Raw genomic sequence first — 57,671 nt, forward strand, 5'->3', positions numbered from 1 at the left:
CCATAGACCTCCTGCACGYCGAAGCGCTCCATCAGGCCCTCATCGCACATCACCTTGGCCCCGCCGCCGCCTTCTTCTGCCGGCTGGAAGATCACGACCGCGGTGCCGTCGAAATCGCGGGTCTCGGCGAGATATTTCGCGGCGCCGAGCAGCATGGTGGTGTGGCCGTCATGACCGCAGGCATGCATCTTGCCGGGCACGGTCGAGCGGTGCTCGAGATTGGTTTCCTCGTGGATCGGCAAAGCATCCATGTCGGCACGCAGGCCGATTACCTTGCCGGAACCCTGGCGCTTGCCCTTGATCACGCCGACGACGCCGGTCTGGCCAATGCCTGTCACCACCTCGTCGACGCCCCAGGCCCTGAGCTTTTCGGCAACGATGCCCGCCGTGCGATGCACGTCGAAGAGCAGTTCGGGATGGCGGTGAAAATCGCGACGGATCGCGGTGAGCTCGGGCGTCAGCGCCGCGATGAGTTCGGACTTCGGCATCATGTCCTCGGGCAGAGAGGGAAGGTTGGCAGAAATCGGGTTGCCAAGTCATGCAAGCTAGCGCGGTCCGACCGGGTCTGTCCAAGCCGATTGCGGCATGAGGGGGCAGAAGCGGAGGAATGGCGTCGCGACCGCGTATGGTTGCAATCCTCGCATCATTCTGGATCGATGGCTGGTGTCGGCGGCAGATCGTTCTCGCGGTCGAGATGACTGCATGTGTCCGTGTCGCGGGCTTCCAGGAGAGCAGGATCTGTCATGGTGGAGTGGCTTTCAGCCTTCACGTTCTGCTCGCTGCTCAGCGCAGCCGCGGTGTTCGGCCTCCTGCTGCGGAGCCGGTTGCCCGAGGAGCACCTGACCGAAAGGAACATGGAAGCGCTGCGGCTGATCACGAGCCTCCTCGTTACCTTTGCGGCGCTTGTCCTCAGCCTGCAGCTGTCGAGCGTGAAGAGCGCGTTCGACATGGCGTACCGGGACAGGAACGCGGATGCCGGGCAACTGGCCCAGCTCGATCAGTGCCTGCGCAATTTCGGCCCGGGGGCTGAGAAGGCCCGCGAGAATCTCCGGAGCTATACCGCCGCGGTGATCGCGAGCACCTGGCCCGACGAGGAAAGGCCGACCGGCATTGCCTATCCTGATCCCAGCACCATGGGACGCCACGGGGAAAGYCCGACGCTCAGCGTGCTGGTCAATCAGATCGGCCTCGAGATCAATGGCCTCGCCCCTGTCGACGGGTTGCATGCGAACCTGGCTACGGAATGCCGTGCGAATTTCATGAGCCTGCAACAACGTCGTTGGGCGGTGATTGAAGATGCGAGGGACCCGGCGTCGCGGCTGTTCACGAACGTCCTGACGTTCTGGCTGATGCTGGTCTTCGTCAGCTTCGGCCTGCAGGTCCCCCGCAAGCTGCTGGCCGCCATCGTCCTGGCGATCGGTGTGGTTTCGATATCGAGCGTGATGTTCGTGATCGTTGACCTGAACTCGCCCTATGGCGGCCTGTTCGGCATCCCAAGCACATCGATGCGCAATGTGTTCGAGGCCATGAGCCGGTAGGCAGCTCACCTTCATTTCGTGCGAGTGTTGTCGTCGATGCCTTCGCTTGGGGGCGAGGCGACGAATGACGTAGGGCCAGATTGCTGTCCTTTTGCCGGGGATGCCGGCGCCTCTTGCTGCCGGCTGCATCAGTGGCCGCGCTGCAAGGAGGTATCTTCGATGACCCATGCTCGCGGCCGATGTTACGGGTTTTACTCATCGTTCCCTGACACTACCCGCGCCGCTCGGCGCCGAAATCGTGACAACCCTCTGATTCTATTGCGGTCATGCGGTGCGGGCACGACTGGCGTGTTTCTTGATCAGCATCGAGCGCTGCGCGGACTTGCTTCCCGCAGCAGGGAAGAAACGCTTATCGGGAGACAACAAGATGAAAAGACTCGCGGGCCTGACTCTCGGACTTACGCTTCTTGCGATTGGCTATGCCGGCGCGGAGGTCCAGAGCAGCAAATACTATGTGTCGCCGGAGCAACTCGACACGACCCGGTTCATGGCGCCGCCGCCATCAGCGGATACGACCCGGCGGGAGCTCGAGATCATGCTAAGCCTGCAGGAGAAGCGAACAGCCGAACAAGCCGAGCGGTCGGTCGCGGACCTTGAGCAGAGCGTCTTTCGCTTCGCCGACGTGATGGGACCCGAATTCACGGCCGAAAAACTGCCGAAAGCGGCGGCATTCTTCACGAAGGTCTACAAGACGGAGAGCGCCTTCAACAAGCAGGGCAAGGAAAAATGGGATCGCCAGCGGCCGCCGGTGGTGGACGCTCGTCTCAAGCCGGTCGCCAAATATGCGAACAGCGGCTCTTATCCGAGCGGTCACGCTGCATTCTCGTACCTCACCGCGATCGTGTTGGCCGATATCGTGCCGGAGAAGGGCGAGGCGATCTTCGGGCGTGCCGTCGAATTCGGCGAGAACCGGGTGATCGGCGGAGTGCACTACCCAAGCGACATCCAGGCGGGCCGGGAGATGGCCGCGATGATCGCGGTTCTCGCCTACCGGAACCCCGATTTCCAAAGGGATCTCGAAGGAGCGAAGTCCGAAATCCGCGGCGCCTTGCGACTGGCGCACTGATCCAGCTGTCATGGCAGGTCGGTCCCGTCGCGGGATCGACGCGGTGACGAATTCCCAAGGGGTGGCCGCCTGGACAGGGGGCTGCCCCTTGCGTTGCCATCGGCCTTTTGAGGTGCCGCGTTCAGAACGCCTGCCCGTCGATCTCATCCGGCTTGCCTCCCGTTTGCCATTCCGAAACGACCGCCGCTGCACCTTGGTGTAGCGGTMAGCGCCACGGACTTGCTGGAACGGTCCGGCATCGGAATGCACCGGAGATCTCGCGTGGAAACTTCCCTCTATCTGCCGGTCAAACACTTCCTCGAAGGCCTGGGCTATTCCGTGAAGGGTGAGGTCGGGCGCTGCGACCTTGTTGGTCTCAAAGGCGATGATCCGGCTGTCGTCGTGGTGGGAGAATTGAAGCTGACCTTCAATCTCGAACTCATCCTGCAGGGCGTGGACCGGATGAAGCTCGGTGACGAGATCTGGCTTGCAGCCCGGTTGTCGGCGCGGGGGAAGGGACGCGAGAGCGATTCCCGCTACCGCAATCTGTGCCGGCATCTCGGTTTCGGCCTTCTCGGGGTCGCTTTGTCCGGTCGCGTCGATATCCTCGTTTCCCCGGCCGCGCCGACGCCGCGCAAGGATGCCAAGCGGCGTTCGAAGCTCGTGGAGGAGCACAAGCGGCGTCGGGGAGACCCTGTCGCAGGCGGCGGTTCGCGCGCACCGATCATGACGGCCTACCGGCAGCAGGCGCTCGCTTGCGCTGCAGCCATGACGGCAGGCCCGCAGCGGCCGCGCGATCTCAAACAGTCATGCCCGGACGCACAGAAGATCCTGCACCGCAACGTCTATGGCTGGTTCGAGCGAGCCGATCGCGGCGTCTACGCCCTGACCGACGCCGGCCGCACGGCTCTGGCGAGATGGGTGGCAACGTCGGTTCCGGACCCCCTCGTACCTGGGCAGCACGGAGTCGTGCCTCCGGTGGCGGACACCAACGAGGGCCTCTCCGCCGCGGCCTGCTGATTGGCGCATCGCGCTTCCGCCCGCAGCCGGGGGATGGATCGGTCTAGCAGGCGCTCGCAGCGAGATAGATCTCGGCGATCCGTTCGATTCCGGCCTGGTCGGCGGTGTCGAAGCGGGAGGGGTGGGGGCTGTCGAGATCGATCACGCCGATCACCTCACCGTCGCGGAGCAGCGGCACGACCAGTTCCGAGCGCGAGGCTGCATCGCAGGCGATATGGCCGGGAAACGCATGGACGTCTTCCACCAGCATGGATTGCCGGCGAGCGACCGCCGCTCCGCAGACGCCGCGCCCGACGGGAATGCGGACACAGGCCGGYTTGCCCTGAAACGGCCCGAGCACGAGCTCGCCGTCCCGCATGATGTAGAATCCGGCCCAATTCAGATCCGGCATCATCTGGAACAGCAGTGCCGAGGTATTGGCCGCGTTGGCGATCGGGTCGCTTTCTCCCGCCAGCAGGCCCTCAAGCTGCGAGGTCAGCTCGCGATAGAACCCTGCCTTGTCGCTGCTCGCGATTGCTTGTGCCTGAAACATGGCTGCTCACCTCCGGCGCTCGCCCTTCGTTATGGCGCTCCCTAGCATCGCGCAGGGGCGACAGCGAGAGCGCAATGGTGCGTATCGATCCACTTGGCTACAAGGAACGCAGCGCCGGGGTTTCTCTCCCTGCATGATTCCTCGCCTTGATGAAGTGATGTCCACCATGTCCGAGATTCAACCCATTCGCGAAGCGGTCATCCCGGAGCTGCCGAACTATTATCGGGGCAAGGTCCGCGAGAATTACGATCTGCCGGACGGGCGCCGCATTCTGATCGCCACGGACCGCCTCAGCGCCTTCGATCGCGCTATCGCCTGCATTCCGTTCAAGGGGCAGGTGCTGACCCAGACAGCCCGGTTCTGGTTCGAGAAGACCGCGGATATCTGCCCGAACCATGTGCTGGAATATCCGGACCCCAACGTCGTCGTCGGCCAGAAGCTCGATATCCTTCCCGTCGAGATCGTGGTGCGCGGCTATCTCGCGGGCACGACCAGCACATCGGTGCTGACCATGTACAAGYAGGGCAGGCGGGATCTCTACGGCATCCGTTTCCCGGATGGCCTGCGCGACAACGAAGCGCTTCCTCATGCCGTCATCACGCCGACCAGCAAGGCCTTCGACGGCGGCCATGACGAGCCGCTTTCCCCGGACGAGATCGTCGGCAGCAAGCTCCTGACCCAGGAACAGTGGGATACGGTGTCCGGCTATGCGCTGGCCCTGTTCGCCCGGGGGCAGGACATCGCGCGCGGACGTGGGCTCATCCTTGCCGATACCAAATACGAGTTCGGTACCGATCGGCAGGGCCGGATCATGCTGGCCGATGAGATCCATACCCCCGATAGCAGCCGCTACTGGTTCGCCGAGAGCTACCCGGCGCGCTTTGCGGCGGGAGAGCGGCCGGAGAGCTTTGACAAGGATTTCGTGCGCAACTGGGTCGCCGCACGCTGCGATCCCTACAACGAGCCGATCCCCGAGATCCCGGACGAGCTCATCGCGCAGACCTCGCAGGTCTATATCCGCGCCTTCGAGACCATTACGGGCCAGGCGTTTGAGGCCCCTGCCGGCCAGGAGCCGCCGGTGGATAGGATCCGCCGGAACCTGGCGCGCTATTTCTGAGGTCAGTTTGGGGCGCGCATGTCTCCAAGCATCGTCGGGATGAGCTCCGATACGGTCGGATGGATCGGAACAGCGCGCAGCAGCCTGTCATAGGGCGCGCCCGCATTCATTATGTCGAGGATCCCATGGATCGCCTCGTCGCCGCTCGTCCCGAGGATCGCAGCGCCGAGGATGCGGCGCGTCTCGGCATCGGCAATGACGCTCATGAAACCAAGCGTCTCGCCCTTCTCGATGGCGCGGCCGACGCGCGTCATCGGCCGGCGGCCAACCAGCAACGGCCGGCCGCTGGCGTGCGCCTGGGCAAGCGTCATGCCGACCCGCCCGAGCGGCGGATCGATGAAGAGCCCATAGGCCGGGATGCGGTCACTGACCTTGCGCGTCTCTCCATCGAGTAGATTGGCGGCGACGATCTCGAAATCATTATAGGCCGTGTGCGTGAAGGCGCCGCGGCCATTGCAGTCGCCGATTGCCCAGATGCCGGGGACATTGGTCGCCAGGCTGTCGTCGACCTCGATATAGCCTCGTGCATCCGTTGCGACCCCGGCCTTGTCGAGACCGAGATCGTCGGTGTTCGGGCGGCGCCCGACGGCAAGCAGGACATGTGACCCGATGATCTCGGGTGCGCCGGAAGTGCAATCCACGCCGACCGCGATGCCCTCCGGGTGGGGAGCGAATCGAATGCACTCCGCGCCGGTCCGGATCTCGATCCCTTCGGCGACAAGGATATCGCGGATCGCCTCCGAAACCTCTTCGTCCTCGCGGGACACGAGATGTGGACCCTTCTCGACAACAGTGACGGCTGCACCGAAGCGGCGGTGCATCTGAGCGAATTCGAGGCCGATATAGCTGCCGCCGATGACGACGAGATGCTTCGGCACCGTGTCGAGACCAAGGATCGAGGTGTTGGTCAGGTAGGAGATGTCGCCGATCCCGGGCATGTCCGGCACGACGGCGCGCCCGCCGACATTCAGGAAAATGCGGGGTGCGCTGATTACATCGTCGCCCACCCGCATCCGGTCGGCGCTCTCGAAGCGCGCATGCCCGGTGAGGACGGTGCAGCCCTTCATCCCGCGCAGCCAGGTCTCGATATTGCGGCGCGAATTGGCGGAGACGAGGGCGGCTCGCTCCTTGACCTTCGACATGTCGATGCGCGGCGGCGTATCCAGGATGACGCCGTACTCGGCGCCACGGCGCGCGAGATGCGCAGCATAGGCACTGGCGACCAGCGTCTTGGTCGGCATGCAGCCGGTGTTGACGCAGGTGCCGCCAAAGAGATGGCGTTCGRCGATCGCAACCGACAGGCCGGCACCGGTCATCCGGCCTGCCAGTGAAGGTCCGGCCTGGCCGGCCCCGATGATGATGGCGTCGAAAGTCCGGTTCATCGCGCGGCCACCACGATCAGCCAGGCGGCGAGTAGCGCCACCACGTCCTCGATCAGCGCGGCAGGCCTGTCGCGACCGAAAGCTCCTGCGAGGCCCGCCCGGGCTGCGGCCCCGCCAAGCGTACCGGCGACGGCGCCAACCGCGCCCGCGATCGCGCCAAGCGCGAGCGATCCGGCCGCGGCGCCGATGGCCGCGCCGGACAGGGCGCCTGTCACGATGCGGCCGCCGAACTGCGTCGGGACCTTGCGGCTCGCCGTCGACGGCAACTTGTCGGTGATCAGTTCGCCGATGGCCAGCGCGGTCAGGATCCAGGGCGTCCAGGCATAGCCCAGGAAGGCCAGGGGGCTGGCACCGAGGTTGATCCAGCCGAGATGGGCGGCCCAACTGACGGCGGCCGGTGCCATCATGGTGCGCAGCCCGGCCACGACCCCGATGAGCACTGCGAGCAAGACGGCCATGGTCTTCCCTCGAACGGCAGGGTATCGCCGCCCAAGACAACGCTAGCTCATCGCGCAGGTCAACTCATCGTTGACCGGTCGGCTCCCTGGCGTAAGGTCAAGCATCAAACCCGGCGGCAACGAGGTTGCCTTACACCCCGTACTCCTTGCGCCACGCCGCGAAATCGTCGAGCGAGACGTTGGAGCCGCAGAGGATCAGGCCGACGCGCTCCCCGGGCTTGAACATCTCCTTGCGCGCCACGGCTGCGGCAACCACGCAGCCTGCCGCCGGCTCGATCAGCACCCTCCCGTTCTGCAGCACCCAGGCCATTTCGCGCACGGCCTCGGCATCGGGCACGGTGACGATCTCCTCCAGATACTGGCGCGCTGCCGCCATGGTGCGTTCGGTCGCGAAGGGGGCGCCGAGCGCGCGGGCGATCGAGGTCGGCCGGATCGGTACCGGCTTGCCGGCCTCCAGCGCCTGGGTCATCGTCGTTGCCCCCTCCGTCTCGACGCCATGAATGCGCACCGCCGGGTCGAGTCCCTTGAGAGCCGTGCCGACTCCGGCCACGAAGCCGCCGCCGCCGATCGAGATAAAGACATGGTCGAGGCGCCCGCTGGCATCATTCGCCAGTTCGAGGCCGAGCGAGCCATGGCCGGCGATGATCGCCGGATCGTCATAGGAGTGGACATTGGTCATGCCCTTCGCCGCGTACTCGTCGGCCTTGGCAAAGGCCTCGATCGCGTCCTCGCAAAGTTCGACCTCGCCGCCGGCCTGCCGGGTGAGCTCGACATTGAAGGGCGCGACATTCTTCGCCATCAGCACGAGCGCGCGGGCGCCCATCGATTTGGCGACCATCGAAACCGCGATCGCGTGGTTGCCGCCGGAAACGGTGACGATGCCGCGCTTCAGCTCGTCCTCGCTGAGCGCCATCAGCTTGTTGAAGCAGCCGCGCACCTTGAACGAACCGCCGAGCTGCAGGCTCTCCACCTTCACCACGGTCTCGACGCCGAGCCGCGCCGAGAGGCCGGCGCTATGGAAGCTCGGAGTGCGCCGCACCTTGCCGGAGATGCGGGTGGCGGCAGCCTGGATATCGGCGAGCGTGACGTCGAAATTCATGGGACTGGACTTCTCTCATGGCCCGGCGGCGCCGGCGTCTCGGCGCGCACATCAACGCGTCCGGCGCAGGCCGGTCAAGCCACAGCTGACGATTGACCTGGCTGTCAGGCTGCCTAGCGTGTCGGCATGAAACCTGCCTTCCCGTCTGCCTTTGGAGATCCGACCCCGTGAAATACACCCCCAAGGAAATGCTGGCGAAGCTGGTTTCGTTCAATACGGAATCGCAGCGCAGCAATCTCGAGCTCATCCATTTCTGCCGTGATTACCTCGCCAGCCTCGGTGTCGAGAGCACGATCGTTCCGAGCCCCGACGGCCAGAAGGCCAATCTCTATGCGACGGTCGGACCGGCGGTTGCCGGCGGCGTCGTGCTCTCCGGGCACACCGACGTCGTTCCCGTCGCGGGGCAGGACTGGAGCTCCGATCCCTGGACGCTGACCGAGCGCGACGGCAAGCTCTACGGTCGTGGAGCCTGCGATATGAAGGGCTTCGACGCGACCGCGCTGGCGCTGGTGCCGGAGATGATCGAGGCCGGGTTGAAGCGCCCGGTCCATATCGCGCTCTCCTATGACGAGGAGGTCGGCTGTCTCGGCGCGCGGATCATGATTGAGGCCATGGTCACTGCTGGCCTCACGCCGTCGGCGGTGATCGTCGGCGAGCCCTCGATGATGCAGGTCGTCACCGGCCACAAGGGCGGTACGCGGATGAAGACGACGGTGCGCGGCCATGCGGTGCATTCGAGCCGCGTCGACATCGGCGTGCCGGCCGTCATGATCGCCGGCAAGCTGATCGCTTGGCACGACGAGGTCATGGCGGAAAACAAGACCCGGACCCCGAATGATAACGGTTTCGAACCGCCCTACACGACGCTGCATGTCGGCGTGGTCCAGGGCGGCACGGCCGTCAACATCACGGCCGAACATTGCAGTTTCACCCATGAGGTGCGCGTCATTCCTGGCGAGCGCGACCAGAATTACGTCGAGCGCTACCGCGCCCGCATCGCCGAACTCGAGGCCGGGATGAAGGCGATCGCGCCCGAGACGGGCATCGAGATGGAAGTCACCTCCTTCACGCCCGCGCTCGGACCGGAGCAGCGTGGCGAGGCGGAGGCCCTTTCACGCCGGCTGACCGGCGACAATGGCAGCCATGTCGTCGCCTATGGCACCGAGGGCGGGCTGTTCCAGGCGGCAGGCTGGTCGACGGTGGTCTGCGGCCCGGGCGATATCGCCCAGGCTCACCAGCCCGACGAGTTCATTACGGTAGCCCAGCTCGATGCCGGGGCGCGGTTCATCCGTGGCGTAATCGCCGAATTGGCACGCTGAGAGATATCCGACGCCATGAACGTCCGTTCCTGGCGTCGATTTTGATGGTTGCGTGTGAGCCTTGGGTTCGGTGCGCAAGAAAATGCAATCTGGAGCGTTTCTCATCAGCCGTACTGGACGCCGCTCACGAAGCGTCATTAATCTGCCATCTTCTTTCGCCGGGCGCTTGGGAGGCGCCCGGCGGGAGCCGCTCCCGGGAGGAGTGGGTAGCAAAAACGATTGGGAGCGATCGAATTATGTCAYTCAAGACGAACTGCCTCGCCGCGGTTGCGGCTCTGGCGCTGATGTGCGGCGCCGCGCAGGCACAGACACTGCGCTATGCCAACCAAGGCGAGCTCAAGTCGCTCGATCCCTATACCGTCAACGAGACCACCACCAATGCCCATCTCGGCCACCCCTATGAGGGCCTGACGGCGCGCGGCAAGGACCTCAAGATCGAGCCCGCCCTCGCCGAGAAGTGGGAAGTCTCCGATGACGGCCTGAAATGGCGCTTCTTTCTGCGCAAGGGCGTGAAGTTCCACAATGGCGAGGATTTCACCGCCGATGACGTGATCTTCTCGGCCGAGCGCGTCCGCGCCCCCGGCTCGAACTTCACCACGCGCATTCCGACCGACGCCAAGTTCACCAAGGTCGATGATTACACGATCGACGTGACGCTGAGCTCCCCGAACCCGATCCTGAATGCCCAGTGGGACACCTGGTACATCATGTCGAAGAAGTGGGCGGAGGCGAATAACGCCGTCGCTCCGACACCGGCAGCGGCGACGACGCCGAGCCACGCCTCGCTCAATGCCAATGGCACCGGCCCGTTCAAGATCGAGAGCCATCAGCCCGGCGTGAAGACCGTCTTCAAGGTCAACGAGAACTGGTGGAACAAGAAGGTCGAGCACAATCTCAAGGAGATCGTGTTTACGCCGATCGCTTCTGATGCGACCCGGGTCGCGGCCCTGCTCTCGGGCGAGGTCGACGTGATCGAGCCGGTTCCGATCCAGGACATCCAGCGTGTCAACAGCGCCGGCAATGTCCAGGTCATGACCGGGCCGGAACTGCGCACGATCTTCCTCGGCATGGACCAGACCCGCGACGAACTGCTCGAATCCAACGTCAAGGGCAAGAACCCCTTCAAGGACCCGAAGGTTCGTCAGGCTTTCTACCAGGCGATCGACATCGAAACGATCAAGAGCCGCGTCATGCGCGGCCTGTCGACTCCGTCGCCGCTGATGATCGCGCCGGAACTTTTCCCGCACGCCGGCTTCACGCGGGCCAAGTTCGACACCGAGGCCTCCAAGAAGCTCCTGGCCGAGGCCGGCTATCCCAACGGCTTCGAAGTCGGCATGGATTGCCCGAACGACCGCTATGTCAATGACGGCCAGATCTGCCAGGCCGTGGTCGGCATGCTGGCTCGCGCCGGCATCAAGGTGAACCTGAACGCTCAGCCGAAGGGCCAGTACTTCGCCAAGGTGCTGAAGTCGGGCGGCTACAAGACCTCGTTCTACCTGCTCGGCTGGACCCCCGGGACCTTCGACAGCCACAACGTGCTCAACGACATCCTGGGTTGCCGCGATGTCGCCGGCTCGTCGCGCGGAGAGTCGAATCTCGGCGGCTACTGCAACAAGAAGGTCGACGCGCTGACCGACAAGATCCTGGTCGAGCCCGATACCGCCAAGCGCGACGCCATGATCAAGGAAGCCTTCAAGATCACGGTGGACGAGTTCGCCTATATCCCTCTGCATCAGCAGGCTCTCGCCTGGGGTGTCTCGAAGAAGGTCAAGCTGACCCAGCGCGCCGACAACTCGGTCCTGCTCTATTACGCCACCAAGGAGTGACGTGAGAGGCGCGCGGAGCGATCCGMGTGCCTTCCTTCATCCTCATCGTCATCCCGGACAGACGGTGCAGCCGCGCTGAACCAGGATCCGTTGCAGCGCATGGCGCTCCTGCTGGATTCTGGATCTCCGCGTCCCCCCAGCCCGGRATGGCCGCGCGTTTTCCGACCTCGGCAAACCGGGGATTCAAGGCGGCCATGTTAGCTTTCATTCTGCGTCGGCTGTTTCAGTCGCTTCTCGTCATGCTGAGCGTGGCGCTGATCGCCTTCGCGATGTTCCGTTTCGTCGGCGATCCGGTGAACCAGCTCGTCAGCCTCGACACGCCGCAGGCGCAGGTCGAGCAGATCCGGCGCTCGCTCGGCCTCGACGACCCCGTCATCGTCCAGTTCTTCCGCTATATCTACAACGCCGCCCGGCTCGAATTCGGCGTGTCCTACCAGTTCCGGCTTCCGGTGATTTCGCTGCTGGGTGACCGCGCGCCGGCGACGCTCGAACTCGCCTTCATGTCGGCCCTGTTCTCGCTCCTCGTCGGCATCCCGATGGGTGTCTACACCGCGCTGAAGCGCGACAGCTGGCTCGCCAAGATCTTCCAGGCAGTGTCGCTGATCGGTATCAGTCTGCCGACCTTCCYGATCGGCATCCTCCTGATCTACCTGTTCTCGGTCACGCTTGGCCTGCTGCCATCCTTCGGGCGCGGCGAGGTCGTGAAGATCGGCAGCTGGTGGACGACAGGCCTGCTGACCSTGTCCGGCCTCAAGGCACTGATCCTGCCCTCGATCACGCTCGGCCTGTTCCAGATGACGCTGATCATGCGCCTCGTCCGCGCCGAGATGCTCGAAGTGCTGCGGGCAGATTACATCAAGTTCGCCCGGGCGCGTGGGTTGCGCACCCGGACGGTCAATTTCGGCCATGCGCTCAAGAACACGCTGGTTCCGGTCATCACCATCGCCGGACTGCAGCTCGGCTCGATCATCGCCTTCGCCATCATTACCGAGACGGTGTTCCAGTGGCCGGGTATGGGCCTGCTCTTCCTGCGGGCCGTCCAGAACGTCGATATCCCGATCATGGCTGCCTATCTGATGCTGATCTCCTTCCTGTTCGTCAGCATCAACCTGGTCGTCGACCTGCTTTATGCCGCCGTCGATCCGCGCCTGCGCGCGACGATCGGTGCGCACTGAGCTGGCGGAGAGTTGAAACCATGAGCATGACCACTCAGCCGCCCGCTTCGCCCGAGAAGATCCCGACCCGCTGGGAACGCTTCCTCGACAGCGACATTCTGGCCAGCTTCCTGCGCTCCAAGGTGACGATGGTCGCTGCCTTCGTCGTGCTGCTGCTGTTCATCGGCGCGGCCTTCTCCCCCTGGATCGCACCGACCAATCCCTTCGACCCTGCCTCCGTCTTCCTCGCCGACGCCAACATCCCGCCGGCCTGGCAGCAGGGCGGGGAGGCCCGCTTCATCTTCGGCACCGACGACCAGGGGCGGGATCTCTATTCGGCCATTCTCTACGGCCTGCGCGTCTCGCTGGTGGTGGGCGGCCTCGGAGTGATCCTCGCCGCCTCGATCGGCATCACGCTCGGCCTGCTCGCGGGCTATCTCGGCGGACGTGTCGATTCGCTGATCATGCGCATCGCCGATGTCCAGCTCACCTTCCCGGCGATCCTGATCGCGCTTCTGATCGATGGCGTCGTCCGCGGTATCTTCAAGAGTGCCGCGCGCGAGGACACCGCGATCTATGTTCTGGTCATCTCGATCGGCCTGTCCTTCTGGGTGCAATATGCCCGCACCGTGCGGGGCTCGACGCTGGTCGAGCGCAATAAGGATTATGTTCAGGCGGCACGCCTCGTCGGCCTGCCGGCGCCGCTGATCATGCTGCGCCATGTCCTGCCCAACGTGATCGGCCCGGTTCTCGTCATCCTGACGATCAATCTGGCGCTCGCCGTCATCACCGAGGCGACGCTTTCCTTCCTGGGTGTCGGCCTGCCGCCGACGCAGCCCTCGCTCGGCACTCTGATCAGCATAGGCAACCGCTACCTGTTCTCCGGCGACTGGTGGATCGTCGCCTTTCCCGGCGTGACCCTGGCGATCCTGGTGCTGGCGGTGAACCTGCTCGGCGACTGGCTGCGCGATGCGCTCAATCCGCGGCTGAGGTGACCCGATGACCGTCCCCGTTCTTTCCGTCCGTGACCTGACCGTCGAGTTCGTGACGCGGCGCGGTACCTTGCGCGCGCTCGACAAGATCTCCTTCGATATCGCACGCGGCGAAGTGCTCGGTGTCGTCGGCGAATCCGGCGCGGGCAAGTCCGTCACCGGTTCCGCGATCATCGGCCTGATCGATCCGCCGGGGCGCATCGCCGGCGGGGAGGTCGTGCTGTCGGGCGAGCGCGTCGACAATCTGCCGCCCGAGGCGATGCGCAGGATCCGCGGCAAGCGGATCGGCATGATCTTCCAGGATCCGCTGACCAGCCTGAACCCGCTCTACCGGGTCGGCGAGCAGTTGATCGAGACGATCCGGACTCATACCAGCCTGAGCGCAGCGGATGCCCGCGCGCGCGCCATCGCCCTGCTCGACGAGGTCGGCATCCCGGCGCCGGAGCGGCGGATCGACGGCTATCCGCACGAATTCTCCGGCGGCATGCGCCAGCGTGTCGTGATCGCGCTCGCGCTCTGCGCCGAGCCCGAGTTCATTATCGCCGACGAGCCGACGACTGCGCTCGACGTCTCGGTCCAGGCCCAGATCATCGCGCTGATCAAACGCCTCTGCAGTGAGCGCGGCACTTCGGTGATGCTGGTGACCCATGATATGGGCGTCATCGCCGAAACGGCCGACCGGGTCGCGGTGATGTATGCCGGCCGGATCGCCGAGATCGGCCCGGTCCGCGATGTCGTCAAGGACCCGCTCCACCCCTATGCGAAGGGGCTGATGGGCGCGATCCCGTCGATCGAGGGTGATGCCGACCGCCTCGTGCAGATTCCCGGCGCGATGCCCCGGCTTTCGGCCATTCCGCGGGGATGTGCCTTCAATCCGCGCTGCGCTCATGCCTTCGCCCGCTGCCATGTCGAGCGGCCCGAGCTGACCAGGGTCGGCGACCGGCAGGTCGCCTGCCATCTCTACGACCAGCCCAATGCGGAGATCGCAGCGTGAGCCAGCTCCCTCCGCCTAACGCCGCCTTCGTCCAGGTCCGCGACCTGAAGCGCGTCTTCGACGTGTCGAAGCCCTGGCTCAACCGCATGCTCGAACGCGCGCCGAAGCAGTATCTGAAGGCCGTCGACGGGGTTTCCTTCGATATCCGCAAGGGCGAGACCTTCGCGCTCGTCGGTGAATCCGGCTCGGGCAAGTCCACCGTCGCGCGCATGGTGGTCGGCCTGCTGCCACCCTCGGGCGGTACTGTCAGCATCGCCGGCATCTCGATGAACGACGTTGCGGTCGCGCAGGAGCGTCAGCGGATGCGTCGGCGCATCCAGATGATCTTCCAGGATCCCTATGCCAGCCTGAATCCGCGCTGGCGTGTCGGCCGGATCATCGCCGAGCCGATCCGCGCCTTCGACATCATCGAGGGCGAAGGCGACATCAATGCCCGCATCGGCGAATTGCTGACGCTGGTCGGCCTGCATCCCGATGACGCCAAGAAGTTCCCGCACGAGTTCTCCGGGGGGCAGCGCCAGCGCATCGCGATCGCACGCGCGCTCGCCTCGAATGCCGAGTTCATCGTCTGCGACGAGCCGACATCGGCGCTTGATGTCTCCGTGCAGGCGCAAATCCTCAACCTGATGCGCGATCTGCAGCAGAAATTCGGGCTGACCTATCTCTTCATCTCGCACAACCTCGCCGTGGTCCGGCATATGGCGACGCGCATCGGCGTGATGTATCTCGGCCGGCTTGTGGAAGTTTCGGAGGGCAAGCAGCTCTTCTCGGCCCCGCGCCATCCCTATACCCGCATGCTGCTCGATGCGGTTCCGGATCTCGCCATGGTCGGCAAGGCGCGCGAGGGCGTGAAGGGGGAAATCCCGAACCCGATCAACCCGCCCTCCGGCTGCACCTTCCATCCGCGCTGTCCGCTGGCGTTCGACCGCTGCAAGATCGAGAATCCGCCGGTGATCGACGGTGTCGCCTGCCATGCCGTGAACGGCGACCGGGCGGCGGCGGCCTGAGCCGCGCCGCTCAGGGGGCGATCAGGAGGAAGCAGGCCCGCCGGCCTTTGGCCTGCTGTTCGCTGCAGGCTGCGGCATCAATGGCGCGAGCGGTCGCTCGGTCCGGTATTGCCCGCGGGCAATCGCCGTGAACATCAGGGCGACGGAGGCGAGCGTCATCAGCCACCAGGTCTGGAAGGTGGCAAAGCCCAGAACGGCAAGCGCGAAGGCCGTGACATAGGCAGCAGTGACGCCGGCGGCGAGCGCTCCCGCCATCTGGCCCGCGGCCTTGATCGCAAAGTACAGGCAGATCGCGGCCGAAGCGGCTCCGACAAGGCCGAGCTCGAACCAGAACTCGAACAGAATGGTCGTCGGCGTGTCTTGAGGCAGGCCACCCGTCAGGCGGCCGCGCAGCACGGTGTCGAGGCCGTGCCCGGTGATCAGCTGAACCGGTTCGCGGCTGACGATGTCGGCCCAGATGCCGAGGGTGAGGGCGAGATCGTCGGGCAAGCGCGATGCGATCGGCATCAGCAGGAAGGGCAGGAGCGGCGCCAGCAACATCAGCCCGGCAACGATAATGGCGATGGCGCGAGCGGCGACGACCCGATTGGCGCTGATCGCTCCGAAGGCCACCGTGCCKCAGATCATCGCCACCGCCTCGCCATCCTCGAAGCGGGTCATGGCAAGCAGGCCGACGGCGAGAGCGAGGCCCAGTGCGCTCAAGCCGCGCGCACGCGAGAGGAGCCAGGCGAAGGCGGGCCACGACATGATCAGCACGACGCTGACGCCGCGTTCGACGCCCGGAGAGACGCCAGCGGCGCTCATGTTCCCGGCGACCAGCAGCGCGAGAGCAAACAGCGCGGCGATGCCGGTGCCGAGCGGCACGAGATTGAGGTTCGAGGCGCGCATGCGTTCCGGGAGCGCCGCGGCACCGCAAAAGCCGAGCGCGACGGCAAGAACCAGATTGGTGGCCTTCTCGGTCGCCGAAAGCGTGTAGGGGCTCCAGACCAGCGAGAGCAGGGCCCAGGCCACGAGCCCCATCAGGATCATGCCTGGCCGGCTCAGCAGGGAATCCCTCAGATTCCTGCCGAACTGGCCACGCTCCTCGATCAGCGAGGAAATGATGAGCAACGCAACCCCGATCGGCGCGAGCACGACGGCCGCGCGACGCGACACCAGCGACGCTATCGGTAGCGCCAGCGCAAGCGTGGCGAAGCCGATGCGACGCAGCAGCAAGGCTGCGTCCGCGGCGGGGTCAATCGGGGCATTGGCGTTGTGGCGGATCATGGACGGCAACCGAACAAACGGCTTTGACCGGAGAACACGCCGGACGTCAGCCCCGCAGCACCCTAGCTTGTGGCGGCCCGCGCGACTGTAGGTGCGCTGCAACAGTGAGCCGGCATCTGACGCAGGGCCATGACGCCATCATAGCACCTTGCGGTCACGGTTCTGGCTGCGGATGATATTTCGTGGGATGGAGGGACGATGAACACGCTTGCCGCAATCGTCTATTCCTCCGGTTTCCAGATCGATGCATTCATGGTTGGCCTTGCCAGCCAGATGAAGCGGCAGGGGTTGAAGCTCGGCGGTGTCGTCCAGCACAACGGCGATGATTGCGGGGATGGCTGTCACGCCATGGCGCTGGAGGACCTCGCGAATGGCCGGCGCTTTCCGATCAGCGAGGATCGTGGTGCGGGCGCGTCGGGTTGCCGGCTCGACGTCGCCGGCCTTGCGGCAGCGGGAGGAGCGGTCGCGGCCGCTCTGACGGGAAACATCGATCTCGTGATCGTCAACAAGTTCGGGCGGCAGGAGCAGCTTGGTCAGGGCCTGCGCCAGGAGATCGCGGCCGCGGCGCTATCGGGCCTGCCCGTGCTGATCGCCGTTCGCGAGGATTTCGTTTCGGCCTGGCGTGAGTTTGCCGGCGATGACTGGACCCCATTGCCGCCTGAGGGCCGAGCGGTGGAGACCTGGGCTGCGGATCGGCTCGGTGTGCCGGCGTGAGGCCCGGCGCCGCCGATCGCGAACGCGAGATGCGACGCTTGCGGGCCATGGCATGACCATCCCTCCAACGCTTGGTCTCCTCCTCGCCGGCGGGCTCGCGCGCCGCATGGGCGGTGGCGACAAGCCGCTTCGGCTGATCGCCGGGCGCAGCATTCTCGCCCATGTCGTCGATCGCCTGGGGCCGCAATGCGACGGACTTCTGATCAATGCCAATGGCGACCTGTCGCGCTTCGCTGAATTCGGCCTGCCGGTGGTCGCCGACAGCGTGCCCGGTTTCGCCGGGCCGCTGGCCGGCATCCTGGCCGGGCTCGACTGGATGKCCGCGAACCGCCCCGGACATGCCTGGATGGTCAGCGTTGCGGCAGACACCCCCTTCATCCCGCGTGATCTTGTGCAACGGCTCCATGTGGCGCGCGCAGCGGGCAATGTTCCGCTGGCCTGCGCTGCATCGGGCGGCTGGGACCATCCGGTGATCGGGCTGTGGCCGGTCGCGCTGCGTGACGACTTGCGGCATGCACTCACGGTCGAGGATGAGCGAAAGATCGGCCGCTGGACGGCGCGCCATGGTGTTGCGGCGGCGGAGTGGCCGGTCGATCCGGTCGACCCGTTCTTCAATGCCAATCGCCCTGATGACCTGGTCGAGGCCGAGCAGCTTCACGCGCGGCTGAGCGATGCGTGATGGTGGGTTGGGGCGCCCGCTGTACCAGCTTGCCGCAGAGCCCGGCTCTGAGGGCGCGTGCCGGCTTCGCTACGGAAGCGCGAAGGTGCATTGGAAACCATCGAACAGCGTCAAACAGGCGCGCCGAGGCATGGATCTCAGGTTTCTGCGCCCGATGGCGTCAGCACGGGCCAATCGCTCTCGTCAGCCTTCCAGCAGCGCTTTGAGACGCCTCAGATCGCTCGTGACCCAGTCGGCATCGCGGGCGAAATCGTCGTCGCTCATCTCGGCCCGCTTGTAGAGAGTGAAGATCACCTCGCTGCCATCGCCATTGGCGAGGGCGCGCATCGGGTTGTGCATCGGCTCCCCGTGATCGGGGATCACGGCATGGTCGAGCACACCGTAAGGATTGGGTTCGCTGAACAGGATGCGCATCAGGCCCAATGGGGTCTCGGCAGCCCAGGTCATGCCTTCGATATGCCTGAAACTATGGCCCAGCCCTTCGGCCCATTTCGGGAAGTTACGGGGCTCTGCCAGAAAGCCGTAGACCTGCTCGATCGGCCTGCCGATCGAGATGCTGATATGGCGCGCGGGCTGAACGGGCATGGAACGACCTCCTTTCGGTCAACCTAGAACAAAAGAAGAACATTGGCAAATGCCTGGAGCCGCCCCGGTATCCGGCCGGGGCGGCTGGGCGCCGGTGCGGAGGGCCGATTGATTACGCCAGCCGGGGTGGGCATGCGATCCGCGCCCGCACCTGGGGTGAGGCGAGGCAGGTGGCGACGGCCTCGTAGCCGGGAGTGCCGGGGTAGGGGGAGACACGGACCGGTGGGCTGTGATTGGCAGGGCAGAGGATGATCGCCTCGTCGGACCCAACGGCTGCCAGATCCAGAATCGCGCAGGAGCGCGTGAGCATGAAGAGCGGCCGTCCATGCGGCCCGCGGCCGCGCAGATGGGCGATCAAGGCTTGCTGTGTGGCCTGATCCAACCCGTCCTCGATCATGTCGACGACCAGGACCGCGGGACCCTCCGCTTCCAGTTCGGCGACCAGGGCGGCCAGCGCACCAGACATCCGGGCRCCGTCGTCGACGAGCCGGGCCAGGGTCCTGGCGACCCGAGACTTCAATGCCGGATCGGAATCCATGTCTGCCCGGCCGATTGCGCCGTCAGCCGCGATCCGATCGAGCCCGAGGAAGGCCGCATCGGGCAAGACCTCGGCCAGGCGCCGGGCCAGCCGCGTCTTGCCGCTGCCGAGCGGGCCGACAATGTAGGTCAGCGGCAGGATTTCGCGCAGCTCAAACCGTTCGCCGCCCCAGGGCCAGGGCAGATCGAAGGCGACGCCGCGTTCGATTGCGGGCTCCAGCAGGCGCACCAGTTCTCCGGCCGCGGGTGCCTGACCTCTGGCAAGGTCAGTCCGCAGGCTGCGGACCTTCTCCAGCGTTCCTGCGAGCTGACGGGCACGCTCCTCGAGCGAAGCCTGGTGAGCCGCCAGGGCCGGTTCCAGCTCCTGGGCATCGCCTCCAAGCACGCGCGCCACCTGGACGAGGCTCAGCCCAAGCGCGCGCAATGCGGCAATCTCGGCGGCACGAGCCATCTCGGCGGGGCCATAGGCGCGCCACCCGGCCATGGTGCGGACCGGGGCGACCAGTCCGCGCTGCTCGTAGATGCGCAACGCCTTGGCGGAAACACCAAGCCGCCTGGCCGCCTCGGCCGGGTTCAGGAAAGGAGTGCAAGAGCTCACGAATCACCTCGTTACCGGCTGACCGCTGCCCTTATCGGGGCGGTCCCAGGGGCCGGGTCAACAACGCGCTCGCGATGTCTGGCCGCCTCCACGCTCGCGGCATGAGGCCGGAGGCGAGTGTCCRCTCGCCGCCGAGTTCTGATTTCGGGCCGGGGGGGGTGCCTCTATTCGATGACGATGCGGGGCGCGGCCCGGGTCTTGCCACTCAGGCCCGCCTGAACCTGCCTCGCAATGGCCAGATAGGCCTTGGCATGGGCGCTTTCTGGGTCGCTTGCCACGATCGGCCGGCCGGCGTCCGAGGTCTCGCGGATCGGCATGGCAAGCGGGATCTCGCCAAGGAAGGGCACGCCCAGCCGCTCTGCCTCGTGCCGCGCCCCGCCATGGGCGAAGATGTCGGAGCGGTGGCCGCATTCCGGGCAGACGAAATAGCTCATGTTCTCAACGATACCGAGGATCGGCACCTCGACGCGCTTGAACATGGCGACGCCGCGACGGGCATCGAGCAGAGCCAGATCCTGAGGCGTCGAGACGATCACTGCGCCCGCGAGCGGTGTCTGCTGCGCCATGGTGAGCTGCGCGTCACCCGTGCCGGGCGGCATGTCGACGACCAGCACGTCGAGTTCGCCCCAGGCGACCTCGCGCAACATCTGGGTGATGGCCGAGATCACCATCGGCCCACGCCAGATCATCGGCGTCTCCTCGTCGATCAGGAAGCCGATCGACATGATCTTCAGCCCATAGGCCTCCATCGGTGCCAGCGTCCGGCCGGAGACCAGGCGCGGCTTACCGGTGATGCCGAAGATCTTGGGCACGGAGGGACCGTAGATATCGGCGTCGAGTACGCCGACCTTGAGGCCGAGCATCGCGAGCGCGACCGCGAGATTGGCCGTGGTCGTCGACTTGCCGACGCCGCCCTTGCCGCTGGCCACCGCGATGATCTGCTTCACGCCGGGCACGCCGGCGGCCTTTGGCATCGGCCCGCCGGGACCTGGCTGGCCGTGCGCCTGCTGGCGTGCCTGCGCGGCGGCAGAGGGCGCCGGTCGCGACGGCGCCTTGTCTGCCGTGAGCCCGACCAGAACCTGGGTGACGCCCGGAATACCGCCGACCGCGCTTTCCGCGGCCCTTCGCACGGGTTCCATCGCTTCAGCCTCGGTCGGATCGATGCCGATCGCAAAGATCACCTTGCCGCCGTCGATCAGGATTTCCGCGATACGGCCGGAAGCGCGCAGCGATTGGCCGCTCGCGGGCAGTTTCACCAGCTCGAGCGCGCGCAGAATGTCGGATTCGGTCAGGGCCACGAAGGCGTACTCCGGCTGGCGCGGCGTCAGGCCGCAGCTTTGCGAATGTGGAAGACGAGAAGTTCGCCCTCGGAACGGCTGAGCTCGATTGCGTCGCCCGTCTCGCGCATCAGGTTGGGAATGTCGATCGCCGCCATGGGATCGGTGCACTCGACGACGAACAAGGCTCCGGCGTCGGCGCTCCTCAGCGCCTTGCGCACGCGCAGTGTCGGCAAGGGGCATTTCAAGCCGCGCAGATTGAGGGGGATCGAGATCATGGGCCGAGCCTGTCGAATACGCAGTGCTTCATATGATGGCTTCTTGCGCGGGAGCAACCACCGGCCCTTCGCCGCAGCGGAGCGCGAGAGGCCTTGCTGCCCTGTCGGCATCGCACGGGGCGCGATGATCGCGGGCATGAGCCGTGGCGGTCCCATCCACTTGGCTTGACCGGGGAGGGGGCGTGCCAGATGACAACAGGGTGCCTTTGTGCCCGATCGTGTTTTGGGGGATTCAGCTTTGATGCGTGTGATCGGCCTGGCAGGGTGGAGCGGTGCCGGCAAGACGACCTTGCTGACGCGCCTGATCCCGGAACTTGCACGCCGCGGTGTCTCGGTCTCCACGGTCAAGCACGCGCACCATGGCTTTGACCTCGATAAGCCCGGCAAGGATTCCTACGAACACCGTCAGGCGGGCGCGCATGAGGTGCTGATCTCGTCCGAGCGCCGCTGGGCGCTGATGCATGAACTGCGCGGCGAGCCGGAAGCGCATCTGCCGGATCTGCTCCGGCGACTATCCCCGGTCGATCTGGTGATCATCGAGGGGTTCAAGCGCGAGCCGCATCTCAAGATCGAGGTGCATCGCGCAGCCAACGGCAAGCCGCCGCTGCACCCGGGCGACCCCATGATCGTCGCGATCGCCTGCGACAGCGCATTTCCCGAGGCGGGCTGCCCTGTCGTGGATCTCGACGACATCGGCGCAATCGCAGAGATTGTGCTTTCTTGCGCCGAGCCGCTCACCGCCATTCTGGCTCGCGTGCAGCAACAGGGTTGAGGGCAGAATGGCGCAACTCAGCGAGGATACTTTCGCCTTCGGTGGCCCCTTGATGAGCATCGAGCAAGCGGCTGACCTTGCGGGCCAGCGGATTCGGCCGGTGGAGGGCACGGAGCAGGTCGCCTTGGCCGACGCCGATGGTCGGGTTCTCGCCAGCGATGTCGTGGCCGGCCTCGATCTCCCGCCCTTCGCCAATTCTGCCGTGGATGGCTATGCGGTCCGCTTCGTCGATCTGGCGTCGGCAGGAGAGACCCGCCTCGCGCTCTCAGGCCGGCTTGCCGCCGGCACTGACGCGGCGGGCATTGCAACTGCAGGCGTGGCCGTCCGGGTCTTTACGGGCGCGCCGATACCGGAAGGAGCCGATACCGTCTTCATGCAGGAGGATGTGACAGCGGAAGAAGGCTTCGTCCGTCTGCCCGGAGGCCTCAAACGCGGTGCCAATGCCCGACCGGCCGGCGAGGATATCGCGCGTGGAGAGACCGCCCTGTCGGCAGGCCGGCGCCTGCGGCCGCAGGATCTCGCGCTGCTGGCTGCGCTCGGTCATGCCTCTGTCGACGTTCGCCGCCGGCCGCGTGTCGCGATCTTTTCGACGGGCGATGAGCTGGCGGAGCCGGGCCTGCCCCTGCCGCCGGCCGCGATCTACGACGCCAACCGCGCTGCGCTGCGTGCCATGGTGGCGCGGGCGGGGGCGGATGTGGTCGATCTCGGCATCCTGCGTGACGAGCCGGGCAGCCTGGCTGCGCGCCTGAGCGGCGCGGCCCGGAGTTGCGACCTGATCCTGACTTCCGGCGGCGTCTCGATCGGAGAGGAGGATCACGTCAAGGCGGCGGTCGAACAGGTCGGCGCGCTGGTCTTCTGGCGTATCGGCATCAAGCCGGGCCGGCCGGTGGCCATGGGCGTCATCGAAGGCGTGCCGTTTATTGGCCTGCCGGGAAATCCGGTTGCCGTGTTCGTCACCTTCGCCTTTGTCGCACGCCCGGTCCTGGCACGGCTTGCCGGCTCGGCCCATGTTGCCCCGGTGCCGCTGCCTGTAAGGCTCGGCTTCCCCTATCGGAAGAAGCCCGGGCGGCGTGAGTATGTCGGTGTTTCGCTCGCTCCTGGAGCGGACGGTGTCATGATCGCGTCCAAGCATCCTCTGGACGGGGCCGGGGTCATGACCTCGCTGACGCGCACGCACGGGCTGGTAGAGCTCGCGGAGGACCTGACATACCTCGAGTCCGGAACCCTCGTGCCGTTCCTCGCCTATGATCTCCTGGTCGCGTAGCGCCGGGTTTAGATCATCGGACCGGAAATCGTATCCGGTCCGATGGCCTAGCTTTTCGGGCCAATGCTCAGTCGCGCCGGAAAATGACGCTGGAGAGCCAGCCCAGAAGCAGCGCCATGGCCGCCGTGGCCAGTCCGTAGAGGAGCGGATGGTCATGTGCGCCGGTCGCCAGCCGCTGCTCGATGCCGGTCTTGATCACCTCGAAATTGGTGGTCTGGCGCGCCAGCATGGCGCCGCCTGAATAGAGCGCGATCTCGATCTCGTAGGAGCCGGTCGGTGCGGTGGCGGGCACATCGATCGGCGCGCTGAACAATGTTTCCGACAGGAAGGTGACGCCGCGCTCGTCCTGCGCATAGAGACCCTTGTCTTCGAGGATTCGGATCAGCGCCTGGCGAAAGCGCACAGTGCTCTCCTCATAATAGAGCTCCGGCGGCAAGTTGCGCTGGGTGTTGGCCAGCCCGATCCTGTCGCGCCGCGCCGCATCCTCGTTGACGATCTCGTTCAGGGGCCGGTTGCTCGACACCATCAGGAATATCGGGCGATCGACGAAGCGCCGCTGCGTCCGGTTGATCCAGATCGGCCCGAGCCGTTCCTTCTCGCGGACGATCAGCATGCGCTGTGGCCCACGCACCGTCACCACGATGTCGTAAGGGTCGCCGCGCGCCACCGTCCGCCCGCCGCGTTCGACCAGGCCGAAGACCGTCAGTTGATCGCCGGTATAGTTCGAGGAGATCTGGATCTGATGGCTAGACACGGATGCGATCAGCGTTTCGGCACGCGGGGCAGTGGCCGCGATGGAGGTCAGCAGCAACGCAGCGGCCAGGGACCTGAAGCCCTTCATCGCGCGCTCTCCGGCAGGACTACCGAGAAGGGGTCGCTGGGCGGGATGAACAGCTCGATCGCGAAGCGCAGGCCCACCGACAGGATCAGCAGCGCAAGCAGCAGACGGAAGGAGTCGACATTCAGGTTGCGCGCCGCGCGGCCGCCGAACTGGGCCCCGATCACGCCGCCGACCAGGAGCAGTGCCGCCAGGATCAGGTCGACCGACTGGTTTGTGAGGGCGTGCAGCATGGTTGCGCCCGTCATCGTCACCAGGATCTGGAACAAGGAGGTGCCGACGACGACCGCCGGCGGGATGCGGAAGAAGTAAATCAGCGCCGGCACCAGGATGAAACCACCGCCCACGCCGAGCACGGCGCCGATGAAGCCGATGACGATGGCGAGCGCGGCGATCGGGATGACGCTGGCGTAGAGCTGCGAACTGTGAAAACGCATGCGCCAGGGCAGCTTCATCCATTGCGGATGTGTGCCGGCCTGACGGCGCCGGCGTGCCGGCTTGCCCGCCTTGGCGCGCAGCGCCGAGCGCAGCGCGTCATAGAGCATCAATCCGCCAATGATGGTGAACAGCGTCACATAGGACAGGGTGATGACCAGATCGAGCTGACCGAGCCGGCGCATCGAGTTGAAGAACAGAACGCCGAAAATGGTGCCGATGATGCCCCCGCCGACCAGGACGCTGCCGAGCTTGAGGTCGAGCGCCTTGCGGCGCCAGTAGGTCAGGACGCCGGTCATCGACGAGCCGGCGACCTGGGCGGCCACGGTCGCCACGGCAACTGCCGGAGGGATATCGAGGAAGATCAGAAGAGGGGTCAGCAGGAAGCCACCGCCGACCCCGAACAGGCCGGAGATGAAGCCGACGGCACCGCTCAGACCCAGCACCATCAGGATGCTGATCGGCAGTTCCGCGATCGGGAGATAAATCTGCACCTTTGCCCTCGTGTGCCGGCGCGGCATGAGATTCGGCGCCGGCTCGTCCCAGATTGCACCAATCCGGTTAGGCAAATCCTTATCGTGGACGAAGAAGGTGTTGCGGCCGGATCGGCTGAAGTCGCGATCAACCTCTGATGGCTGCGTAACGCGTCGAAACCATGACAGGCAGGCCAGGGGCCTGCCTGTCATGCATTAGCTGCGAGCTGGCTTTGCGGGCTTCCTGACGGCCGCGCTTGTATTGTCTTCCCAACCCTGTGCCGGTGCCGCAACCTCGTTGGCGCCAGGCTCGAGCACCTTTGCCTTCCAGGAATCGACAGCGAGCTTCGCCGCTGCCAGGTCGTTGGGGTTGAGGCGTCCGGCGACTTCGTCACGCTTGCGGGCCGCATCGTCGTCGCCCTGCTTGGCGGCGATGGCGAACCAGAGATAGGACTGGCTGAGATCGGCTGGCACGCCGAGGCCGCGGCCCAGCAGAACGGCGAGATTGTATTGGCTGTCGCGCACGCCTGCGTCCGCGGCGCGGCGGAACCATTCCGTCGCCGTCGCATAGTCCGCCTTGCCGTCGACGCCCTCGGCATAAAGCACGGCGAGATTGTGCATGGCCTTGGCATTCCCGCGCTCTGCGGCACGGGAGTACCAGACCCGCGCCAGTGCGATGTCGCGCTGGGTGCCCACGCCCTTCTCGAACATGTTGGCCAGTCGGAACTGCGCTGGCGCCAGCCCGGCGACCGCGGCGCGTTCGAACAGGCGCAAGGCCAGTTTCGGATCGCGTGTCGCGTTGCTGCCATCGGCCGCGCGGCTGGCGAGCTCGTAGACGGCACGGGCATCACCTGCCTGGGCGGCCTTGCGCAGGCCTGGCGTTCCAAATCCGGCAGGCAGGTCGCCGAGCCCGGTGACGGCCTGAACCGGGTCGGGCGCGGTCGCTGGCGGCAGCGCGGCGGTTGCCGTCGGTTGGGTGGTCGAGCTGGTGGTTTCGGGAGAGCCGAGAATCGGGGCTGCCGGTCCCGCGAAGGCGGCGGCCGGGCCGAGTTCGACCGGCGAAAGCACCGAGCTCTGATCCTTCGTGGGCTTGGCTGGAGCTTCCGGGGCGGCGGGTTCCGGGGCAGCGACGGCGGGAGCGGAGGCAGGAGTCTGAACGGTTTCGTTGCCGGCGGCCTTCGTCTTCGGGCTTTGCAGTGCGCCGGTGACGACATGGGCGGTGCCCATGGCAAGAACGACAGCGGCCAGCCCGAGCAGGAGCGGGCGGCGACGCTTCTCCATGATCTCCTTGAGCTTGCCGCCCTTGGAGGTGCTGGTGCCGCTGCGCTCGGCTTCCGCCGCGGGCACAGAGGCTGCGGCTTCGGAGGCCGCCTTTGCCGAACGCCGTGCCGCAGCGATCAGGTTCTGGCGGACCGATTGAGGATCCTGGGCTGCCGCGGCCGGAGCGGCCGGTGTGTCCTGGCGCGGCCGGCCCGAGCCCGGTTCGAGCGGCAGGTCATGGGACCTGGCGGCAGGCGCTTCTGCTGCGCGTTCCGCCGGCCGGGTCGTCTCCAGCCGGGCGCCAAAGCGATCCTCGATCGCGGCGCTCATGCTGGCAGGAAGTGCAAGGCCACGCGTCGACGGCATGGTGGAGGGGCGCGCCGCGGCCGCCGGGGCCGGTGCGAGCGCGACCTCCTTCCGCTCGAGGCCGAGCTCGGCTTCGAGGCTGGCGAGGCGCGAGATGATCGTCTCGAGGGTCTGATGGACGGCGCCGATCGCGTCCTGCGTCTCCCGGCCGGAGGCGGCGTTGCTCTCGCGCAGTCCGGAAACCAGGGTGCTCAGCTCAGCAAAGCCTCCCGCCTGAGCGGGGGGCTTGCTCGCCATATCGGCTATGGCGGTGCGTGCGGCACGTTCGGCCGCGGCTGCGGTGTCCTCGCGCACGGTCTGGAGGTGTCGCACGAGGTCCTGCAGCGTGCGCTCGATCCCGGTCTCGGCCGAACGCGTCGCGACGGCCTCGTCGAGCCGGCTGGCGAGGCCGGCGATCTGCTGTTCGAGTGCATCGAAGGAATCGGATTCGGCGCCAGGGCGTCCCGCCTCGTCGATCTTCTCGGCGAGGCTGCGCAACATGTCCTCAACCGGGCGCATGTCGACGCGCGCGACCTGTACGTTGCCGCCGTCATGGACCATCTGGGTCAGGTTGCTGGAGGCTGCGAGACTCTCGATCCGGGCAGCCAACCCTTCGATCTGCTTCATGACTGCTGCCGGGCCGTGATCCGCCAGCGTCTCGATCTGGTGCTGCAGGCTGTCGATCCGGTCCGCGAGCTGGTTCGGCTGCCGATCGGAGACATCCTCGAGCTTGATGATGAGGGCCTCAATCCGGCGCGACAGCTCGTTCGATGCCGGAGAGCCGGAGGCGCCGATCTCGTTGAGCCGCGCGAAGAGTTGCTCGGTCTGAGACGTGATCACCTCGGGGCGCATCACGGGCAGCGAATCGACCTTGTCAGCTAGCGCCTCGACCTGCCGCGACAGCGAAAGCAGCGGGGCGGGATCGCCGAAACGGTCGGTGAGCAGGGCGTCGCGCACGTCCTCGATCGCCTGGGACAGGCCACGCATCGAGAGTGCATCAGGCTGCCCGTCGCGCAGCCGGGCGACTTCGCCCGCCAGAGCCGAAACCTGATGCGAAAGATCGCCGAGGCGGTTATCGCCGGTGCTCGTGGCGAGCAGTTCACGCAATTCTGCGATGTCGCGAAGCACAGGGGTCAGTGCAGCGCGGTCGCTGCCGCGCGCCGCGAGTGCGTCGACCTTGGCGGCGAGATGCGCGAGCTCCAGCTCGAAACGGGCATAGCTCTCGCCGGAATTCTCGCGGGCGAGGCGGGCGACTTCGGTTTCGATCCGCGCCAGAGGCTTCAGGATAGGCTCGATACGGTCGTTCCGGTCCAGCCGCTCCAGCTTCGAACCGAGATCGGCAATCAGCCTTTCCAGTGCGGGCGTTTCGACCTGGCGTGACGCCGCAGCCGGGGAGAGGCGCTCGGACATGAGAGAGGGATGGTCGYCCCTGGCGCCGACCCTCTCGCCCAACGATCGGAGATCCTGCCGCAAGGCCGCGACCCGGCTCTCGCTCAGGCCTGTCCGGCCCGAGGCGGCGGCTTCGGGATCGGTATCCAGCATGCGCTGGCGCGTGCGGATATCCGTCACCGCTGCGGCCAGGCCATCGCGATTCAGGGCCGGGCGGGCGGCGGCAGCCTTGCTCTGGGCATCAACCGCCTTGCGCTCGATCTCGGCAATGCGCTCGCCCATGGTCTTGATCGCGTCGGCGATGACGTTGGTGGCGCGTTCCTGACGCTCGGCGTTACTGCGCTCGCCGCTGACGAGACGGTTCTCGGTCTTCTCGATCCAGCGCGCGATCGAATCCAGGGCGCCGGCCGTCTTGGCGCTCGATTCCCGGGTCATGCGCTCGGCGAGGGCGGCCTGCGACAACGCGGCCTCGATCTGGCCCCGCGACATCTCGGGAGCAAACTGCGGCGCCGCAGCGCTTGCTGCGGCCTGCGAGGAGGTTTCCATCTGCCCTTGGGAGAGCTTGGCGAGGCGCTCGGACAGCGCTGCGATGTCGAGCTGCTCCAGAGGGGCGGCTGTCGGCTCGCTCTCTTCCGCCTCGACGCGAATCTTGTGGTCCAGCCATTCACCCAGGGTCATTCCGGCGCGCCGCGCCGCGGCCTTTGCGGCATCGCGGGTGCGCGGATCAACGCCCTTGACGCTCCAGGGCAAGCTATTGGCCATGATCTCGCTCGCCTAAGGGGACCGGTCTTCAGTCGGGATGCGCAGCCCCCTGGCGCCGCAGCTTCCCCGCGCGAAACAGGCGATCGTGAAGATTCAGTTGCCGCTGACGACGGCCTGGCTCGCAGACCCGACTTTTGGCCGTCACGGTAAACGGACGGTTAATATCCGGGGGCCGGCCGTTAATTTTTTGCAAACGCCCGGACAGGGGCAGCACGAATGCCGGGCTCGTAACCGTAATTTACCCCCAATTGGCCGATATTACCTGACGCTAGGAGATGGGGCGAGCTATTCCCCCTACCCAACGGAACTTCGTCGCCACCGATGCCGGCGGTTCCCTGCGTCCAAACTTTTTAAGGAACTCCATGTCGCGCCACAGCAATGCTATGGCGGCCGGCTCTTCAGATACCGGCCGCACATCGTCCACGCCTACTTCCAGTGAAGCCGACTCGGCTGGTGGTTTCACCATCAGCGACCTTGCCCGCGATTTCGCGGTGACCCTGCGCACGCTTCGCTTCTATGAATCGCGCGGTCTCCTTGCTCCGGCCCGCTCGGGCATGACGCGCATCTATTCCGGCCGCGATCGCTCGCGGCTTGCGCTGATCCTCAAGGGCAAGCAGCTCGGTTTCACGCTGGTTGAAATCCGCGCCATGCTCGCCAATGAGGAAAAGAAGGGCGAGGCCGGCGCAGAGAAGTCGGCTTCGGTCGGCGGGCTGCAGCTCACCCGCGGGCAGATTGCCGAGCAGCTCGAATTGCTGCGCTCGCAGCAGGTCGAGATCGAAGGCGCGATCGCCGAGCTCGAAGCGACGCTTGCGGGCCTCGACAAGGCCTGAGCGCCTCACGGCACGGATTATCGATCATTTGATCGGGATTGACGGCTCCGGACTTGTGTCCGGGGCCGTTTTGTCATGCGCTGCGGATGGGAAACGCGACAGGGTGCGGCAACAAAATGGCCCAGCCCTCTTCACAAGTCACCCATAGATTGTTTATATATAAACTATCTGATGAATGGCTGCCCCRGATCGCATTCTGCAGGCGGCCGCGCTGCGCGAGAGGGAGGACACCATGCCGGTCTACAAGGCGCCCGTCGAAGACACCCTGTTCCTGCTCAACGACGTCTTCAACATCGAACGCTACAACAACCTGCCGGGTTTCGCGGATGCGACGCCCGATGTGGTCGCGGCGGTGCTGGGCGAGGGTGCCAAGCTCTGCGAGGAAGTGCTCCAGCCGTTGAACCATTCCGGCGACCAGGAGGGCTGCAAGCGCAACCCTGACGGATCCGTGACGACGCCAAAGGGCTTCAAGGAGGCGCACAAGGCCTATGCCGAGGGCGGCTGGATCGGACTTGCCATGGATCCCGAATATGGCGGCCAGGGCCTGCCCTATACGCTCGGCGCCGTGATGAACGAATATGCCTCGGCGGCGAACATGGCGTTCTCGATGTATCCCGGCCTGACCATGGGCGCGATCGCCGCACTCTACGTGCACGGCACTGAGGAGCAGAAGCGCACCTATATCCCGAAGATGGTCGAGGGTGTCTGGTCGGGCACGATGAACCTGACGGAGCCGCATTGCGGCACCGATCTCGGCCTGATCAAGACCAAGGCCGTGCCGAATGGCGATGGTTCCTATGCGATCTCCGGCACCAAGATCTTCATCTCGGCCGGCGAGCAGGACATCACCGAGAACATCATCCATCTCGTGCTCGCCCGCATCGAGGGGGCTCCCGCCGGCGTCAAGGGCATCTCGCTCTTCGTGGTGCCGCGCAACGTGGTCGGCGCCGACGGCGCGGTCGGCGAGCGCAACGGCGTCTCCTGCGGCTCGATCGAGCACAAGATGGGCATCCACGGCAATTCGACCTGCGTCATGAACTATGACGGTGCCAGGGGCTGGCTCATCGGCACCGAGAACAAGGGCCTCAACGTCATGTTCGTGATGATGAACGAGGCCCGCCTCGGCGTCGCGATCCAGGGGCTCGCCCAGTCCGAGGTCGCCTATCAGAACGCTGTTGCCTATGCCAAGGACCGCCTCCAGGGACGGGCGCTGACCGGCGCCAAGGAGCCGGACAAGGCTGCCGATCCGATCATCGTCCATCCCGATGTCCGTCGCACGCTGATGTCGATCAAGGCCTTCAACGAGGCTGCGCGCGCCTTCGTGCTGTGGAACGCGCTGAAATCCGATGTCGCCCACCGTTCTGCCGATGCCGCCGAACGCCAGGCCGCCGACGATCAGCTTGGACTGATGACCCCCGTGCTCAAGGGTGTCCTGACCGATGTCGGTTTCGACAACGCGGTGAAGGCCCAGCAGATGTATGGCGGCCATGGCTACATCGCCGAATGGGGCATGGAGCAGTTCGTGCGCGACGCGCGCATCGCCATGATCTACGAGGGCGCCAATGGCGTGCAGGCCATGGACCTGATCGGCCGCAAGCTCGGCCGAGACGGCGGCCGCGCCATCATGGCCTTCTTCAACGAGGTCGGCGGCTTCATCAAGGAACATGGCGAGGACGAGGGGCTGAAGCCGCTGCTCGCTCCCCTGCTGGCCTCGCTCGGTCATCTCCAGCAGGCGACGATGTGGTTCATGAACAACGCCCTCGCCAAGCCTGACAATGCCGGTGCCGGCGCAACCGACTACATGCACCTGCTCGGCCTCGTCTCGCTCGGCTATATGTGGGTGAAGATCGCCAAGGCTGCGCAGGACAAGCTCAAAGCCGGTGCCAATGGCGCGACCGAGCGGATGAACACCAAGCTCGTCACCGCGCGCTTCTTCATGGAGCGCACCCTGCCGGAGACGGCCGCGCATCTGGCACGGATCACGGCCGGCGCCGATTCCACCATGGCGCTCTCGGCAGAGCAGTTCTGAGCAGACCAAAGGTCATGCCCGGGCTTGACCCGGGCATCGCTTGCAGATTGCCTTCGCTTCCAGATGGCCGGGACATGCCCGGCCATGTTGGCGAAGTCCCAACAACGAGCCGCCATTGCGGCGAGCCCGGGAGGCCTTGATGGCTGACGCATTCATCTACGATCACGTTCGGACGCCGCGCGGCAAGGGCAAGGCCGACGGCTCCCTGCACGAGGTCACGGCGATCGAACTCGGCACGCAGGTGCTGCGTGCGATCAAGGACCGCAACAAGCTCGAGCCCAAGCTGGTCGAGGATGTCGTCTTTGGCTGCGTCGATCCGGTCGGCGAGGCCGGCGCCGATATCGCGCGGACCGTCGCGCTCAAGGCGGGGTACGGCAAGGAAGTGCCGGGCGTGCAGATCAACCGCTTCTGCGCCTCGGGCCTCGACGYGGTGAACCTTGCCGCGGCGCAGGTCATGGCCGGCCAGAAGGAGATGGCGATCGGTGGCGGCGTCGAGAGCATGAGCCGCGTCGGCATGGGCGCCTCGGGCTTCGGCATTGCGGTCGATCCGTCCGTCGCGATCGACACCTATTTCATGCCGCAAGGCGTCTCGGCCGATCTGATCGCCACGAAATACGGCTTCTCGCGTGACGATGTCGACGCCTTTGCCGTGCGCTCGCACAAGAAGGCCGCCGCCGCCTGGGCTGAAGGCCGCTTCAGGAATTCGGTCATCCCGGTCACCGACGTTAACGGGCTGATTCTCCTCGACCGCGACGAGACCATTCGTCCGAATACGGACATGCAGGCCTTGGCAGCGCTCAAGGCATCCTTCGTCCAGATGGGCGAGATGGGTGGTTTCGATGCCGTCGCGACGGCGGCTCACCCCGATGTGGAGTTCGTCAATCACGTGCATCACGCCGGCAATTCCTCCGGTATCGTCGATGGTGCGGCTGCCGTGCTCGTCGGCTCGAAGAAGGGCGGCAAGGCGGCTGGCCTGAAGCCGCGCGCCCGCATCCGGGCCTTCGCCACTGTCGGTTCCGATCTGGCGCTGATGCTGACCGGGCCGGTCGACGTCACGGAGCTGGTTCTGAAAAAGGCCGGCATGACCACAGGGGATATCGACCTGTTCGAGCTGAACGAGGCCTTCTCCTCGGTGGTGCTGCGCTATCAGCAGGCCTTCGACATCGACGACGCCATCCTCAACGTCAATGGCGGCGCCATTGCGATGGGCCATCCGCTCGGCGCCACGGGCGCGATGATCCTCGGCACTGTGCTCGACGAACTCGAGCGCACGAACAAGCAGACCGCACTCGTCACGCTTTGCGTCGCCGCCGGCATGGGCGTCGCGACCATCATCGAACGCGTCTGATCGGCACGAAGGGGAGAGAACCTATGAACCTCACCAATTTCCGCTTCGAGACCGACGCCGACGGCATTGCGACCCTGATCTGGGACATGCCCGGCCGTTCGATGAACGTCATCACCCCCGAGGTCATGGCCGAGTTGAACCAGGTCATCGACCATGTCGTCTCGAGCGAGGCGATCAAGGGCTGCGTCATTACCTCCGGCAAGGAAGCCTTCTCGGGCGGTGCGGACCTGACCATGCTCCAGGGGCTGCGCGACCTCTATGTCGGGCTTGCCAGGGAGAAGGGCGAAGCGGCTGCGATGCAGACCTTCTTCGACGAAAGCCGCAAGCTCTCGCTGCTCTATCGCAAGCTCGAAACCTGCGGGAAGCCGTTCGCAGCCGCCATCCATGGCGTCTGCCTCGGTGGTGCCTTCGAACTTGCGCTCGCCTGCCAGTATCGTGTCGCCTCGGACGATGCCTCAACCCGCGTCGGCCTGCCCGAGATCAAGGTCGGGCTCTTCCCCGGCGCCGGCGGTACGCAGCGTGTCTCGCGCCTGATGCAGACCGGCGACGCGCTGCAGATGATGTTCAAGGGCGAGCAGATCAAGGCGCTGCCGGCCCGAAACAGCGGCCTCGTCCATGCGGCCGTGCCGCGGGATCAGATGCTTCAGAACGCCCGGGAGTGGCTGAAGGCCAATCCGCAGGCCAAGGCGCCCTGGGACGATCCCAAGTTCAAGCTGCCTTCCAACAAGGTCTATTCGCCCGCCGGCATGCAGATCTGGCCACCGGCCAACGCGATCTATCGCCGCGAGACGAATGACAACTACCCGGCCGCACGCGCCATCCTGAGCGCAGTCTATGAGGGCCTGCAGTTGCCGATCGATCTCGGCCTCAGGGTCGAGAGCCGCTATTTCGCAAAAATTCTGCGGACGAAGGAGGCGGCCTCGATGATCCGCACGCTCTTCGTCTCGATGCAGGAGCTGAACAAGGGGGCTCGCCGCCCGGCCGATGTCCCGGCGAGCAGGCTGAAGAAGGTCGGCGTTGTCGGCGCAGGCTTCATGGGCGCGGGCATCGCCTATGTCACCGCCCAGGCAGGCCTGGACGTCATCCTGATCGACCGCGACATCGAGGCGGCCGAGAAGGGCAAGGCCTATTCGCATAAGCTGGTTTCCGACCAGATCATGAAGGGGCGCGCCAAGACGGCCGACCGCGACGCGCTGCTCGGCCGGATCATCGCCTCGGCGGACTATGCCGATCTCAAGGGCTGCGATCTCGTCATCGAGGCCGTGTTCGAGGATCCGAAGGTCAAGGCCGAGGTCATCGCCAAGGTCGAGGCGGTGGTCGGACCAAGGACGATCTTCGGCTCCAATACATCGACGCTTCCGATCACCGGGCTCGCCCAGCACTCGCAGCGCCCGAAGAATTTCATCGGCGTGCATTTCTTCTCGCCGGTCGAGAAGATGCTCCTGGTCGAGATCATCATGGCCAAGAAGACCGGCAAGAAGGCGCTCGCCATGGCGCTCGATTTCGTCCGCGCCATCAGGAAGACGCCGATCGTCGTCAACGACACGCGCGGCTTCTATGCCAACCGCTGTGTCGGCAACTACATCCGCGAAGGCCATCTGATGCTGATGGAGGGCGTGCCCCCGGCGATGATCGAGGCCGCCGGCAAGCAGGCCGGCATGCCGGTCGGTCCGCTGTCCCTCAATGACGAGGTCGCGGTCGATCTCGCCTACAAGGTGCTGAAGGCGACCAAGGCCCAACTCGGCGAACAGGCGGTCGATCCGGCGCAGGAAAGACTGCTCACCGAGATGGTCGAGACGCATGGCCGCCTCGGCCGCAAGAACAGGAAAGGCTTCTACGACTATCCGGAAGCCGGCCCGAAGCGGCTTTGGCCGGGGCTTGCCGAGCTGACGAAGAACCGGCTCGACCCCGAGCTCATCGACATGCAGGAGCTCAAGGAACGCCTGCTCGTCACCCAGGCCCTGGAAGCTGCCCGCACCTATGAGGAAGGTGTCGTGACCGATCCTCGCGAGGCGGATGTCGGCTCGATCATCGGCTTCGGTTTCGCGCCCTATTCGGGCGGCACGCTCTCCTACATCGACAACATGGGCGCGGCCGTCTTCGTGAAGCTCTGCGAGAAGCTCGCCAGGACCCATGGAGAGCGCTTCAGGCCGAACCGGCAGCTCAAGCGCATGGCGAAGACGGGCGAGAGCTACTATGGCAATGCGGAGAAGAAGGCTGCCGCATAATCCCCTGAGGCCACCGCGTGACGATTCGGCCGATCATTGGCTTTCCCGATTCTCGGCTGCGCATGGCAGCCGAGCCGGTGACGCGTTTCGATGCGGTGCTTCGCTCGCTCGCGGCCGATTTGCTGGAAACGATGCGGGCGGCTCCCGGCATCGGCATAACGGCGCCGCATATCGGTCTTCTCCAGCGGCTGGTCGTGCTGGAGCTGTCGCCGGGTGAGGTTCGGACCTATGTGAACCCGGCGATCGCCTGGGCTTCACCTGACATGATCCGCCACCACGAGGGCAGCGTTTCGATGGCGGGGGTTGCAGACGAGATCGAGCGTCATGCCCGCGTCCATGTCACCTATCGGGACCTGGACGGTGCGGAACAGTTCGAAGAGGCAGATGGCCTGCTCGCCGTTTGCCACCAGCACGAGATCGATCAGCTCGACGGCATTTTCTGGGTCGATCGCCTGTCACGCCTGAAGCGCGACAGGCTGATCGCCCGCTACAACAAGCTGCGGCGTGCGTGATCTTGCCGCTCGCCGGCCCTTGGCAGAACCGGAGCCTGGCGCAGCCTCTCGCAGGCGCCTGCGGCAGCCTTTGGGCGGTGATGGGTCGGCCGAACCCCTGACTGGCCCGGAACCGGACACGACGACCGAAACGTGACGATTCGCTCAAGCGCGCGAAACGCGCGCGACATTCCGATTCGCCCTTCGCAAGTGCCTGCTTTTCGCGAGCGCGGCTGCGACGGGGATGGCCGGAATCTGAGAGCAATCCACCGAAAAATGGGTGCTTGCGGACGATGCCGCTGACCGAAATCCCGCCAGATCCGACGCCGCGATGGCCGAGCCTGCAGCCGCTCAGGTGCGTCCCAGCTCCCTCCCGGGAGACGTTCCGGCGGGGCCGCGCGCTCTTCATCAGGGTGTCTACCCCTTCGGTAGGCTGGYCTGCGAAGAAGACGTGGTCGAGACCTCCTGGAGGCAGCACAGCGAGCAGGGCTCCGCGGCAAAGACCTCGAGGCGATCGAACGGAACGGAAGGGGTGTAGTCCGGCTGGTCGGCAGGGGCTTGAACGCCGGGATGATCGGCCTGCCTGCAGGCTTCGCATTGAGCGCCGCCATCTGGCCGGGCCACCCATTACCGGCTTACCTACGCGGCCCTAGTAAAACACGCTTCGGCACGCGACCATGCGCCGGGTCTGCTTGACGAGCCGGCACACGCCGAATGGCATGCAGAATGCTTCGAAATCACGGGGGTTTTCGCCCGGCTGCGAGACGAAGGCTGTCGGCCGCATCCTGTACAATTAAGCTTCTCTCAACCTAACAGCGCAAAGCGGGCTGTAAATTGCGGGCGAGGCGGGGCACCACTGCGCGCCGCGGTCGCCCGGTCGCTTCGACGTTGCGAATGACGTAACGTCGGTTTTGGCGTAGTTTGGATGAAGGGGGGAACAAACTGGACCAAACCCCAATGGTCGAGAGCAGTCAGGATACCGACCGGCTCGCAGACCCGGAGGCTCTCGCTGTCCGTGAGGCCCTTGAACGCATCCTGACATCGGATGCGTTTCGCAGTGCACCGCAGCTCTCCGCATTTCTGAACTTCATCGTGGAGCGCCGCATCGAAGGGCGCAGCTCGGAACTCAAGGGTTACACCATTGCGGTTGAGGCCTTCGGCCGACCGGCAGATTTCGACCCGCAGTCCGACCCCATCGTCAGGGTCGAGGCCGGTCGTCTGCGCAGGGCGCTAGGCCAGTATTATCAGGGCGATGGCGCCGACGACACGATCCGCATTTCCATGCCGGTCGGCGCTTACGTCCCTGTCTTTGAACATCTTGGGGCTGCCGGGATGCCGGCCGAGCCGGCGCAGGAGCGCATGGCGCCCGGCGACGCCAGGGCGGCCCAGCTGCCGGTCCCTGAGCGGCCGAGCAGGCACGGTTTCAGGCTCGGGCACTGGCTCGCCGTGTTAGCGCTGGTCCTCGTGATCGTGCCTCTCGCCACTTGGCACTACCTCCCGCCGCTCGAGACGACACCGCAACCCGACCCGCTGGTGCGCCAGGCTCAACTGATCGAGGAGGCAGCGCGTCGCGCGGGATCGAGCGCGTCGGCTCATTTGCCGATGGTCGTCGTATCGCTGAGCGGCGCGGCCGACGATCCGGAGCTGGCCGGGCTGGTGCAGGCCTTCACGCGGCTCCTGGTCGATGCCCTGGCTCGATTCGACGATCTCGTTACCGTTCGTACGCCGGCCGCCGGCGCGGACCTCTATAGCGGCGCCGACTATGTCTTCGAGATGAATGCGACGCGGCAAGGCGGGGCGACGGAAGGCTTCGGCCGGTTGCGCTCCGTCAAGGACGGTCGTGTGGTCTGGACGACGTCTGCCATCCGGACATTGCCGAAGGGCGAGGACGCTCCGGAATTGCGCGAGATCGCCCGACGGCTCGCAGTCAGGCTTGCCGAGCCCTTCGGCATCATTCACGCCGACTATCGCCAGACGATGACGGCGTCGCCGATGCGCTGTGTCTTCCAGGCGCTGAATATCCGCCGCACCATGCGCGCCGAAGATCACCTGGCCGCCCGCAACTGCCTGGAGGCGGTTCTGGAGCGCGACCCTGCCTTCCATCCCGCCTGGTCGCAGCTCGCCCTGCTGACGGTCGACGAATACACCGCCGGACTCAATCCACTGCCTGGTTCGCCGCTCGATCGCGCCTTGAGCGCCGCGTTGACGGCGGTCAGGCTGGCGCCGTCCAGCGCACGCGCGCAGCAGGCCATGATGGACGTTTACTTCGCACGTGGCGCCTATGAAGATGCCTTCAGGGCGGGCCGGGCCGCGCTCGTCCGCAATCCCTACGATCCCGACATCATGGCCGATCTCGGCGCGCGCTATGTTCAGATCGGTCAGCCTGCGGAAGGCCTGCCGCTGCTGCAGCGGGCTGTGGCATCCAGCAGCGGCCGTCCTGCCTGGTACGATTTCTACGCCTTCCTGGCCGAGCATCTGATGGGCAATGACAAGCTCGCGGATGCGCATGCCGCCATTTTCGTCGCCGATGACAGTCCGCTCAGCTTGCTTGGCCGAGCCCTCCACTTTGCGGGAAAGCATGATGAGCCGGGCGTTTCAGCGGCCCTGCGACGGCTGGCGCAGGCGGCTCCGCTCTTCGCGATCGACGCCAGGCTTTACCTGTCGCGGATGGGGTTCAGCGAAGCCGTCATCGACCGGATCATGTCGGATCTCGGGCCGCGTCGGCTTGAAGCCAGCGGCGTTCACTAAGCGAATTCCCGACCGTCGCCGCTTTTCGTCCATGGCCCTCGCATGCGCGTGAACAGACGGTTAATGTCGGGTAGCAGAGTGATTCGTCGCTTTCATTCCCCAGCAACCTCTTTCGCGCGGTCGTCGCCTTGGCCCCTGTCCGCCTTACCGCCTTGCATCCTCTCGCCAGTGCCGTGACCGGCGTGGCGGCTGGCGCAATCGCGGTTCTCGCCTTGCCGGGAGCGCTGGCCAACGCCGCCGGCCTCCTGCTGGCGGGGGCAGGGTTGGCGGCATCCGCGATCTTCTACGAGCGACGTGTCCTTGCGCAGCGCGAGCAGATCTTCGCGGCGATCGGCGAGGTCAAGGTTCGCCTGGCTACCAATGCCATCAGGCTTGACAGTTTGGCGCAGCGTGTCGAGCAACTGCCGATGAGCGAGGCCGATGCCGCGCCCGCACGTGCTGCGATCAATGAACTGACGGCCGAGGTCGGATTGCTCGGCGACCTGTTGCAGCAAGTCGCAACGACGCTGGCAGATCACGACACGCAACTCTCGGCTGCGCAGGCCCGGCGCAATGCCGAAGCCGCTCCCCCGCCGCCGCCGGCGCCTGCTCCCGAGCTTGCCCGCATTGCGCATCGCGAGGCGCTTGCTGCAGCGCGTGCGGAGGCCATTCAGGCCGAGCAGCTGCGCGCTGCCGATGAACGAGCCGCGATCATCAGCACCGCGCTGGCCGAGGGCAAGGTCGAGGTCCATCTCCAGCCGATCGTGCAGTTGCCGCACCGCCGGACACGTGGCTACGAGGCGCTGGTCCGTCTGCGTCTCGACGAGAGCACCTTGCTGCTCCCCGCCGAATTCCTGGCGATCGTCGAGGAGCGGGGTTTCGGCCCGACGCTCGATGCACTGGTGCTGACACGTACGCTGGCGATCGCGCGCCATCTGGGATCCAAGGACGGCGGCCTGTTCGTGGCCTGTAATTTCAGCGCCGCAACCTGGGCCTCGTCGCAGGCTCTGGTGACCCTCTCCCGTATCCTCGAGAAATATCGCGAGCACGCCGGCCATCTGGTGATCGAGATGCCGCAGCGCGTCTTCCGCGCTCTGGAGCCGACCAGCCTTGGCCTGCTGGGGGCGATGTCCGCCAATGGCGTGCGCTTCGCGCTCGACCATGTCGGCGATCTTCGGTTCGACCCGGCATCGCTGCATGATCGTGGCATTCGCTTCGTGAAAGTGCCGGCCGCCCTGCTGCAGGCTGAAGCCGAGCGTTCCTCGATCGATATCGCCGCCGCCGATCTCGCGGCTCAGCTCGCGCGGGCCTCGATCATCCTCGTCGCCGAGAAGATCGAGGATGATCCGACTGTCGCGGACATGATCGAGCTTGGCGTGACCTATGCCCAGGGGCTGGTGATTTCACCGCCGCGGCCGGTCAAGCCGGAGGTCTTTGCCGATCCCGAGCCGGCGAAACCCGCCGCTCCAGTGCCCGAGCCCGAGCGGCCCGCCGCGCGGATCTCGGCCGAGATTCTGGGCTATCCCACCGTCGGCACATCGCCTGCGGCAGCGCTGCCAGCCCCGCCGAGCGGGCCTGCGCAGAAAGGCCCGGCGCCGGAGCGCCTGCCGTTCCGCGCCGTGCTACGCCGCGCCAGCGCCTGACAAAACCCTATCGCTGCCCGTTGCGACGGCCTAAACCGGCACCGTGCCGCGCTGCCGTCGCGCCGCATAGCCCAACTGGTTTCAGGGGAGTTGACCGCTTTGCAGCCTGCCAAGACCGCGCCCACCGTCGCATTGAGCGGATTCTCGGAAATCACCGACCGGTTCGATCTCTGCCTGTGCGATATCTGGGGTGTCGTTCACAACGGCGTGGCAGCTCATCAGGACGCCTGYGATGCGCTGGTTGCGATGCGGGAACGCGGTGTTTCCGTCGTGCTGGTGACCAACGCTCCCCGTCCCCGCCGTGAAATCGAGGTCCAGCTCGCGCGTTTTGCCGTGCCGGAGGCTGCCTATGATGCGATCGTGACCTCCGGCGATGTCTGCCGGGCGCTGATCGAGGAACGGTCCGGCGAGCCGGTCTTCATGCTCGGCCCTGACCGCGACCTGCCCCTGATCGCCGGGCTGGATGCGCCGCGCGTCTCACCCGCGGACGCGCGCTACGTGCTCTGCACGGGATTGTTCGACGACGAGACCGAGACGGCCGAGACCTATGCCGGCCTCTTTGCCGATCTCGTCGCACGGGATCTCGTGATGATCTGCGCCAATCCCGATCTGGTGGTCGATCGCGGTGGCAAGATCGTGCCCTGCGCCGGCTCGCTCGCGCTGGCGTACGAGCAGATCGGCGGCAGGGTGATCTATGCCGGCAAGCCGCATCGCCCGATCTACGAAATGGCGCTGCATATCGCCGAAGCGCGGCGTGGCAAGCCCGTTCCGCCAGACCGGATTTGCGCAATTGGTGATGCCATTCGAACCGACATCGCCGGGGCGAACGCCTTCGGCGCGGCGAGCGTCATGGTGCTGGCGGGCATTCACGCCCAGGATCTTGTCGAGAAATCGTGGGAAGAGCGCCACGGCTGGTTCGCAGGGCAGCATGCCCGCCCGGATTACGCGATTCCGCAGCTCGTCTGGTGACGTTCGGCCACGCTCAGGCGTGGCAGACCGCTTCCATCTTGACCTTCAGGGTCTGGGCGTTGAACGGCTTGACGATATAGTTGTTCACGCCGGCCTTCTTGGCGGCGATGACGTTCTCGGTCTTGGATTCGGCCGTGACCATGATGAACGGCGTCGTCGCGAGGGCATCTTCCTCGCGCACGCGCTGGAGCAGCTCGAAGCCGGTCATCGGCTCCATGTTCCAGTCGGAGATGACGAGGCCGTATTTCTTGTCGCGCATCTTGGCGATGGCGGTCGAGCCGTCCGACGCATCGTCGACATTCTCGAATCCGAGCTGCTTGAGCAGGTTCCGAATGATCCGGACCATCGTCTGGTAGTCGTCGACCACGAGGATGGGCATGGACGGATCGAGAGCCATTCTGGTGCTCCAAGCGTAACGACTGCAGCGCGGGGCAATACCCGMGCGCGGACCGCCTTCAGTGAGTGGCGACCATGCCGGGAGTGATAGGGCACTGGCGTTTCGAAGCGGTTAATTTGAACGAAAACTGACGTACGGGAAGTATCGCTCCGGCCGCGGCACCAAAGTCGCATGGCCGAGGCGCCGGGGCTGTGGCATTCTATGTTGCGCCGCAACAAGGGCGGCGCATCGAAATTGCATCGGCAGCCGGACCAATGAACGCAGTCTCCTATCAGGTTCATGCTTTCGAAGACCTCGCGATCGGCCAAAGCGAAAGCCTGATGCGCACGGTGATGGAGCGGGATGTCTCGCTCTTCGCCGATCTCTCGGGGGACGCCAATCCGATCCATCTTTGCGAGCGCTACGCGGCGGGCACGAAGTTCGGCCAGCGCATCGCGCACGGGATGCTGACCGCGAGCCTCGTGTCCGCGCTGCTCGGCACGAAATTGCCAGGGCCGGGCGCCGTCTACCTGTCGCAGACGCTCACCTTCCTCGCTCCAGTCAAGATCGGAGATGTCGTCACGGCGCGGGTCGAAGTGGTCGAACTCGTTGCCGAGCGTCGGCGCGCGCGCCTGTTCTGCGACTGTGTCGTCGACGGCAAGGCCGTGCTCGAGGGAGAGGCCTGGGTCGCCTTGCCGCCGGCAAAGCCAAAGGGCTGAAGCAGGGGGCTTGCGTCCGGTGTCCTTGACGCTGCTGGCCTGAACCGCCATTGACTGCCGCGCGCGGGCGTGCCCCGCCGAGGCGGAACCCTTCGTGCCATGACCCGTCCGGCTGAAGCAAAGCTTCGTGTTGCCCTTCGATCGCGCCATTGCGGCCGTGAGCGCCGAGAGTTTCGTCGATGACCTGCTGCTCGAGCGGCTCGGCGTCGGGGGGCTCGTCTGCGGCTACGACTTCCATTTCGGCAAGGGCCGCGCCGGCTCGCCCGAGATGCTGCAGGCGAGGGCGGGCGCGCGCGGTGTCCCGGTCACGGTGGTCCCGCCCTATTCCTGGGCGGGGGAGCCGGTCTCCTCGACCTTGATCCGCACCGCGCTGGAAGCCGGAGATGTCGGCCGCGCAGCGGAGTTCCTTGGGCGGCCCTGGTTCGTGCGCGGCGAGATCGCCCATGGCGACAAGCGTGGGCGCGACCTCGGTTACCCCACCGCCAACATGCATCTCGCCCGTGATTGCCGCCTGAAATTCGGCATCTATGCCGTCAGGATGAAGGTCGACGGCATCTGGCGCGACGGCGTGGCGAGCTTCGGCAGTCGCCCGACCTTCGATGACGGTGCGCCGCGGCTCGAGACCTTCCTCTTCGATTTCGCAGGCGATCTCTATGGCAAGATCGTCGATGTCGCACTGATCGCCTGGCTGCGGGGCGAGGAAAAATTCGACTCGCTCGAAGCCCTCATCATGCAGATGGACAAGGACAGTGCCCGGGCCCGCGCCATTCTGGCGCAAACACCGCCCTTCCTTCCTTAACCTGCCCCTGTTAGAAGCCGTTCATGCTCGCTCATTGCGCCCAGATCATAGAATTGCTCCGGCGAATTACGGGCCCGGCTGACGCTGCCCTGCGCTGATCGCAGGCGTCCGCGCAAGCCGGGATGACCGCCGCTTTCCCTTGTCCTTAAGGACCGGTGACGCGCCAGCCATGCATGGCCCGCCAGTCCAGCTGCCCGAGCCGGATCATGAACGACCAATCCAATTCCGCCCCATCGAAAAGCGTTGATTATTCGCAGACGCTGTTCCTGCCTCAGACCGAATTCCCGATGCGCGCCGGCTTGCCGCAACGCGAGCCGGAACTGCTCGCCCGCTGGCAGACGATCGAGCTCTATCGCAAGCTGCGCGAGAGCGCGAAGGGCCGCGACCGGTTCATCCTGCATGATGGCCCGCCCTATGCGAACGGCCATCTCCATATCGGCCATGCGCTCAACAAGGTGCTGAAGGACCTCGTCGTCCGCTCGCAGCAGATGCTCGGCCATGATGCCAACTATGTCCCGGGCTGGGATTGTCACGGCCTGCCGATCGAGTGGAAGATCGAGGAGCAATACCGGGCCAAGGGCCTGAACAAGGACGATGTGCCGGTCGTTGAATTCCGCAAGGAATGCCGTGCCTTTGCCGAGCACTGGGTCAACGTTCAGCGCGAGGAGTTCAAACGCCTCGGTGTCGAGGGCGACTGGGCCGATCCCTACCTGACCATGGCGTTCCCGGCCGAGGCGCAGATCGCCCGCGAGATCATGAAGTTCGCCGAAACGGGCCAGCTCTATCGCGGCTCCAAGCCGGTGATGTGGTCGGTGGTCGAGAAGACCGCGCTGGCCGAGGCGGAGGTCGAGTACGAGGAGCATACGAGCGATACGGTGTTCGTGGCCTTTCCCGTCGCGTCGGGAGCGGATGCTCTGGCCGGCGCCTCGGTCGTGATCTGGACGACGACCCCCTGGACGATCCCAGGCAACAGGGCGATCTCCTTCCACCACAAGATCGCCTATGGGCTCTATCGGGTGACCGCGGCGGCCGAGGGCAACTGGGCGAAGGTCGGCGCGACCTATGTGCTGGCGAAGGCTCTCGCCGAGAGCGTGTTCAAGGCGGCCAAGGTCGACGCCTTCGAACTGGTGCGCGATGTCGATGCCGCCGAGCTGAATGGCCTGACCGCCGCCCATCCGCTGCGCGGCCACGGCTACGATTTCGATGTGCCGTTGCTCGACGGTGACCATGTCACCGACGATGCCGGTACGGGCTTCGTCCACACCGCTCCCGGCCATGGTCGCGAGGATTTCGATATCTGGATGGCGAGTGGCCGCAAGCTCGCCGAGCGCGGAATCGATACGCATATCCCCTACACCGTGGATGCCGATGGTCGCTTCACCAAGGATGCGCCGGGCTTCGAGGGCCGGCAGGTCATCACCGACAAGGGCGAGAAGGGCGACGCCAACGACGCCGTGATCAAGGCGCTGGCGGCGAGCGGCACCATCATCGCGCGCGGCCGGTTGAAGCATCAGTACCCGCATAGCTGGCGCTCGAAGAAGCCGGTCATCTTCCGCAACACGCCGCAATGGTTCATCGCCATGGACAAGCCGCTCGGCGAAGCGCTGGGTGGCCCCGATGTCCCGTCCACGCCGGGTGGCAATGTCGATACGTTGCGCAACCGCGCTCTGAGGGCGATCAAGGAAACCGAATGGGTTCCCGCGGCTGGCGAGAACCGCATCACCGGCATGATCGCCAACCGCCCTGACTGGGTTGTCTCGCGCCAGCGCGCCTGGGGCGTGCCGATCACCGTCTTCGTCGAGAAGGACAGCGGCACGATCCTCGTCGATCCGAGGGTCAACGCTGCCATCGCCGATGCCTTCGAGAGCGAGGGGGCCGATGCCTGGTTCACCGATGTCGACGGCGCGCGCTTCCTGAAGCCCTTCGGCTACGAGCCGCAGATGTATGAGCGCGTCACCGACGTGCTCGATGTCTGGTTTGATTCAGGCTCGACCCACGCCTTCACGCTGGAGAAGCGGCCGGACCTGCGGGCTCGCCGGCGCGGCGAGGGCGGCAATGACCGGGTGATGTATCTGGAAGGGTCTGACCAGCACCGCGGCTGGTTCCATTCTAGCCTGCTCGAAAGCTGCGGCACGCGCGGCCGGGCGCCCTATGACATCGTGCTGACCCACGGCTTCTGTCTCGACGAGAAGGGCGAGAAGATGTCGAAGTCGAAGGGCAATGTCACGGCGCCGCAGGACGTCATCAAGGAATCCGGCGCCGACATCCTGCGCCTCTGGGTCGCGGCGGCGGACTATTCCGACGATCTGCGCATCGGCAAGGAAATCCTCAAGACCTTCGTCGAGACCTACCGCAAGCTGCGCAACACCATGCGCTGGATGCTCGGCACGCTCGCGCATTTCAGCGAGGACATCCGCGTCGCCTCGCCTGCGTCGATGCCCGAGCTCGAGCGTTTGATGCTGCACCGCCTTGCGGAGCTCGGGCCGCAGGTCGAGGAGGCCTATCGGACCTATGATTACAAGCGGGTCGTGACGCTGCTCTCGCAGTTCATGAACACGGAGCTGTCCGCCTTCTATTTCGACGTCCGCAAGGACGCGCTCTATTGCGACCCGCTCTCGAGCCATGTCCGCAAGAGTGCGCTGACAGTGGTCGACCATCTCCTGCGCTGTCTCGCAACCTGGCTGGCGCCGATCCTGGTCTTCACCACCGAGGAAGCCTGGCTCGAGCGTTATCCGGAGCAGAAGGCGCTGGGTGGCTCCGTGCATCTCGAAGCCTTTGCCGAGGCTCCGCAGAGCTGGCTCGATCCGGAGCTGGCCGAGCGCTGGAGCAAGATCCGCCGCGTTCGGCGTGTCGTCACCGGCGCACTCGAACTGGAACGTGCGGCCAAGCGCATCGGCTCGTCGCTCGAAGCCGCGCCGGAGGTTCACATCGCCGATCCCGACCTGCTGGCGGCGCTGTCGGGGGTCGATCTCGCCGAGATCTGCATCACGTCGGGTGTCAAGATTGTTGCGGGCGAGGGGCCCGAGGATGGCTTCCGGCTTCCGGAGGTGCCCGGCGTCGCGGTCGTCCCGGTCCGGGCCAGCGGCGTGAAATGCGCCCGTTCCTGGAAGTATTTCGATTCGGCGACCGCCGAGCGCGACCATCCCGATGTCACTCCGCGCGACGCCAGGGCCTTGCGGGAGCTCGGCAAGGCGGCCGGGCGATGACGTCGCTGCGCCGCTTCGGGATCTGGATCGTCGCGCTGGTCTTCGTGCTGGACCAGGCGTTGAAGCTCTGGCTGGTCTTCGGTTTGCATCTCGGTGAAACCGGTCCCTATGACCTAACGTCCTTCATGACCATCGTGCTGGCCTGGAACCGCGGCATTTCCTATGGGCTGTTCCAGCAGGAGGGGAATCTCGGGCCCTGGCTGCTGGTGCTGCTTTCCGTCGTCGCGGCGATCTGGCTTAGCCGCTGGATGTGGCGGGCAACGGACCGGCTGACGGTCGCAAGTCTCGCACTCATCGTCGGCGGCGCGCTTGGTAACGGCGTCGACCGGGCTGTGTACGGTGCCGTCGTCGACTTCGTTCACCTGCATTATGGCAGCTTCAGTTGGTACATCTTCAACATTGCCGATGCGGCTATCGTTGTCGGTGTGCTCGGTCTCCTGTATGAGTCCTTCCGCCCTGACGCCTCAAAGTCTGCACAGGCTTGAGGCGCGTCGCCATGCTTTTGCCCTTCCCTTGGTGCAACACGGCGAAACACGGACAGGAACGCAGGTTCCTTCACGGAGGTTTTGAGATGGCCAATCGCGCTCGCGCAATCCGCATCCTGCTCGCTGGGAGCATGATCGCGGCCGCGCTTCCCGCCTCGGCTCAGGAAGGCATGTTTTTCCAGAACGCCATGCGGACCTTTGGACTGATGCCGGGGGAGGGGCCCGATATCGAGTATCGCCAGCGCCCGCCGCTGGTGGTGCCGCCGTCTTCCGCCTTGCCGCGTCCGCAAGATCCGGCCTCGCAGCGTACGGCTGCATGGCCGAATGATCCCGATGTTGCAGCCCGCCGTGCGGACGCCAAGGACGCCCTGATTCCGGCGACCGAGCGCGAGAAATACAAGCTGAACCAGACCCCGCTGCTCAGCCAGCAGGAACTGCGTCGCGGTCGCGTGACCGGCGGACAGGTTCAGGCACCACCGGAAACCCAGAGCAAGACCTTCGAGGAGAATATTGGCCCGATCCGTGCCGGTCGTGAATTGGCGGCGCGCCAGGCTGCCACCGACACCTCGAACCTGGTTCATGGCCAGGAGCCGCAGCGCCGCTTGCTGAGCGATCCGCCGACCGGCTACCGCAAGCCGGCTGGTACGGCGCCGCTCGGACCCGGTCGGGGCGGGCCGCGTGAAGACACCAACAGCACGGGCCAGAAGGAATTCGTGCAGGGTCTGCCGTCGCCGAGCACGCCCTGACCCTTCGCTGAAAAACCGTGATGGCGAGCGCCGCGCGCTGGCGCGGCGCGTAATCGCGCCTATATCGAAGGTCACTCCTGCCGCGAAGGTGCCACCCTGAAATGACGGTTCATACTCCGACTGCACGCTTGTCGGTTCCAGTCGAAGCCTTCAGGCTCGCCAACGGGCTTGACGTCGTGGTCGTCCCGGACAGGCGCGCGCCGGTCGTCACTCATATGGTCTGGTACCGCAACGGCTCGGCCGATGATCCGGCCGGCAAGTCCGGCATCGCGCATTTTCTCGAGCACCTGATGTTCAAGGGCACGGCGCGCTGGCCGGCCGGCGAGTTCTCCAAGATCGTCGCGGGCTATGGCGGCCAGGAGAACGCCTTCACCTCCTTCGATTACACCGCCTATTTCCAGCGCGTGCCGAAGGAACATCTGCGCGCCATGATGGACTACGAGGCGGACCGGATGACCGGGCTCGCCTTCGATGAGAGCGTGGTCGCGCCCGAGCGCGATGTCGTGCTCGAAGAGCGACGCATGCGCGTCGATGCCGACCCGGCTGCACAGCTGGGGGAGGAGTTCTCTTCCGCGCTCTTCGTGCATCATCCCTATGGCACGCCGATCATCGGCTGGGAGCACGAGATCGAGGGCCTGACGCGCGACGACGCCTTCACCTACTATCAGCGCTTCTACACGCCGGAGAACGCGATCCTGGTCGTCGCCGGCGACACCGATCTCGACGAGGTGCGCACGCTTGCCGAGGCGACCTATGGCCAGATCGCGCCGCGTGGACAGGCCCCGGTGCGCAAGCGCCCGGCCGAGCCCGCTCCGCGCGCAGCGCGCCGGGTCTCGCTCAGCGACCCGCGTGTGCGCCAGCCGTCCCTGCGGCGGGGCTGGCTCACGCCGACCTATCTCAGCGGCGATCGCAGCGAGGCATTCGCGCTCGAACTGGTGGCCGATATCCTCGGCGGCGGCACCACGTCGCGGCTTTATCGCCAGCTTTGCGTCGAGCAGGAGCTCGCGGCCGGTGCCAGCGCCTATTTCATGGGCTCGATGGTCGATCGCGCTGCCTTTCAGATGTCGACCAGCCCACGCCCGGGCATCGACATGGCTGCGCTCGAAGCTGGCCTGGATGCGGCGCTCGCGACCTTCCTTGCCGATGGGCCGAGCGAGATCGAGTTGAGCCGCGCCCGCACGCGGCTGGTGGCGGAGACCATCTTCGCCCGGGACAGCCAATCTTCGCTCGCTCGTATCTTCGGTGCCTCGCTGGCCGTCGGMGAAACCGTCGAGGACGTCCTGGCCTGGCCGGAACGGATCGAAGCCGTGACGCGCGAGGCCGTCATCGAGGCCGCGCGCCGCTATCTGCGGCCCGACCGTTCGGTCACCGGGCTGCTCTTGCCGGCAGCTTGAGTCCGCGCCCCCTTTCTCATGCGGGTGGGATGACATCGTCCCACCGTCAGGAAGCGACATGAACGCGCCCATCCCCACCCCGGGTTCCACGCTTGCCGGCCCCTCGGTGGCGGTCCAGCAGGTCCGCTCGACCTCCGGTATCGAGGCCTGGCTGGTCGAGGAGCACAGCCTGCCGTTGATCGCGATCGATTTCGCCTTCGACGGTGGTGCGACACGCGATCCCGACAATGCCGCCGGCAGCGCCTACCTCGTCTCGGGTCTGCTCGATGAGGGGGCCGGCGATCTCGACGCGGAAGCGTTCCACGGCCGGCTTGCCGACCACGCCATCAGCCTCGGCTTCGATGCCCGTCGCGACGATTTCCACGGCCATTTGCAGACCCTGTCGCGCCATCGCGACGAGGCGTTCTCGCTGCTGGCTTTGGCGCTGAACGCGCCGCGCTTCGATGCTGATGCCGTGGAGCGCGTGAAGTCGCAGGTCGTCGCTGGCCTGCAGCGTCAGGCGCAGAATCCGGAGACGCTCTGCCGCAATGCACTCTATGCGGCGGCCTATCCCGGTCACGCCTATGGCCGTCCGGAGAAGGGCGATATCGACAGCGTCTCGCGCACGGAGCCCGCCGGATTGAAGGCGCTCTCGCGCGAGTTGCTGACCCGCGCCGGCCTCAAGATCGTCGTGGTCGGTGACATCACGGCGGAAGAACTGGCGCAGCGGCTCGATCAGCTCTTTGCCGCGCTCCCGATCGGCACGGYTCGACCGGTCCCGACCGACCCCGTTCCCGTGCAGGGGCTTGGCGAGACGCATGTCATCGATCTCGATGTGCCGCAGACCGTGCTGCGCTTCGTCGGCCCGGGCCTGATGCGCCGCGATCCGGATTTCATCACCGCCAGCGTGTTGAACCATATCCTGGGTGGCTCCGCTTTCACCTCGCGCCTGTTCCTTGAAGTGCGCGAGAAGCGCGGCCTTGCCTATGGCGTGTCGTCGAGCCTGCTGCCGCTGCGCGAGAGCGCGATGCTGGTCGGCGGCACTGCGACGCGCAACGATCGCGCGGCCGAATCGCTTGCCGTCATTCGCGAGGAGATGATGAAGCTTGCCTCCGAGGGGCCGACCGAGCACGAGGTCGAAGAGGCCAAGCGCTACATCATCGGCTCGTATCCCCTGCGCTTCGATACCTCGCCGAAGATCGCTGCCGAGCTGCTGGGCCTGGCGGTGAACGGCTTCGGCCCGGAATTCCTCGCCGAGCGCAACCAGCTCTTCGCCGCCGTGACGCTCGCCGACATCAAGCGCGTTGCGCAACGGCTCTTCGGCGACCCGCGCCTGCTGGTGCAGGCCGTCGGCCGGCCGGTCGGCCTCGTTTGACGGCGCGCCGCCCACCCGCTTTTCCACCGACCCCATACGGATACCAGGCCATGCTGCAGCAAAGCTTCGACCTCGCGCTCGAATCCGGTGTCGGCGCCGGTGGCATCCCCGATGCTGCCTTCGAGAAGGCATTGGCCGCTCTCGCGCCCGCGCTGGCGCGGCTGAAGGGCGAGGCGGACGCGAAGTCGCTGCCCCTGCTGGGATTGCCGGCCGATACGGCCGATCTGGCACCGGTCCATGCTGCCGCAAAACGCCTGCGCGAAGGCGCGACCGATATCCTGATCCTCGGCACGGGCGGCTCCAGCCTCGGTGGCCAGACGCTGGCCCAGCTCGCCGGCTCCGGCATTGCCGGCCTGTCGAGCTTCGCGCCCACGCCGCGCGTGCATTTCATCGACAATCTCGATCCTGAGACATTTGCCTCCCTGCTCACGAAACTGCCGCTCAAGTCGACCAGGTTCGTGGCCATCTCCAAATCAGGCGGCACCGGAGAAACCCTGCTGCAGAGCATCGCGGCGATCACCGCGCTGCGCGCCGCCGGTATCCCCGATGGTGAGATTGGCCGGCACTTCCAGGGGCTCTCCGAGCCGGCCAAGCCCGGCAAGCTGCACCCGCTGCGTGCCCTGCTGGAGCCGTTCGGTACGCCCTTCCTCGACCATCATACCGGCGTGGGTGGGCGCTACTCGGTCCTGACCAATTGCGGTCTGCTGCCGGCCGCGATCCTCGGCCTCGATATCGAAGCCCTGCGCAACGGTGCGGCAAAGGCACTTGCTCCCCTGCTGGCGGGCAAGGGCGTCCGCGAGGTCCCGGCTGCGCTGGGTGCGGCCCTGCACCTCGCCGCCATGCGCTCTGGCAAGGGCATCGCAGTGCTGATGCCCTATGCCGACAAGCTCGCCCTGTTGACGCGCTGGTGGGTCCAGCTCTGGGCCGAGAGCCTCGGCAAGGACGGACAGGGCACCCAGCCGGTCGCGGCGCTCGGGCCCGTCGACCAGCATTCGCAGCAGCAACTCTATCTCGCCGGGCCGAAGGACAAGTTCTTCACCGTTCTGACCCTCAGCACCAAGGGCAGGGGCCCGGGGATCGATGCTGCTCTGGCGAAGAAGATCGGCGAGGACGGTTTCGCCGGCAAGACGATCGGCGATCTCGTCGCGGCGCAGGGCGTCGCCATGATCGATACCTTCGCCAAGAACGGCCGCGCGGTGCGCCGCCTCCATGTCGATCATGTCGACGAGACGGTGCATGGCGAGATCCTGATGCACTTCATGCTGGAAACGATCCTGACGGGCTACGCCATGGGCGTCGATCCGTTCGATCAGCCGGCGGTCGAAGAGGCGAAACTCCTCGCCAAGCGCTATCTTGCCGAAGGGCGCGGCTGACGATTCGGGTTTCCGCGCTCGCTCCCTTTTTGCCGGGCTCAGCATGACCGTTCGCCGTCTCGATCCCATCCTGGTCGATCGCATCGCCGCCGGCGAGGTGATCGAACGGCCGGCTGCTGCCGTGAAGGAGTTGGTCGAGAACGCCATCGATGCCGGTGCGCGCGCGATCGCCGTGACCATTGCGGCCGGCGGCCGCGAGCTGATCCGCGTCGTCGATGACGGCTCCGGCATGTCGCCCGAGGATCTGGCGCTGTCGGTCGAGCGCMACGCCACCTCGAAGCTGCCGGATGGCGATCTCTTCGCGATCCAGTCTCTCGGTTTCCGCGGCGAGGCGCTGCCGTCGATCGGCTCGGTGGCGCGGCTTGCGATCACCACGCGCCAACGCGAGGCTTCGCAGGGCCACGGCCTCGTCGTCGAGGCCGGTGAGAAGGGCGTGGTTCGTCCGGCCGCTGCTGCGCCCGGCACGCGCATCGAGGTCAGCGATCTGTTCATCTTCACCCCGGCCCGCCTCAAGTTCCTGAAGAGCGATCGGGCGGAGGCGCAGGCCGTCTCCGAGATGTTGCGGCGACATGCCATCGCCCATCCGACCATCCGCTTCTCCCTCGAAGGTGACCATGTCACCGGCTTCGACTGGCCAGCCGAGGCGATCGGCGAGGAAGGGCTGCTGCGCCGGTTGTCGCGGGCGCTCGGCCGTGATTTTCCCGAGAATGCGCTGCGGCTCGACGTGGCGCGCGAGGGCATTCGGGTCATCGGTTTCGCCGGGCTGCCCACCTTCCATCGAGGGACCTCGGCCGGCGTGCATCTGGCGGTCAATGGCCGGCCGGTGCGGGACAAGCTGCTGCTGTCGGCGGTGCGCGGCGCCTATGCCGATGTGGTGCCCTCCGACCGGCACCCGATGCTGTTTCTCGATGTGATCTGCGATCCGCGCTTCGTCGACGTCAACGTCCATCCGGCCAAGAGCGAAGTCCGCTTCCGCGATCCGGCCCTGGTCCGCGGCCTCGTGGTATCCGGCCTGAAGGCCGCCTTGGCCGAGGCCGGGCACCGCGCCACGACGACAGGTGGCGCCCGGACGCTGGAAGCCTTCCGCGCGGTCTTCTCTGGGGCCGGGCAGCAGCCGTCAGTGCAGCGTCCAATGCTGCCGTCCGCACCTGCCTGGGCGTCGCCATCGGCCGGGTTCGGCGAGGCGCGGCAGGCCGATTTCACGGGTTTCGTGACGCCATCGGCCGATGCGCGAGCCCATGTCGCCGAGCCGGCGCAGGATGCCCTCGACCGCCCGCTTGGCGCCGCGCGGGCGCAGGTCCATGAAACCTATATCCTCGCCCAGACACGTGACGGCATGGTCATCGTCGACCAGCACGCGGCGCATGAGCGGTTGGTCTATGAACGGCTGAAGGCCGAGAGGGCCAGGACGGGTATTGCCCGCCAGGCTCTGCTGCTGCCGGAAGTGGTCGAGCTCGATCCGGTCGACGCCGACCGCCTGATCGCTGTCGCCGGTGACCTTGCTTCGCTCGGCCTGACCATCGAATCCTTTGGATCCGGTGCCGTGCTGGTGCGCGAGGCGCCGAGCGCGTTGGCTGGCGGCAATCTGCAGAAGCTAGTTCGCGACGTCGCCGATACGCTCGCCGAGCATGGCGATTCAGGGTCGCTCGAACGGCGCCTCGACCATGTGCTGGCGACGATGGCCTGCCACAACTCGGTGCGTGCCGGCCGGCGCCTGCGGCCCGAGGAGATGGATGCGCTCCTGCGCGAGATGGAAGTCACGCCCAATTCCGGCCAGTGCAACCATGGCCGCCCGACCTATGTCGAGCTCAAGCTGAACGATATCGAGAAGCTGTTCGGGCGGCGGTGAAGCCCTCAGGGCGCCCGCAGGATCCAGACCTGGGTTTCACCATAGTCGCGTCGCTCCAGCTCCTCGAAGTCGCCGGGCAGGGCGATCTCGACCCCCGCCGCTTCCTCAAGCACGATCAGCGCACCAGCGGCCAGCCAGCCGCCATCGCGTGCCGAGATGAGCGCCTTCTCGCCAAGATTCTTGCGATAGGGCGGATCGCAAAAGACGAGCTGGAAAGGCGCCATCGGCCCGATCGGGCCGAGCTTGGTCGCATCGCGGCGGAAGATACGGCTCAGGCCGGCGAGCCCGAGCGTCATCTGGTTCTCGCGGATCAGGCCGCGTGCCTCGGTGCCGTCATCGACCAGCAGTGCAAAGCCGGCACCGCGCGAGAGCGCTTCGAACGCCATCGCGCCGGTTCCGGCGAAGAGATCGAGCACGCGCGCGCCCTCGACCACGTCGTCATAGGCATGGGCGAGCACGTTGAAGAGCGATTCGCGCAACCGGTCGGAGGTCGGGCGGATCGTGCCGATACCCGGCTTGGGGCCGGCCAGGGGCCGGCCGCCGAAGCGGCCGCCGACGATTCTCATCAGGCGCTACTCTCAGTCACGCTTGCCGCGGCCGCCGCCACCGGGACGCGGTCCCTTGCCGCCGGGCTTGCCGCCAAAGGGACGTCCGCCGCCGGGCTTGCCGCCAGCGCCGCGCCCGTGCGGGCGGTCGCCGGACGGTCTGCCGCCGCTTGGCCTGTCGCCGAAGCTGCGACCGCGCGGACGGTCATCGCCCTGACGCTCGGCAAAAGGTCGGGCGGGTCGCTCGCGTCCCTCACGAGGGGCGCGCTCAGGGCGTTCGCCGCGTGGCGCGCGCTCCTGCCATGGACGCTCGTCGCTGCGATCCTGTCCGCCGGCCCCCTCATCGCGTGGACGGCGCTGAGGCCGGTCACCAAGGCCGCGAGGTGACGCGCCGCGCTCCTGCGGGCGCGCTCCGCGGGCTCCCGGCCCGGTACGCTCGGCACGAGCCGGGCGGGCGGGCGCTTCTTCTCGTGCCGGCGCGCTGACGCGCTCGACCAGCACGCGGCGTCCCTTCGGATCGGCAATCGCCTTGTCGCGTTTGCGTTCGATCTGGCCGGTCGCCTCGCGGGCCTGCCGCGCCTCCTTCGGATCGGCGCCACGCCTTGGGGCCGAGCGGCGCTCACGTTGCGGCTCGGCCTCCTCATCGCGCCAGACGGTGCGCTTCCAAGGCTTCTCGCTGCGGGTGTCCTGCGAAACCGGACGTCCACTGCCGCGCGCCCCACGCTCCTCGCCACCCTCGCGGCGGCGCGGGCGATCCTCGCCCGCAGGCGCGCGCTTGGGCGCCGCCGGCAGCTCATCGCGGCGCGGTGCCTCGAAATCGACGCCGGCCTTGGCCATTAGCTCTTCGCCGAGCTGGTCCTTGATCACGCGGGAGCGGATCTCGTCGATCTCACCCTCCGGCAGATCGCCGAGCTGGAACGGCCCGAAGGAGACCCGGATCAGCCGGTTCACGGCAAGGCCGAGATGCTCGAGGACGGTCTTGACCTCGCGGTTCTTGCCCTCTCTCAGGTCGACCACGAGCCAGGTGTTCGAGCCCTGCTCGCGTTCGAAACGTGCCAGGACGGGCCCGTAGCTGATGCCGTCGATGGTGACGCCATCGCGCAGTGTGTCGAGCTTGTCCTGCGTGATGCTGCCGAAGGCGCGCACACGATAGCGCCGGAGCCAGCCGGTTTCCGGCAGCTCGAGCACGCGTGCCAGTCCGCCGTCATTGGTCAGCAGCAGCAACCCCTCGGTGTTGATGTCGAGGCGGCCGATCGAGAGAACGCGCGGCAGGTCCTCGGGCAGGGCCTCGAATACGGTCGGGCGGCCTTCGGGATCATGGTTCGTCGTCACCAGCCCGCGCGGCTTGTGATAGAGCCAGAGCCGAGTGCGCTCGCGCGCCGGCAATGGCTCGCCATCGACGAGGATCACGTCGCTCGGTCCGACATCGAGTGCCGGGCTTTCGATCACCTTGCCGTTCACGCTGACGCGGCCTTCGGCGATCATCGCCTCGCAATCGCGGCGCGAGGCGACGCCGGCGCGCGCCATCACCTTGGCGATGCGCTCCGGCTCGATCGAGGGCAGGAGGACTGCGCCCGGTGCCTGGGGCTCGGCATCCTCGCGGCGCGGACGATGAACCCGGTCGTCGMCGCGCGGACGGTCGTGCCGCTCGGCGCGTGGCCTGTCGAAGCGCGGTGCGCCAGCATCCCGGTCGCCGAAGCTCCTGCCGCGGGGGGCCGCACCTTCGCGGGGCGGACGGCTCGTGCTGCGCTCGCCCTCGGAGCGGGCTCGGAACGGCCTTTCACCACCCTCGCGCGGTGGGCGCGGGGCGTCGTCGCGTCGGCCAGCCGGCTTGTCGAAGCGCCGGGCGGGGCGTTCGCCGCCTTCGGATGTCCTGTGGGAAGGGCGATCATCTCCCGAGCGACCACGAAACGGGGCGCGTTCGCCTTCGGTCCTGCTGCGGAACGGTCTTTCGCCGCCCTCGCGCGGCGGGCGCGGGGCGTCGTCGCGTCGGCCGGCCGGCTTGTCGAAGCGCCGGGCGGGGCGTTCGCCGCCTTCGGATGTCCTGTGCGAAGGGCGATCATCTCCCGAACGCGCACGAAACGGAGCGCGTTCGCCCTCGGTCCTGCTGCGGAACGGCCGTTCGCCGCCCTCGCGCGGCGGGCGCGGTGCGCCGTCACGCTGGCCTGCGGGCCTGTCGAAGCGACGGGCGGGGCGTTCGCCCTCGCTCCCGGCATCGCGGCGCGGCCTGTCATCGCCCGAACGGCCACGGAATGGCGGGCGATCTCCGCCCGAAGGTGGGCGGCCGCGTGACGGGCCACGGCCTTTGCCGTCGCCTCCGCCAAACCCGCCGCCTTTGCCGCCAGCTCCACCGCCCTTGCGTGGACCACGGCTTTTCTGGTTGTTGTCGTCGCTCATCATCGCTCCTGCACAGCCGGCGCTTGTAGCAGAGCGTATCATGCCTCGCGAGCGCCAAAGCAGAGGTTTCATGCTGCAATCGAAGCGTGCCGAGCTGGAGGGGATGGATCTCGCCCTCGCGGAGGCCCGGGCGGCAGGTGCCAGGGGCGAGGTGCCGGTCGGAGCCGTGGTCGTCAGGGACGGAACCATCCTGGCCAGTGCCGGCAACCGCACGCTCGAGCTGAAGGATCCGACCGCACACGCCGAGATGCTGGCCTTGCGGCGCGCCTGCGAAGAAATCGGCAGCGAACGGCTGATCGGCTGCGATCTCTACGTCACGCTCGAACCCTGCCCGATGTGCGCTGCCGCGATTTCCTTCGCCCGGATCAGGCGGCTCTATTTCGGCGCCTCCGATCCCAAGGGAGGCGCGGTCGAGAACGGTGTCAGGCTTTATGCCAGCCCGACATGCCACCATGCGCCGGATGTCTATGGCGGCATCGCTGAAAGCGAGGCGGCGGATCTGTTGCGCGGGTTCTTCAAGGCGCGGCGTTAGGGGGGATTATGCGCTCGTCCCGCCCTGGGGATTGCGGATGCATCCAGCGTCGCTACGGTTCCGCTCCCGACAAATGAACATCGCGAGGCGCAATGTCCTTTCAGGCCTATCTCGACACCATCAAGCAGAAAACCGGCAAGGGGCCTGAGGAGCTGCAGGCGCTTGCCGACGCGAAGGGCCTCTCGGAAGCGGGCAGGCTCAGGCCGGGCGTCAAGGCAGGGCAGGTCGTGGATTGGCTGAAATCGGATTTCGATCTCGGCCATGGCCACGCCATGGCGATCTATGCCCTGCTCACGGGCAAGAAGAAGCCGGGTGATTGAGCTAACGCGCTGCTTCCGCAATCAGCCAGTCGCGAACCGCGTGCACAAGCGCCTCCTTGGAGCGGCTCGGCAGGGTCACCACGGAATACGTCAGTCCCTGTAGCGTTGGGCCGAATGGCTGGATGAGCCGGCCTGCATCGAGTTCCTCCCTCACGAGCGCCAGGCTGAGCAGCGCCGCTCCCTGGCCGGCGACTGCAGCCTGGATCGCCTGGCTTTCATCGGTGAAGCGCAAGGCCGATTTCGCATCGGGCCGCATATCTGTCCGCTCGAACCAGATCGGCCAGGTCGGATGATCGGGATCTGCGCTGCGCCATTCGAAATGGATGAGCGGCACCTTCGCGAGATCGGCGGGCTGG

50 protein-coding genes (1 of these 50 running past the window's edge) are annotated in these 57,671 nt (G+C 66.2%); 33 read left to right on the top strand and 17 right to left on the bottom strand.

The window, feature by feature from the left end; genetic code table 11:
- Positions 1–488: amidohydrolase (locus AC1DRP_RS09495; RefSeq protein ID WP_476768382.1), on the bottom strand; the 488-nt coding region annotated here is incomplete at its 3' end.
- A 255-nt stretch (positions 489–743) separates the two neighbouring features.
- Between AC1DRP_RS09495 and AC1DRP_RS09500 the strand changes: the two genes are divergently transcribed.
- The 3 genes from AC1DRP_RS09500 to AC1DRP_RS09510 all read left to right on the top strand — a co-directional run bounded on the left by AC1DRP_RS09500 (position 744) and on the right by AC1DRP_RS09510 (position 3,603).
- Positions 744–1,538 carry a bestrophin-like domain gene (locus AC1DRP_RS09500; RefSeq protein WP_441493533.1) on the top strand — a complete coding sequence of 265 codons (795 nt, stop codon included), beginning with the start codon at positions 744–746 and terminating at the stop codon, positions 1,536–1,538.
- Positions 1,539–1,833: 295 nt separating this feature from the next.
- Entirely contained in the window at positions 1,834–2,604 is a 771-nt protein-coding gene (locus tag AC1DRP_RS09505; protein ID WP_441493534.1) for an acid phosphatase, read from the top strand.
- A 261-nt stretch (positions 2,605–2,865) separates the two neighbouring features.
- Positions 2,866–3,603, top strand: a complete 738-nt coding sequence (locus AC1DRP_RS09510) for a DUF2161 domain-containing phosphodiesterase (RefSeq protein WP_476768383.1) — start codon at positions 2,866–2,868, stop codon at positions 3,601–3,603.
- Positions 3,604–3,646: 43 nt separating this feature from the next.
- On the opposite strand, the gene AC1DRP_RS09515 is transcribed toward AC1DRP_RS09510, so the two are convergent.
- On the bottom strand, positions 3,647–4,135 hold the full coding sequence (locus AC1DRP_RS09515; protein ID WP_441506099.1) for a GAF domain-containing protein: 489 nt from the start codon (positions 4,133–4,135) through the stop codon (positions 3,647–3,649).
- A 166-nt stretch (positions 4,136–4,301) separates the two neighbouring features.
- On the opposite strand from AC1DRP_RS09515, the gene AC1DRP_RS09520 reads away from it, so the two are divergent.
- On the top strand, positions 4,302–5,252 hold the full coding sequence (locus tag AC1DRP_RS09520) for a phosphoribosylaminoimidazolesuccinocarboxamide synthase (protein WP_476768384.1): 951 nt from the start codon (positions 4,302–4,304) through the stop codon (positions 5,250–5,252).
- Between the two features lie 2 nt (positions 5,253–5,254).
- Here AC1DRP_RS09520 and AC1DRP_RS09525 read toward each other — a convergent pair whose 3' ends face one another.
- The 3 genes from AC1DRP_RS09525 to AC1DRP_RS09535 all read right to left on the bottom strand — a co-directional run bounded on the left by AC1DRP_RS09525 (position 5,255) and on the right by AC1DRP_RS09535 (position 8,191).
- Entirely contained in the window at positions 5,255–6,634 is a 1,380-nt protein-coding gene (locus AC1DRP_RS09525; RefSeq protein WP_476768385.1) for an FAD-containing oxidoreductase, read from the bottom strand.
- A complete protein-coding gene (locus AC1DRP_RS09530) occupies positions 6,631–7,092 on the bottom strand; it encodes a DUF4126 domain-containing protein (RefSeq protein ID WP_441506102.1) in 462 nt (153 codons plus the stop codon). Before AC1DRP_RS09530 ends, AC1DRP_RS09525 begins: the two co-directional genes overlap by 4 nt.
- Before the next feature lie 130 nt (positions 7,093–7,222).
- Positions 7,223–8,191 (bottom strand): threonine ammonia-lyase, encoded by a 969-nt coding sequence (locus AC1DRP_RS09535; RefSeq protein WP_441506103.1) that lies wholly within the window; start codon positions 8,189–8,191, stop codon positions 7,223–7,225.
- A gap of 167 nt (positions 8,192–8,358) precedes the next feature.
- Here AC1DRP_RS09535 and argE point away from each other — a divergent pair, with 167 nt between their 5' ends.
- The 6 genes from argE to AC1DRP_RS09565 all read left to right on the top strand — a co-directional run bounded on the left by argE (position 8,359) and on the right by AC1DRP_RS09565 (position 15,483).
- Complete coding sequence (argE, locus tag AC1DRP_RS09540) at positions 8,359–9,510, top strand: acetylornithine deacetylase (protein WP_441506104.1); 1,152 nt, start codon at positions 8,359–8,361, stop codon at positions 9,508–9,510.
- Between the two features lie 236 nt (positions 9,511–9,746).
- Positions 9,747–11,336 (top strand): ABC transporter substrate-binding protein, encoded by a 1,590-nt coding sequence (locus AC1DRP_RS09545; protein WP_476768386.1) that lies wholly within the window; start codon positions 9,747–9,749, stop codon positions 11,334–11,336.
- Between the two features lie 194 nt (positions 11,337–11,530).
- On the top strand, positions 11,531–12,511 hold the full coding sequence (locus AC1DRP_RS09550; protein ID WP_476768387.1) for an ABC transporter permease: 981 nt from the start codon (positions 11,531–11,533) through the stop codon (positions 12,509–12,511).
- A 20-nt stretch (positions 12,512–12,531) separates the two neighbouring features.
- A complete protein-coding gene (locus tag AC1DRP_RS09555; RefSeq protein ID WP_441506106.1) occupies positions 12,532–13,485 on the top strand; it encodes an ABC transporter permease in 954 nt (317 codons plus the stop codon).
- Between the two features lie 4 nt (positions 13,486–13,489).
- On the top strand, positions 13,490–14,476 hold the full coding sequence (locus AC1DRP_RS09560; protein WP_441493544.1) for an ABC transporter ATP-binding protein: 987 nt from the start codon (positions 13,490–13,492) through the stop codon (positions 14,474–14,476).
- A gap of 86 nt (positions 14,477–14,562) precedes the next feature.
- Positions 14,563–15,483 carry an ABC transporter ATP-binding protein gene (locus AC1DRP_RS09565; protein WP_441506139.1) on the top strand — a complete coding sequence of 307 codons (921 nt, stop codon included), beginning with the start codon at positions 14,563–14,565 and terminating at the stop codon, positions 15,481–15,483.
- Between the two features lie 21 nt (positions 15,484–15,504).
- On the opposite strand, the gene AC1DRP_RS09570 is transcribed toward AC1DRP_RS09565, so the two are convergent.
- Positions 15,505–16,749 (bottom strand): peptide ABC transporter permease, encoded by a 1,245-nt coding sequence (locus AC1DRP_RS09570; protein WP_476768388.1) that lies wholly within the window; start codon positions 16,747–16,749, stop codon positions 15,505–15,507.
- A gap of 198 nt (positions 16,750–16,947) precedes the next feature.
- On the opposite strand from AC1DRP_RS09570, the gene AC1DRP_RS09575 reads away from it, so the two are divergent.
- Together AC1DRP_RS09575 and mobA are read left to right on the top strand one after the other, a co-directional pair.
- On the top strand, positions 16,948–17,463 hold the full coding sequence (locus AC1DRP_RS09575) for a DUF2478 domain-containing protein (RefSeq protein ID WP_441506108.1): 516 nt from the start codon (positions 16,948–16,950) through the stop codon (positions 17,461–17,463).
- A gap of 52 nt (positions 17,464–17,515) precedes the next feature.
- A complete protein-coding gene (gene mobA / locus AC1DRP_RS09580) occupies positions 17,516–18,142 on the top strand; it encodes a molybdenum cofactor guanylyltransferase MobA (RefSeq protein ID WP_476768389.1) in 627 nt (208 codons plus the stop codon).
- Between the two features lie 183 nt (positions 18,143–18,325).
- Here mobA and AC1DRP_RS09585 read toward each other — a convergent pair whose 3' ends face one another.
- The 4 genes from AC1DRP_RS09585 to AC1DRP_RS09600 form a co-directional block, all read right to left on the bottom strand.
- Positions 18,326–18,727 (bottom strand): SRPBCC family protein, encoded by a 402-nt coding sequence (locus AC1DRP_RS09585; RefSeq protein WP_441506109.1) that lies wholly within the window; start codon positions 18,725–18,727, stop codon positions 18,326–18,328.
- A 112-nt stretch (positions 18,728–18,839) separates the two neighbouring features.
- Positions 18,840–19,862, bottom strand: a complete 1,023-nt coding sequence (locus AC1DRP_RS09590) for a MerR family transcriptional regulator (protein ID WP_441506110.1) — start codon at positions 19,860–19,862, stop codon at positions 18,840–18,842.
- 164 nt (positions 19,863–20,026) lie between these two features.
- On the bottom strand, positions 20,027–21,160 hold the full coding sequence (locus AC1DRP_RS09595) for an Mrp/NBP35 family ATP-binding protein (RefSeq protein ID WP_441493550.1): 1,134 nt from the start codon (positions 21,158–21,160) through the stop codon (positions 20,027–20,029).
- Between the two features lie 26 nt (positions 21,161–21,186).
- On the bottom strand, positions 21,187–21,417 hold the full coding sequence (locus AC1DRP_RS09600) for a sulfurtransferase TusA family protein (RefSeq protein ID WP_441493551.1): 231 nt from the start codon (positions 21,415–21,417) through the stop codon (positions 21,187–21,189).
- Between the two features lie 241 nt (positions 21,418–21,658).
- On the opposite strand from AC1DRP_RS09600, the gene mobB reads away from it, so the two are divergent.
- Together mobB and AC1DRP_RS09610 are read left to right on the top strand one after the other, a co-directional pair.
- A complete protein-coding gene (mobB, locus tag AC1DRP_RS09605) occupies positions 21,659–22,189 on the top strand; it encodes a molybdopterin-guanine dinucleotide biosynthesis protein B (protein ID WP_441493552.1) in 531 nt (176 codons plus the stop codon).
- A 7-nt stretch (positions 22,190–22,196) separates the two neighbouring features.
- The gene (locus AC1DRP_RS09610) at positions 22,197–23,453 is read left to right on the top strand and encodes a molybdopterin molybdotransferase MoeA (RefSeq protein ID WP_441506111.1); all 1,257 of its coding nucleotides are present in this window, start codon (positions 22,197–22,199) and stop codon (positions 23,451–23,453) included.
- 67 nt (positions 23,454–23,520) lie between these two features.
- Here the strand turns inward: AC1DRP_RS09610 and AC1DRP_RS09615 are convergent, their stop codons facing one another.
- The 3 genes from AC1DRP_RS09615 to AC1DRP_RS09625 all read right to left on the bottom strand — a co-directional run bounded on the left by AC1DRP_RS09615 (position 23,521) and on the right by AC1DRP_RS09625 (position 28,955).
- On the bottom strand, positions 23,521–24,294 hold the full coding sequence (locus AC1DRP_RS09615) for a TIGR02186 family protein (RefSeq protein ID WP_441488850.1): 774 nt from the start codon (positions 24,292–24,294) through the stop codon (positions 23,521–23,523).
- Positions 24,291–25,220 (bottom strand): sulfite exporter TauE/SafE family protein, encoded by a 930-nt coding sequence (locus AC1DRP_RS09620; protein WP_441506112.1) that lies wholly within the window; start codon positions 25,218–25,220, stop codon positions 24,291–24,293. The genes AC1DRP_RS09615 and AC1DRP_RS09620 overlap by 4 nt, the downstream gene beginning before the upstream one ends.
- Positions 25,221–25,415: 195 nt before the next feature.
- The gene (locus AC1DRP_RS09625) at positions 25,416–28,955 is read right to left on the bottom strand and encodes an SEL1-like repeat protein (protein ID WP_476768390.1); all 3,540 of its coding nucleotides are present in this window, start codon (positions 28,953–28,955) and stop codon (positions 25,416–25,418) included.
- A gap of 275 nt (positions 28,956–29,230) precedes the next feature.
- Between AC1DRP_RS09625 and AC1DRP_RS09630 the strand changes: the two genes are divergently transcribed.
- The 8 genes from AC1DRP_RS09630 (at position 29,231) to AC1DRP_RS09665 (ending at position 41,220) form a co-directional block, all read left to right on the top strand.
- Positions 29,231–29,785 (top strand): MerR family transcriptional regulator, encoded by a 555-nt coding sequence (locus tag AC1DRP_RS09630; protein ID WP_441479735.1) that lies wholly within the window; start codon positions 29,231–29,233, stop codon positions 29,783–29,785.
- Between the two features lie 232 nt (positions 29,786–30,017).
- A complete protein-coding gene (locus AC1DRP_RS09635; protein ID WP_441506140.1) occupies positions 30,018–31,814 on the top strand; it encodes an acyl-CoA dehydrogenase C-terminal domain-containing protein in 1,797 nt (598 codons plus the stop codon).
- Positions 31,815–31,953: 139 nt separating this feature from the next.
- Positions 31,954–33,162: an acetyl-CoA C-acetyltransferase gene (locus AC1DRP_RS09640; RefSeq protein ID WP_476768391.1), complete on the top strand. Its 1,209-nt coding sequence runs from the start codon at positions 31,954–31,956 to the stop codon at positions 33,160–33,162.
- 23 nt (positions 33,163–33,185) lie between these two features.
- Positions 33,186–35,390: a 3-hydroxyacyl-CoA dehydrogenase NAD-binding domain-containing protein gene (locus AC1DRP_RS09645; protein WP_441506115.1), complete on the top strand. Its 2,205-nt coding sequence runs from the start codon at positions 33,186–33,188 to the stop codon at positions 35,388–35,390.
- Between the two features lie 17 nt (positions 35,391–35,407).
- On the top strand, positions 35,408–35,902 hold the full coding sequence (locus AC1DRP_RS09650) for a peptide deformylase (protein ID WP_441506116.1): 495 nt from the start codon (positions 35,408–35,410) through the stop codon (positions 35,900–35,902).
- A gap of 936 nt (positions 35,903–36,838) precedes the next feature.
- The gene (locus AC1DRP_RS09655; protein ID WP_476768392.1) at positions 36,839–38,629 is read left to right on the top strand and encodes a hypothetical protein; all 1,791 of its coding nucleotides are present in this window, start codon (positions 36,839–36,841) and stop codon (positions 38,627–38,629) included.
- Between the two features lie 128 nt (positions 38,630–38,757).
- Positions 38,758–40,251, top strand: coding sequence for an EAL domain-containing protein (locus AC1DRP_RS09660; protein WP_441506118.1), 1,494 nt, complete (start codon positions 38,758–38,760; stop codon positions 40,249–40,251).
- Positions 40,252–40,350: 99 nt separating this feature from the next.
- Positions 40,351–41,220 carry a TIGR01459 family HAD-type hydrolase gene (locus AC1DRP_RS09665; protein WP_441488860.1) on the top strand — a complete coding sequence of 290 codons (870 nt, stop codon included), beginning with the start codon at positions 40,351–40,353 and terminating at the stop codon, positions 41,218–41,220.
- A gap of 13 nt (positions 41,221–41,233) precedes the next feature.
- Here AC1DRP_RS09665 and AC1DRP_RS09670 read toward each other — a convergent pair whose 3' ends face one another.
- Positions 41,234–41,617 (bottom strand): response regulator, encoded by a 384-nt coding sequence (locus AC1DRP_RS09670; RefSeq protein ID WP_043231142.1) that lies wholly within the window; start codon positions 41,615–41,617, stop codon positions 41,234–41,236.
- Positions 41,618–41,871: 254 nt separating this feature from the next.
- Between AC1DRP_RS09670 and AC1DRP_RS09675 the strand changes: the two genes are divergently transcribed.
- From AC1DRP_RS09675 to mutL, 9 genes are all read left to right on the top strand, one after another.
- Complete coding sequence (locus AC1DRP_RS09675) at positions 41,872–42,315, top strand: MaoC family dehydratase (RefSeq protein WP_441506119.1); 444 nt, start codon at positions 41,872–41,874, stop codon at positions 42,313–42,315.
- Positions 42,316–42,427: 112 nt separating this feature from the next.
- A complete protein-coding gene (gene ribF, locus AC1DRP_RS09680) occupies positions 42,428–43,114 on the top strand; it encodes a riboflavin biosynthesis protein RibF (RefSeq protein ID WP_476768399.1) in 687 nt (228 codons plus the stop codon).
- Between the two features lie 206 nt (positions 43,115–43,320).
- Positions 43,321–46,320, top strand: coding sequence for an isoleucine--tRNA ligase (gene ileS, locus AC1DRP_RS09685; RefSeq protein WP_441506121.1), 3,000 nt, complete (start codon positions 43,321–43,323; stop codon positions 46,318–46,320).
- On the top strand, positions 46,317–46,805 hold the full coding sequence (gene lspA, locus AC1DRP_RS09690) for a signal peptidase II (RefSeq protein WP_441488863.1): 489 nt from the start codon (positions 46,317–46,319) through the stop codon (positions 46,803–46,805). Before ileS ends, lspA begins: the two co-directional genes overlap by 4 nt.
- A gap of 86 nt (positions 46,806–46,891) precedes the next feature.
- Complete coding sequence (locus AC1DRP_RS09695) at positions 46,892–47,551, top strand: hypothetical protein (protein ID WP_441488864.1); 660 nt, start codon at positions 46,892–46,894, stop codon at positions 47,549–47,551.
- 101 nt (positions 47,552–47,652) lie between these two features.
- Complete coding sequence (locus AC1DRP_RS09700; protein ID WP_441488865.1) at positions 47,653–48,945, top strand: M16 family metallopeptidase; 1,293 nt, start codon at positions 47,653–47,655, stop codon at positions 48,943–48,945.
- A 58-nt stretch (positions 48,946–49,003) separates the two neighbouring features.
- Entirely contained in the window at positions 49,004–50,299 is a 1,296-nt protein-coding gene (locus AC1DRP_RS09705; RefSeq protein WP_476768393.1) for a M16 family metallopeptidase, read from the top strand.
- A gap of 50 nt (positions 50,300–50,349) precedes the next feature.
- Positions 50,350–51,672, top strand: coding sequence for a glucose-6-phosphate isomerase (locus AC1DRP_RS09710; protein ID WP_441506123.1), 1,323 nt, complete (start codon positions 50,350–50,352; stop codon positions 51,670–51,672).
- Between the two features lie 43 nt (positions 51,673–51,715).
- Positions 51,716–53,521, top strand: coding sequence for a DNA mismatch repair endonuclease MutL (mutL, locus tag AC1DRP_RS09715; protein WP_476768394.1), 1,806 nt, complete (start codon positions 51,716–51,718; stop codon positions 53,519–53,521).
- A 5-nt stretch (positions 53,522–53,526) separates the two neighbouring features.
- Here mutL and AC1DRP_RS09720 read toward each other — a convergent pair whose 3' ends face one another.
- Positions 53,527–54,087 (bottom strand): RsmD family RNA methyltransferase, encoded by a 561-nt coding sequence (locus AC1DRP_RS09720; RefSeq protein WP_441488869.1) that lies wholly within the window; start codon positions 54,085–54,087, stop codon positions 53,527–53,529.
- A 12-nt stretch (positions 54,088–54,099) separates the two neighbouring features.
- Positions 54,100–56,463, bottom strand: a complete 2,364-nt coding sequence (locus AC1DRP_RS09725; RefSeq protein WP_476768395.1) for a pseudouridine synthase — start codon at positions 56,461–56,463, stop codon at positions 54,100–54,102.
- Between the two features lie 103 nt (positions 56,464–56,566).
- On the opposite strand from AC1DRP_RS09725, the gene AC1DRP_RS09730 reads away from it, so the two are divergent.
- Complete coding sequence (locus tag AC1DRP_RS09730) at positions 56,567–56,995, top strand: nucleoside deaminase (protein WP_441489224.1); 429 nt, start codon at positions 56,567–56,569, stop codon at positions 56,993–56,995.
- Positions 56,996–57,087: 92 nt separating this feature from the next.
- Positions 57,088–57,315 carry a DUF4287 domain-containing protein gene (locus AC1DRP_RS09735; RefSeq protein ID WP_441488871.1) on the top strand — a complete coding sequence of 76 codons (228 nt, stop codon included), beginning with the start codon at positions 57,088–57,090 and terminating at the stop codon, positions 57,313–57,315.
- A gap of 1 nt (position 57,316) precedes the next feature.
- Here AC1DRP_RS09735 and gcvA read toward each other — a convergent pair whose 3' ends face one another.
- Positions 57,317–57,671: the end of a transcriptional regulator GcvA gene (gcvA, locus tag AC1DRP_RS09740; protein WP_441506126.1), read on the bottom strand. The gene runs 524 nt beyond the window's last position; only the last 355 of its 879 coding nucleotides appear in the window; its start codon lies off the right edge, out of view; the stop codon is at positions 57,317–57,319.

The organism is Allobosea sp. 01N443 (assembly GCF_056399325.1).

What these genes read in the sequence shown, in the direction of transcription:
- AC1DRP_RS09565 (WP_441506139.1), top strand. Translation starts at nt 14,563, where the DNA reads ATGCTCGAACGCGCGCCGAAGCAGTATCTGAAGGCCGTCGACGGGGTT.
- AC1DRP_RS09535 (WP_441506103.1), bottom strand. Translation starts at nt 8,191, where the DNA reads ATGAATTTCGACGTCACGCTCGCCGATATCCAGGCTGCCGCCACCCGC.
- mobB (WP_441493552.1), top strand. Translation starts at nt 21,659, where the DNA reads ATGCGTGTGATCGGCCTGGCAGGGTGGAGCGGTGCCGGCAAGACGACC.
- AC1DRP_RS09730 (WP_441489224.1), top strand. Translation starts at nt 56,567, where the DNA reads ATGGATCTCGCCCTCGCGGAGGCCCGGGCGGCAGGTGCCAGGGGCGAG.
- AC1DRP_RS09575 (WP_441506108.1), top strand. Translation starts at nt 16,948, where the DNA reads ATGAACACGCTTGCCGCAATCGTCTATTCCTCCGGTTTCCAGATCGAT.
- AC1DRP_RS09630 (WP_441479735.1), top strand. Translation starts at nt 29,231, where the DNA reads ATGGGGCGAGCTATTCCCCCTACCCAACGGAACTTCGTCGCCACCGAT.
- AC1DRP_RS09645 (WP_441506115.1), top strand. Translation starts at nt 33,186, where the DNA reads ATGAACCTCACCAATTTCCGCTTCGAGACCGACGCCGACGGCATTGCG.
- AC1DRP_RS09735 (WP_441488871.1), top strand. Translation starts at nt 57,088, where the DNA reads ATGTCCTTTCAGGCCTATCTCGACACCATCAAGCAGAAAACCGGCAAG.
- AC1DRP_RS09560 (WP_441493544.1), top strand. Translation starts at nt 13,490, where the DNA reads ATGACCGTCCCCGTTCTTTCCGTCCGTGACCTGACCGTCGAGTTCGTG.
- AC1DRP_RS09555 (WP_441506106.1), top strand. Translation starts at nt 12,532, where the DNA reads ATGAGCATGACCACTCAGCCGCCCGCTTCGCCCGAGAAGATCCCGACC.
- AC1DRP_RS09610 (WP_441506111.1), top strand. Translation starts at nt 22,197, where the DNA reads ATGGCGCAACTCAGCGAGGATACTTTCGCCTTCGGTGGCCCCTTGATG.
- AC1DRP_RS09710 (WP_441506123.1), top strand. Translation starts at nt 50,350, where the DNA reads ATGCTGCAGCAAAGCTTCGACCTCGCGCTCGAATCCGGTGTCGGCGCC.
- AC1DRP_RS09585 (WP_441506109.1), bottom strand. Translation starts at nt 18,727, where the DNA reads ATGCCCGTTCAGCCCGCGCGCCATATCAGCATCTCGATCGGCAGGCCG.
- AC1DRP_RS09635 (WP_441506140.1), top strand. Translation starts at nt 30,018, where the DNA reads ATGCCGGTCTACAAGGCGCCCGTCGAAGACACCCTGTTCCTGCTCAAC.
- ileS (WP_441506121.1), top strand. Translation starts at nt 43,321, where the DNA reads ATGAACGACCAATCCAATTCCGCCCCATCGAAAAGCGTTGATTATTCG.
- AC1DRP_RS09720 (WP_441488869.1), bottom strand. Translation starts at nt 54,087, where the DNA reads ATGAGAATCGTCGGCGGCCGCTTCGGCGGCCGGCCCCTGGCCGGCCCC.
- AC1DRP_RS09695 (WP_441488864.1), top strand. Translation starts at nt 46,892, where the DNA reads ATGGCCAATCGCGCTCGCGCAATCCGCATCCTGCTCGCTGGGAGCATG.
- AC1DRP_RS09670 (WP_043231142.1), bottom strand. Translation starts at nt 41,617, where the DNA reads ATGGCTCTCGATCCGTCCATGCCCATCCTCGTGGTCGACGACTACCAG.
- AC1DRP_RS09675 (WP_441506119.1), top strand. Translation starts at nt 41,872, where the DNA reads ATGAACGCAGTCTCCTATCAGGTTCATGCTTTCGAAGACCTCGCGATC.
- AC1DRP_RS09600 (WP_441493551.1), bottom strand. Translation starts at nt 21,417, where the DNA reads ATGATCTCGATCCCCCTCAATCTGCGCGGCTTGAAATGCCCCTTGCCG.
- AC1DRP_RS09615 (WP_441488850.1), bottom strand. Translation starts at nt 24,294, where the DNA reads ATGAAGGGCTTCAGGTCCCTGGCCGCTGCGTTGCTGCTGACCTCCATC.
- lspA (WP_441488863.1), top strand. Translation starts at nt 46,317, where the DNA reads ATGACGTCGCTGCGCCGCTTCGGGATCTGGATCGTCGCGCTGGTCTTC.
- AC1DRP_RS09530 (WP_441506102.1), bottom strand. Translation starts at nt 7,092, where the DNA reads ATGGCCGTCTTGCTCGCAGTGCTCATCGGGGTCGTGGCCGGGCTGCGC.
- AC1DRP_RS09655 (WP_476768392.1), top strand. Translation starts at nt 36,839, where the DNA reads ATGGTCGAGAGCAGTCAGGATACCGACCGGCTCGCAGACCCGGAGGCT.